The sequence below is a fragment of the Clostridium beijerinckii genome, assembly GCA_003129525.1.
In the GTDB taxonomy this organism is placed as follows: Bacteria; Bacillota; Clostridia; order Clostridiales; family Clostridiaceae; genus Clostridium; species Clostridium beijerinckii_D.
Map to the genome: position 1 here is coordinate 275001 of CP029329.1, position 57671 is coordinate 332671.

A 57671-nucleotide genomic window follows, 5' to 3' on the forward strand; every position below is an offset into this window, starting at 1 on the left:
GCCTTTCATATTAGATATATTCTTTATCTTATTATTACACATTAATAACATTATTATTCATTATTTTTTCTTTAATTACAATTTATATTTGCTCTTTTGTCTATTTTCTAACATTGTATTCAATTTAATATCTGCATTAATCAAATTTTCTTCATATAACTTCTTTAATTTCAAAAGGTATATATATCATTGTGAATATGTTCGTAAATAATTGAAGCTAGAAGAATATTATCTGTAAATACGCCTAAAACTTCTTCTCTATAAGGGCCTCTATCTGCAACTAATGTCTTATACAATCCATCACAGTTTGAACTAAAGTGATTATATATTTCCATAGGAATGTGTTCTACTATACACTTCTTAAAATATTATTATTTCATACATACTTTTTCTCCTATTTAGTTAATATTAAAACCTTCACTATTTAACAGTATATCCAAGTTATTAAGCAAGCCATTAATTTCTAATAACATATCTACACTGTTGGTTGCAGTTAATGCTAAAATAGTTTGAATATTTTTATGCATATCTTTTGGAATTTTTAAATTATTATCTTTTATAATTTTAAGAAGTTTTTTCTCTCCCGGATGAGGTACTTCATTAATAGCAAATATAATATCAAAATAACTTGCAATAAATGCTGCAATTCTATGGTTGATACTAACAAAGTCATCTCTTTTCAATGCTTTCTCTATTTGATTATAATATGATGGCATCTGTTTCTTTAATAATGGATAATTCTTTTTTATTATATTTTCTTTTAACTTTTTAGGATAGCTTATCCTATATTTTTCTTGTAACTTATTTAATTCACCATTTTCATCATACATTACTATTGAATTTATAAAATTACTCCAAAAACATGTTGTATATCCTATGTCAGCTTGACATTCTATCAATGTTCTATTTAATGAACTCTGAATCCAATTTAACTCTCTATATATAATTTCAACTTCAATGTTACCTTCTGCTAAAATCCCATCATCCTCAGATTCCCAAAAAGCATTATCTAATTCAATATAATTACAAAACTTATCAGTGATTTCTTTCCTCTTTTCTAAGTCTATTACCTTAGATATATAAATATAAATATCATAATCTGAATTTTTATCATTAGTTTTTGTAGCATGTGATCCAGATAATAAAATTCCTTTTACTTCTTTTAATTTTGAAAATTCATAAACCAAATCAACTACGGTTTTGTTAATATTTGTATTCATATTTTCTCACTCCTATTATTTATATAATCGTACAACATATACTACTATGTAAATAGTAACTAATTATCCTATAATTGTAAATACGATTCAACGCTTGTGTCGCCATTTTAATACTAGGTTAAACAATTGAATTCTTTCAATATAGCCTTAATTTTTGAAACTTATTAACAATGCATATTAATAATAAAATAAGCTATCTTAAACATAGAATCAAATCTATTTTAAGATAGCTTATTATTTATTTGCTAAACTTTATGGTAGTTTATTACCCGCTGCCAAATATATCGCATACCATTCTTGTCTTGTTAACTCTATATTTGATGCCTTACATATTTCTTTAATACGATTAGAGTTCATTGTACCAACTATTGTTTGTATTTTTGCTGGATGTCTTAATATCCATGCGGTTGCTATAGCAGTATTGGTTACTCCTTTTTTCTCAGCAATTTCATTAATTTTATCATTTAGTTCAGGGAATTTGTCATTATCTAGAAATACCCCATCAAAGAATCCATATTGATAAGGAGACCACGCTTGAATTGTTATATCTTTAAGACGGCAATAATCTAGTATTCCTCCATCTCTATCAGTAGAAGCATCTACTTTCATATTTACATTGAATCCTGAATCTATCATTCCAGTGTGCATTATACTAAATTGCAATTGATTAATAATTATTTTATCATCTAAATATTTATTAAGAAGTTCAATTTGCATTGGATTTTGATTACTCACACCAAATTTTTTAACCTTACCAGCTTTGTATAGCACAGAAAAAGCTTCTGCAACCTCTTCTGGGTCCATAAGTGTATCTGGACGATGTAATAATAATGTATCTACATACTCTGTTTTTAATCTTTTTAAACTTCCATCTACTGAATTTAAAATATGTTCTTTTGAAAAATCAAACATTATCCCAGGAACTATACCACATTTTGTTTGAATAATCATCTTTTCTCTTATAGTTGCATTCATATTAATTGCATCCGAAAAAACTTCTTCTGATTTTCCGCCTCCATATATGTCCGCATGTTCGAAAAAATTAATTCCTTCATCTAATGAAGCTTTAATTATTTTTTCAGCCTCATTTTTCCCTGCATCCGCCATTCTCATACATCCAAGTCCAATTTCTGAAACTTCAATTCCACTATTCCCCAAATTTATATTTTTCATTTTTATCATCCTCTCATTTTTGTTTCATAAATATTTTAATATAATTATTTTAAATTTTATCATCTGCAATCGATTGTTCATGCTGACTAATCCAACAATATGCATCTTTTTTATCTCTTGTTAAAAGTAAATATAGAGTTTCTATAACAACCATCGAAGATACTCTTGAAAAGCTAAATTCATCTAAGAATAATTTTTCTCTTGTAGCTGTATTTATATGATACTTACTTTCATTGGCAACTGGAGAATTTTCATGATTTGTTATAGAAATTGTGATAGCCTGTCTTTCATTGGCGATCTCAAGTAAGGTAACAAGTTTTTTTGAAGATCCAGAATTAGATATTACTATGACTACATCCTCGTTTGTTAGGGTATATGCAAATGCAAGTTGAGTTTCCCATATGGTATTTGTAACAGATGATATTCCTAATTGATTGAATTTATATGCTCCATCCATTGCTACTGGAATTGTATTTCCCACCGCTGCAAATTGAACAATTCTTGCATTTTTAATTGCTTCTAATATCTTTCTAATATCTTCTTCATGCATCATTGATATAGTTTGTTTTAATTCCTCAATTTTATTTGCTAATATATTTTGTAGAGATTGTACTATATTATTAGAATCTAGCTCATTAGATACCTTCTCCTCCCTTGAATTTACCATTTCCTTAGCAATATTTATCTTTAAATCATGGAACCCTTTGAAATCACATTTCTTACAAAATCTAACTATGGTAGCTTCACTGACATTACTTTGAGTTGCCAGCTCAGAAACTGTCATATCTATAACTTTTTCTTTATTATTAATAACATAATCAGCTATTTTCTTTTCTGCCTCATACAAATTTTTATAGACACATAAAATTTTATCTAATACACTTTTCTCTATATCTTTCACCTATTAATTACTCCTTTAATAACAAACATTGCTTTACATACTCTTATGACAATCAATGTTCATTTGTAATAACTATTCAAAAGAATATTTTAATCCCCATTGATTTCTAACTTCATCCATTATACTCATTACATCAATAGATAACCCTAAAGTATCATTATCATTTTTCTTCATAATACAATTATTCATATCTTGAACCTCATAAATTAATGCTTTTGAAGTATCACCATCTTCTATAACTTCTACACGTCCATCAGGATAAGTAATTGTAGCTTTATCTGCCCTTGGGAAATTTTCAACAGTTATATATCCTAATTCTCCACATACAATCCCTCTCTTTGGTTGTTTTGCCCTCATTGTTAGAGAGACCACTGCCATTTCATCGTCAGGATTTTTAAGTATTATCCCTGATTGTTCATCCACTCCTGTTTCAAATTTTTTTACTGTTGTTAAAATTTCTTCTGGTTGACTAGAAAAGAAGTATCTTGTAAATGATAAAGCATATGTACCTATATCAAGTAATGCACCTCCTGCTAAATCAGGACTAAAGAATCTATTAGTAACATCATATTCTTTAAGACTTCCAAAATTCACTTGAATCATTTTAATCTTTCCAAGCTTTCCATCATCAACAAGACCACGTAACTTCTTATATAATGGCATATGATAAATGGTCATAGCTTCTGCTACTATTAAGTTTTTTTCTTTTGCTAAACTAACTATTTCACCTAATTGAGCACCATTTACAGTAATAGCTTTTTCACAAAGTACATGCTTATTGTTTCTAAGACTCTCCATTATATACTCATAATGATTAGAATGAGGAGTTGATATATATACTACATCAATTTCATCATCCTTTAACATTTCATTATAATTACCGTAAACCTTTTGAACATTATAATTACTTGAAAATTTTTCTGCTTTTTCAAGATTTCTTGCACCCACTGCATATATGTTTCCATTAACCTCAGTTATAGCTTTTGCAAAATCTTCCGCAATTGTTCCAGGTCCAAGTATTGCCCATTTTATTTTATTCATAGCTCTCACCTCATATATATTTTTAAATTTCTAATATTCCAAACTTAACTTTCATATTATATCTAACGCTTATAGCACTCTACGCGCTTTAGTTAATACGTATATTTTAGCTTTTAGAAATTACTCTAATTCCTTTTTCGCTAGCAACAATTGCTTTCGTAATAACATCAGTAAACAATGATGTCTCTATAACTCCACAAATATTTATCAAACTGTTGTTAAGCTTATATATATCCTTAACATCGTTAAAAGCTACATTCATTAACAAGTTTCCATTGTCACTTATAGTAAACCCATCTTTTATATCGCTAATCCTAATCACTGACTTTCCACCTAATTCTAGTACTTTTCTTTCAACATACTTTAAAGAATCCTCTAAAATTTCAAGGACAACAGGAGCTTTAAATGTTAATGTCTTCTCTACTTTAGCTTCATCTACAAGAAGAATGTATTCTTCAGCCATATTAGCAATTAGTTTTTCTTTAGTATGAATTCCACCACCACTTTTTAATGCGTTTAAATTTTCATCAACTTGATCGCATCCATCAAAAGCCACATTCACTTTATCCACAGCGCAAGTGTGAAGAACTTCTAATCCGTTTTCTATACAAAGCAATCTTGTTTTTGTGGAAGGTGTAACTACCTTAACATTAAGATTTTTATCTTCTTTTATATGTTCTATTAAATATGCTATACTTCTACCTCCACCAAGACCTATTACCATGCCATCTTTTATGTATTTTATAGCTTCTTTAGCGCAACTTTTCTTTAAATCGTTATCATTCATTTTTAAACACCTCATTATATGTTTTTACATAATAAAATAATTATTCTTCCCTTATAGAAATCATCTAAAAATAACTATCCAAAGATACCTGATTAATTTATTTAAATTAATACAATTAACATATTACATTTTTATAATAATCCGATTTATTTATTTCGTCAATACTATTTTATGTGAAATAAAATTTCGTGAAAATTTTAATACTATTCACTATTATTTTACTTATAATAAAAAAATTAAAGGATGTTTAAAGTAGTCCTTATTAATCTACTTTAAAACATCCTTTTTCATTATTCATTCTAAATATATTTAACATATTTTTTAAGAACTTTAGCCATAGGTATCCCGATTATTAATGCCATAACAATTTGTGTTATATCTCCAGGAATTGATGCTATTGGTGAAAACCAGTTTCCATATAGAATCACTTCTGTAAGATAATAGCCAGCTATCATCCATATACCTGATATGATCACAGCAAAAATATTAATAATATTATTATCTCCATTCTTATTGTTGCTATATGAAATAGCTCCTAAAATATATCCCATAACACCTCTTATTACAAAAGTAAATGGTGCCCAAAGTGCCCATCCTGATGATAAATCAAATATTGCCATTCCTACAGCGCCTGCTATAGCACCCTTTTCTTTCCCAAAAACTACAGATGCTATAACTAACATTGCAGTTCCCAAATGAACTAATCCACCACTTGCAGCTATTGGTAATCTAATATTAATAAATGCAGTTGCTACAAATACTAGTGCTGTTAGTAATGCTGTTTCCACCATATCCTTTGTTTTAAATTTACTCCTTGCTTTGTTAAATTCCATAACTTTGCCCCACCTTTTAAGTTTTTTATATTTAATTTTCTAAATATTTATTAAACAATCCAACTAATTCATTATTACTTTTAAATCCTAAATCTTTTAGTCCTTTATCTATTGTATTTAATGCATAAACTATTTTTTCTATTCTAGAATTTTCTCCCATGTGCCCTATTCTAAGAATAGTATCTTCATACGGTTCCAATGAAGTTATTATTAAAGTGTTATATTTGCTTAACATATGATTCTTAAGATTTAATGCTCCTATATTCTCTGGTATCTTAACTGCAGTTATCGTGTTAGAATATCCATCTTCTAAAAATAACTGGAGTCCAAATTCTACTATAGACTTTCTTGTCGCTCTTGCTATTTTTTCATGTCTACTAAGTACATTCTCAATTCCTTCTTCTAAGATATTGTCGCAAGCCTTACTTAATCCCATAATATCACTTATTGGCATTGTGTATGGAAACCACTTGTCTCTGTAGTAATTTTCCCAAATATTAAGATTGCAATAGAATCCCATTACTGGTGTTTTTCTGTTTTTCATTGTAGCTTTTGCTCTTTCACTAATACTAACCATAGTTAACCCTGCTGGAGCTGAAAATGCTTTTTGAGATCCACCTAAGGCTATGTCAACTTTCCAATCATCAACTCTTATCTCCTCTCCACCCATTCCAGAAACAGAATCAACAACAGTTAAAATTCCATACTCATTTAGTATTGGACATATTTTTGATAAATCATTTAATACCCCTGTTGGTGTATCGCAATGAACAATTGTCGCATACTTAAAGTCATGATCCTTTTCTAAAAATTCACTTAATTTCTTTACATCTATAGCTTTGCTGTAATCATCTGAAAAATATACCCCTTCTCCTCCATAGATTAGAGCAAAGTCTTTAAAACCTCTCCCATAAATCCCATTATCTAAAACAAGCACTCTATCTCCAGGTTCAGTAAGAGATGCACACGCTGCTTCAAGTCCTAAAATCCCTTCTCCACTTAATATATAAACAGGATTTTTAGTATTTATTATTTTCCCAATTTTTTCACAAGTATTTTTATAGAATTCTACAAATTCTATATCAACATCTGGATTAGTAGCTGCTTTTGCTCTTTCTAATCTTACATTTTCCCTTACACTCGTTGGTCCTGGAGTATAAACAAATTTATCGTTCATCGTACATTTCCCGTCCTTCCTTTATTAGTTCTTATATGATTTTAAAAATATAATTTCCAACCATCTAGTATAAATAAAATATCATACAAAACAAAAACAGTAAATTGTATGGATACAATTTACTGCTATTGTTATTATTGATTTTTAGAAGGGACATTAAATGCATTTCATTTTTCTCTCCACTTCCATGATCTACAATAAGGATTTTGCAATCACGTTTCTCTTTTAATTCACTTACAAGAAAAATAAGTTCTTCAAATCAATTGAAAAGCTAGTTTTTTATTTGTGTATATTATTTTTTTCTTTTTAAAATATGTGACTTTAATTCTTCTACATATTTATCTTTATCTTTTACTTTTAAAGTTGGAAAAGCTCTTAAAAGACGATTATGTACTATATTTCTTTTAGTTTTTAAAGAATCATACTTATCGTTTAATATAATAAACTTTTCTCTATAATTTTCTTTATTTATTTGAATAGATTGCTTTAATTTTTCTTTTACTTCATTTATGAACTCAACGGGTTTACTATTTTCCAAATATTCCATGACTTCTTCTTTTGTTTCGTATAATCTACTTAACTGTGTATAAGATACGAATTCATCCATTATATCTGACATATTGTTTAGTTTGACTTTTAAGTTCATTGCATAATAACTAGTTGTTCCATAATCCACTAAATAAGTTACTACAGCTATAGTTGCAAGGTTTTTTCCTGTTGATATTGAATAAAGAGAAACAATAAAATTAACGAAAGGTTGCATAACTTGAAATAAAGCTACTGTTAACAGTCCCCAAATAATGGAATTAAACAAACAAATTCTACCCTTAATATTAAAACGATAATTACTATAATCCCACCAAGTGGTTTTAAATATAACTTCCATTAACCATCCTGTAAAATATTCTAAAATAGAAGGAACTATAATTCCCATAATGAACAATATTAAAATACTATTTTCAAATGGTTTTAATATAAAATAAACAGATAATGCCCCAACTCCATAAATAGTACAAACAGGACCATTCACAAATCCTCTATTTACAAATTTTCTATCCAATATAGATACATAACAAGTTTCCATAACCCAACCTAAAAAGCTATATATAAAAAACCAATGAATAATATGATACAAATCAATTCCTAATAATTTTAATTCCCACAAAAACTTAATTCCTCCCTTTATCAGTTATTTTTCTAATATAACATTTTATAAAAATGTTATATTTATATTAATTAACTTTAATATAACTCTACTCTATATTATTTAATCTCTAGTATATATAATATATCATATTATATAATTCAAAAAAATAATTCCAATACAATCGATTTAAATAACAAAAAAGATCCAAATATTATGCATTTATAACATCATATTTAAATCTTCCCCTCTTAATAAAACATATGTTTTATTAAGAATTTATATTTCATCTAATTGATAAAATACGAATTGCTCAGTAACTATTGCTTGTCCCAGAAATCTCAACATTTTTTTTGAATTGTATTATATATTAACTAATCCACTTAATTCTAGAGTTTCCTTAAGCCTCTTTTCAAACTTTTCCTTATCTATTTTTAACTCTTCAAAAACCTTTTCATCAAATCCTATATAATAACTTTCCCCAAGTATATCCCAAGCATATTTTTCCGCAATATGTGCCGCACATACAATTTGTTTATTAATAATATTTTTATTAAAAGGATTATGGCGATAAAGTGATGCCTCAACAATCGGTAAAGGAATATCCCACCATTGTAGAAGGTATCCACCTATTTCTTGGTGGTTTGTTCCAAAGGTTTTATTTTCAAGATCAATTATATCGATATGCCGAATTCCAGCTTCATCTAACAGCTCCATATATTTATCATGAAAAGAATGTATCATAAAAATAACCCCCACATTGCCCAATAATCCAGCATTCATCTCAGCTTCTGGAATCTTCTTATTCAAAAATTGATTATAGACTATACTTATAATTCTATTAGAAATAAATGCATGTTCCCACAACTTCTCTAATCTTTCATTATCCTTAAAATTAAAAGTTAAGCTATCAATAAATGCTGATGCAATTACTATGTTTTTTATATTATCTAATCCAAGATACGCTACTGCTCTTTTGATTGAGCCTGTTTTTATTGCATAATATGATGAATTCACAATGTGAAGTAGTTTTACAACAATAGAATTATCACATTCTATTGCATCAACTATTTTATATATTTCTTCGTCATTTTCCATGACAGCGATAATTTTCTCGTAAGACATCTTAATAGTAGGTAATTCTTCTGCATTATTTATAAGCTTAAGAATATTCTTATTATCCTTAAGTACATTTTCTATTTGAAAGACTTTCTCTATAGTCTCAACAATAACATTATTCTCCCATGGCTTTAAAATATTTAGTTTTGCTATATTTTTTTGCAATGCATCAAACACAATTCTTTCTTCAGCTAACCCACTTAAAATTATTCGAACTATATGTGGAAATCTCTTTTTCACTTGACTAAGTAATTCATAACCATTCATTTCAGGCATTTTCATGTCACTGACAATTACATCTACTTTCTTGTTTTCAAGAATATCTAATGCTTCTATTCCACTATTTGCTGTAATTACATCATATTCCGTATCCATAAAAAGCTTTATAATAGATCTTAATGTTTGTAATTCATCATCAACGAAAAGAATTGTTTTTAACATAAAATTCATCTCCTTATGTATGGTATTTAATATCTAGTGCCTTATTTTTCTTATACTGTGTATTTCTACATTCAATGTTATAATCCTTTATTAAATCATCATACTTATATATGAATTCATTTATATTTATGTACTGTCAAAATGTTTATCTGATGTCTAGCCACTGTGACACTCGCACTTCTTTAAGTGGGAGATAACAGTGGCACGACCCTAGACATTGTACCCCCTGAGGGTATAAGTTCAACTAAGATTCAGTTGGGGATCAAACCCTACCTGAATCAAGTTTCACTTGATAAAAATAAGCCTGCAGACCCTCATTTATGATGATTTGCAGACTTATTAATTGTACATAACTTTTAGTTCTATTCAGTAATAGTTTTGCTACCGCTTTCTAATCTAGCTAATTATAGCAAATAATATAATCTCCTGAATTAATATTATCATATACTGCCTTGGCCACATAGTACGGTGCATTTACACATCCATGCGAACCATCTGTCTTATAAATTTCTCCACCAAACTCTGATCTCCAACTAGCATCATGAAGTCCAATTCCCCTATTGAATGGCATCCAAAAGCTTACTGGAGCAGCGTAATCCTGACCTTTTAATACAGTATCTTTCTGTTTATAATATAATTTATAAATCCCTGGCGGTGTTGAATGCCCGGCACTTACATTGCCTGTAACAACATCTCCCTCTACAACAAGATAGCCATCTTTATAATACCATATGTGTTGTTTAGTCATGTCAATTTCCACATACGTATTTCCAACGTTTCTAAAATAGCTAGATGCTGATGTTTGAGCATATAGTGGGTTCTTTGTTATAGTTTGTCCATTTTTTATATTCTCAATTAATGCTTTCGTTTCTTCTGAGCTATCAATTATCCAACTATGATTATTACCATCATAACCACCACTAACTTTTATGTTGGTTCCCAATGATGTATTATAAGCACTTGCCAAAGTATCTACATAATTTCTTACCTTTGCCTCATCAATTATAACTTGAAAATTCTCATCAACGCCAATCCAATCCTTTATTATAGAACCATCTAGAACTCGTGTAAGCCCTGCAAAATTATAAGTTATGTTTGAAGATATATATTTATTTAGAGCCTCATTAGCATAAACAACTATTGGAGAATTTGTAACAAACTTAGGATTTTCATAACAATTTATTGATTCCAAATTTATTATTGTCTCTCCTTTAAGGATTGCCTTTACTACATTATCATACAAAACATCTTTGCTGACTCTATTTCCATAAATTTCCTTGTTGATTGTATATCGATTATCTTCATATTCAACTTTAGCATTTTGAGATTCAATTATCTTACTATTGTCAAAACAAGATAGCTTACTTATGCTTTCTTTTAATAACTTGTCATCATAAGTTATAACTTTGGGCTTTCCTAAGCTATATTTTAACCCAATATCAAGCCCATTAATTTGCTCTTTAAGTCCTCCTCTTTCTTGTAATGTCAATGTATATGTCTCAGGCGTTATTTCTTTCTCAGTTTTAGCTGAAACACTCATAGTATTAATAAAAAAAACAGCAGACATAACAAGTGCGGTAAAAGTCGAAATAATAATACCTCTCATAATTTTATTCGACCTATTTTTTTCTCCTTTCATTAGACCCCCCCTAATTAAAGTTAATAGTATTTAATTCTTATTAAATACTATTAAGAAATTATTTTATACCCATTCCTCTATGACTCAAATATTAGTTATTATATATTCCCCCTTGTATAATCCATATGTTTAAATGGAAAATCATTTCAATTATATAAAACCATGACTTCCATTTTGCGCCTTTATATTATACAATATTTACCAGTTAAAAATCAATTGCTATTTCTGTTTATCTTAAACCTTATTATAATTTTTTATGGTGTCTAGCTCTTCTAAGATCCCCTTTTCTTGAAAATGCTATTGCTTAAAATTACATATGATGGAATCTAATATTAATGTTACCATGTCGTGTTTTATATTATAAATTTGACTAAAAGGGCATAGAATTTCTTACTATACCCTTGATATATTCTTTTATTATTAGCTTTGTTCTATATATTTAATAGCTTGTCTATAGTATCAACTAGTTCGTTTATTTCAGGCTTACTTAATTGAGCATCAGCTTTTACAGATTCTCCCTTATGTCTTAACTCTTCTGTAATTAGTGATGAAAATATTACTACAGGTAATTTGTTTAAAACTAAATCTTCTTTTATTTTTCTTGTAAGTGTAAGTCCATCCATTTGAGGCATTTCTATATCCGTAATAAGTATTTGTGCATACTTATTAAAATCCTCGCCTTTTTCTTCTGCTAATCCCTTAAAAAAATCTAATGCCTGTTTACCATCATCAAAGATTCTTAAATCTTTGAAACCAGCCTTTGTCAGAGTATCTTTTAAAAGTCTTCTAATTAAAGCAGAATCATCAGCTAAAACTAATTTTATAGCTGACCTATCTTTATATTCTACTTTTACAAGTCTGTCCTCACTTATTCCAGAACTAGGGCAAATATCTGTAACTATTTTTTCAAAATCAAGCATAATTAGTACCTTACCATCTAAAAGTATATTACCAACAGCTAGTGAATTTTCTGATAAATCGTCAGGTTTTCTTATTTCACTCCATTTAATTCGATGAACTCCTACTACATCATCAATATTAAAAGAAACCTTAATTTTATTAAATTCACAGATTATAATTTTATCTTCAACATTTCTAGTTATTTTCTTAGTTATAATGTATTTCAAATCAACTAAAGTAATGATTTCATCTCTACACAGTATAAGTCCGGCTATTTCTGGCTTAGGATCAGGTAATTTTGTCAACCCATTTTTAGGCATTTGAATTACTTCTTTAACTTTTACTACATTAATTGCATAATGATTACCATCGACAATAAACTCAATTACTTCTACTTCTCCAGTTCCTGATTCCAATAATATATTATTATTCATACTATCTACCCCTTACTTAAACTTTATTTTTCAGTTAAAACAACTAGCTATTCTATAATTAAAATTAACTCTCTATTTACATTATCGATAACATTCTTTATCCCTTTATTATTATATATTATATAATTTGTTTATATTTAATCGGTGTTAAAGTTCTTGGTTGTGCTTAGCGCTTTTTTTATATGTGAAATGTTCTTAATTGTGCTTCGTACTCTTTTAATAAGTGAAAAGTTCTTAGTTGCACTTCGTGCCTTTTTTATAGGTGAAATGTTCTTGGTTGTGCTTCGCACTTTTTTTATTGGTGTATATTTTTAGATTTCTATATCTATTATATGATGCCATTATTTCTTGCTTCCTTGGCATAGCTAGACTTCCACTTCCACCTTTTATTCTTTCCATTGATATTAGACCATTTTTCTCTATTTCACAAATTATATTATCCACCATATCTTCGAAACTTAGCCCTTTATTCATAATATTATCTTCTGCCCATTTCATAATTGATCCTATAGAATTTAATTGTTCATTATCTACAATTTGCTCCACAGATCTTAAATTTATATCTTCTTTGTTTATATTTATTGTATCTAAACCTATTGTTTTTATTTTAATACCCTTTTCTCCAGCCCTAATAGTTCCAGCTTTAACTACTCTATTAAATGCAATATTTATTTTTAAATTTTTATCATTAATTCTTTTTATAATATGACCTTTGCTTAATTCTTTAGCTTCTTTTGTGACGTCTTTAGTCTCATAATTATCCATTTGTATTACACAATCTGCTACATCAAAAAAATCTCCACAGCTTCCTACTACTATTATTGTTGAAATATCTTTTTGATCATATAAAGGTCTTACTATTTCAATAAATGGTGTGATTGGCTCCTTTTCTTTAGATACTAATTTTTGCATTAAGTCGTCTCTCATCATGAAATTAGTAGCTGAAGTATCTTCGTCTATTAAAATTACCTTAGAATTACTTTCAATTCCTTCTATTATATTAGCAGCCTGCGATGTACTTCCACTTGCATTTTCGCTGCAGAATTCTTTAGTATCTTTTCCATTAGGTAAATTACTTATAAATAAAGATATATCCGTTTTAGTTATACATCTACTATCTTCCGCCCTCACCTTTAAAGCTGATCCATCTGTTATAACAAATTCTCTACCATCACCTTCAACGTGGTTATAAACTCCAAGTTCTAAAGCTTTTAATAACGTAGATTTACCATGATATCCTCCACCTACTATTAGAGTTATTCCTTTTTTAATACCCATGCCTTTAATTATTCCTTTGCTTTGAGTATTAAATTCTACTTCCAATTCCTTTGGTGAAACAAAAACTTTACCATCTTTTAATGCTTTTGTGGATATGCCACTTTCTCTAGGTAACATTGATCCATTAGCTACAAATGCAATTAGCCCTCTATTATGTAATTCCATCCTTATATGTTCTTGGTCTTCTACAAGTTTTACTCTACTTATTAATTTTTCACTATCAATATTTTTATATATTAAAGTTTTCTCTACAATATTAGGTATAACATTATATAAAATCTTCTCTAGTTCTTTTGATAATACGCTTCGTCCTCTTGCTGGAAATCCAACATAAAGTCTTACTTCTATTTTATTCTCATCTATTATTATTGAAGTTCTCTTTAATATCTCTTGTGAGCATTTACTTATAGCTATTAATCCACTCTTCCCAGATCCAAAAACTCTTTCATTACACCTATTTATATTAGAATAAAATTCTCTTGTTAAATAATCTGCCACTGCAATGTTTTTGTTTTTATTATCAAAAAGTTCCTTTGGGAACTTAGCCACGTTTTGATTTACTATTATTCTAATCCTTGATGGTGATGCAAAAGGATCGCCTTGAACATAATCTATGCTAAGAGTATAGTTATCAAAATCATATTCTCCCTCTAAATCCTTATATAATCTATATGTTTTTCCATCAATTCTATCTAAATCTTTTTTTAACACTTGTGAATTTTTCATATAAATCTCCCTTTTTCATTGCTTACAACTTTAAAAGATGAGCCTAATATAAAGCTCATCTTACTAAATTCATGTTGTGTATATTTATTTACTCATCTGTAAAAATCTATTTTAAAATTGTTCTTCAATATTTTTTAATCCTACTTCAGCCTCTTTATGTTTTTGACGGCCTTCTGTTTGTATTCGAAGTACTTCATCAATGGTCTAATTTAGAAACATCTTCATCTACTAAATGATAAGGAAAAGTAGATACTATTATATTATTGTTCTTCAATAAGGTTTCCCTAATAAAGAAACTTGTATGGTTATGTAAAGCCTTACTCCAATGTCCATAAGTAACAAATTGAGGTACAATTACTGTTATTTTTTCATCTTTAGCTTTTGCATTTGCAATTAGTTCTATATTCTTTAAAAGAGGAGTAACTACAGCTCTAAATGGAGAGTATTTTGCAACAAGTAGTATATCCGTATCCAGTTCACTCCATCTCTGTTTTAGCCTTTCCATTGCTTCCATATCTGTTGAAATATTAAGCGCAATAACATTTCCACTTATACTTTGAGCATACTGAAGTGCACCTATAGTTGCCTTGTTTAAGCTGGCAATTGGAACTATTACAATATGAGTGTACTTTATTTTTAAATCTACACTCTTTAAATTTAGTTGACTAATACTTAATCCACAAGCAACTTTATTATAGTGAGTTTTAATTTTTAACTGTACTGCAATTATAATTATAATTAGAATTACAACTATAAATGCACCCTCACTAAATTTCTCTGCTAAAATTATTACTGTTGTTAATAAAGTAACCAAAGCACCGAATCCATTAATAATAGCACGTTTTACCCAACCTGTACTTCGTTCTTTTCTCCAATGGTTTACCATACCAAATTGACCTAAAGTAAATGATATAAATACTCCTACTGCATATAATGGAATCAATCTATGAGTATCTGCTTTGAATATAATAACTAGAAGACAAGCTATAAATGATAAAGCAATAATTCCAAAAGAAAAGCTAAGCCTTTTGCCTCTAATAGTAAATTGTCTAGGAACAAAACCATCCTTTCCTTCTATATACATAAGCATTGGAAAACCTGTGTATGATGTATTACATGCCATAAGCAAAATTAATGCTGTACTAAATTGTATAATATAATACATTATTCCATTATTGAAAACACCAAAAGCTATTTGTGAAATAACAGTAGGCCCATTTACAATTGGCACAGCCGTATAAAATATTGCAAGTACTGAAGTACCCCCAAATATGAAAAATATTAAAGCTGCTAATAATATCATAACTGTCTTTGCATTTTTTTGGCTCGGTTCCTGAAAATTAGGAACTGAATTACTTACTGCCTCTACACCAGTTAATGCAGAACAACCAGAAGAAAAGGCTCTTAAAATAAGAAATATTGATAAACCTTCTGTAGCCTTTGTAGGAATAGAATACATAGGCTCTGGATGAATATTTAGTACAAAATACTTAAACAAACCATAAAGAATCATGAAAATCATACTAAAAATAAAAATATACGTAGGTATGGCAAAAATTTTTGAAGATTCACTTATACCTCTTAAATTTAAAATAGTTAAAACTACAATTATAACTAAAACAAATACAACTTTATATTCTACTAATCCGCTAAATGCAGAAATAATAGCATCTGCCCCTGCACTAGCACTAACTGCAACTGTAAGTATGTAACTAATTATTAGTCCTGCACCAGCTGCGAGTCCTGCCTTAGTACCTATATTTTCTTTTGCAACCTTATAAGCTCCTCCTCCTTGAGGGTATGCTCTAATAATTTGAATATATGAAATTGTTAATATAATTAATAATCCTATAATCATAAATGAAGTCCATGTTAACCATTGATAAGCCAGCGTGCCTAGAACGATTAAAACAAAAAGAATTTCCTGAGCAGCATACGCCACAGATGATATTGCATCACTAGCCATAATTGCCAGTCCAAAAGGAATATTGTACTTTTCGTGACTACCTTGTTCATTAGCTAACGGTTCTCCTAATAAAACATCTAAAAATTTTGTAAGCATTTATTCATTATCCCCCTATATTATCATATAGAAATCATTGTATATTAATAATGCCTTAGAAAGCAATATTGTAATCCTTATTATATTGATGAAAAATGTAGAAATAACATTATGAATACGAATACATTTACTATTATTGCTCATTTTCTATTTTTAATACCTTTTTTTATTACAGTTCTAAATATTCTTCACTATATTAAATAGAGTGTATTATCTGCCGAGAACTTTTCACGAAGTCTTAATGAATATAAAAGTTCACTACCAGCAATTATAATGCTAACAGTTTCTACTACCAAACCTTTAGTAAATTTTATCACCAAGTTATCGGTGGGTTCAAAAAAATAAAAGGTACTTTCCCTTTTATTTTTTTATATATAATATATAATATATATATTATATATTTCCAGGGAGGTTTAGTTTTTTATGAATAATAAACTAACAGAAGAAAATATTAAAAGTTTAAGAGATGAATTAGAATATAGGATGACAGTAAAAAGAGCTGAAATAGCAAAAGAAAAATTAGTAGCTGCTGCACATGGCGATAGGTCAGAAAATGCGGAATATAAAGAAGCCTGTGCAAACTATAGAGAAAATGATAATAGAATCCAATATTTGTTAACTATGATTTCAACAGCAACTGTAATAGATGATAAGAATGTTGATAAATCAATATTAGGTCTTAATAGTAAAGCTAGAATTAAATTTATAGATGATGAATATGAAGCTATTGTAACATTAGTAACTACTATGGATTTAGACCCTGAAAATATGCTTATAAGTATAGAATCAGATTTAGGAAAAGCATTATTAGGCAAAAGAATTGGAGATATAGTTGAAGTTAATGCTCCAGGAGAAAAATATACAATAGAAATATTAGAATTATTAACTCAATAAAATAACCCTCGAAATCAACTTTTTTTGATTTTCGAGGGTATATTTTTATTTTTTATTCCTTTAATTCATCTGAAAATACTCTTTCAATATGTATTGCAAGATATCCAATTTCTACTTCTTTAATTTCTTTGTTTAATTCACTGCCTAATTTTTTGCAGATATCTTCAGCAATTTTAAATGACTTTTTAAACCGTTCCTTAATATAATCATTCATATCAAGCTTTAATACTTCACCCTTTAATGTTCTTGCTGTCATATATTTAATATGACTCATAAGACGATTATAGGATAAAGATTCAATATCTATTGTCTTTCCAATGTTCTTTTCAATAGATGTAATACAACTTCTGACAAGCATTGCCATTTCCATTGCCTGCGATATTTTTTCATTTCCCAGGCTTGAATGAATATGAAGTGCTATATAACCAATCTCATCTTCATTTATCTCAACATCTACTGCTTCTTTTATGATGTCTTTTCCCTTGCATGCTACTTCATATTCTTCTGAGAATAAAGCTCTAATGTCTGGTGTTAAAGGATTGCTTATATGTTCATTATTTTTTATTCTTTTAACTGCAAATGCAATATGATCTGCAAGAGGGCATAAAATGTTCTCATCTACTTCTTTAAATTTTTTTTGTGCTTCCGTAATGATAGCACTGGCAATTTCTAAAAACTTTGGTTCAATATTATTTATTATCTCTTTAGTTGAACCTCTTTCTGTTTCTTGTTGCAATAGATATATATGGGTATCCTCCGGTGCTTCCATACGTTCATTCACCTTTTTCCCAAAACCTATACCTTTTCCAAGCAATATATGTTCCTTATTCGTATCCATATCTATAGCCAGTACCCCATTATGATTTAATGCCTTTATCACTCTGAACATTTTATGCCTCCTCTTTACATGTTATTCAAATACATCAATGGCGATTATTGCTTCTCCAGCTTTTATCTCACCTGCATTTAATAAACGTACTTTTTGTTTATTGCTTAATGCTGTGCAAATTATTGGTGATGCAATAGATGGTGCATTAGCTTTTATGAATTCTAAGTCAAAACTTAATAATTTATCACCCATCTTTACCTTATCTCCATCTTTTACAAAAGTTTCAAAGCCTTTTCCATCTAGATTTACTGTATCTATACCTATATGAATAAGTAATTCAAGTCCATTAATTGTTGTTAATCCTACTGCATGTTTTGATGGAAATACAAAACTTATTTCTCCATCTGCTGGTGCTACAACAGTACCATCAGTTGGAATAACTACAACTCCATCTCCCATCATCTTGTTTGCAAATGCTGCATCTGGAGCTTCTGATAAATCTTTAGCAACACCTGTTAATGGACTGTTTAAGATTATTGTATTAATAACTTTTTCTTGAATTTCTTTTTCTTGTACTTTTTCTTCTTTATTTTCTTCTACTGTATTTATAGAAACTTCTTCATTTGGAGCTATAACTAAGTAATCTTCTAAATTTGATTTTATAACTGTTACTCTTGGTCCATATATAATTTGAACTCCAACACCTTTATGGATTAATCCTGAAGCTCCTGATTGTTTTAATAACGCTTCATTTACTAATTCCGATTTATGTACTGTACAACGTAATCTTGTTGCACAACAGTCAACATCTGAAATATTCTTCTTTCCACCAAGACCTTGACATATCATAGCTGAAAGTTCATCTACATTATCAGCATTTTTCTTTGCTTCTAGATCACTTCTATTGTAAAGTTTCACTTCTTCATTATCATCACGTCCTGGAGTCTTTAAATCTAATTTCTTAATTAATAAAGAGAATAATAAATAGTATACTACAAAATATACAACACCTACAACTATAACCCATATCCAACTTGTCTTTGCATTTCCTTGTAAGATACCAAATAGAAATAAATCAATAAATCCACCAGAGAAGGTCATACCTACTCCAACGTTCAACATGTGCATAAACATATATGCAAGTCCTGCAAATACACAGTGAATTCCATATAATAATGGTGCAACAAATAAAAATGTAAATTCAATTGGTTCTGTAATACCTGTAAGCATTGAAGTCAATGCTGCAGATAGTAACAATCCGCCTACTTGTTTTCTCTTTTCTGGTCTAGCACATCTGTACATTGCAAGTGCTGCTCCAGGTAAACCAAATATCATAAGTGGAAATTTACCTGACATAAATCTTGTTGCAGAAATACTAAAATGCGTTATTCCTGGAGTCGCAAGTTCTGCAAAGAAAATATTTTGAGCTCCTTCGATAACCTTTCCACCAACTTCAGCTGTACCACCAACTGCTGTTTGCCAGAATGGTAAATAGAATACATGATGAAGACCAAAAGGTATTAATAAACGTTCCATTAAACCATAAACCCATGTTCCTGCATAACCTGATGCGAGTACTATCTCTCCAACTTTATAAATACCTGCTTGAACTGGAGGCCAAGCATAAAACATTAAGATTCCAACAATTAAATATGTTACTGCACTTACAATTGGCACAAATCTAGTTCCACCAAAGAATGATAATACCTGTGGTAATTCAATTTTGTAAAATCTATTATGTAGTGCTGCTACACCAAGTCCTACAATAATGCCACCAAAAACGCCCATTTGTAACGAAGTAATACCAAGTACTGAAGTTGCTGCACCGCTAAGAAGAACATCAGTACCACCATTAATATTAATCATAGCACCTATTGATGCATGCATAATAAAGAATGCAATTGCTGCGGCTAGTGCTGCAACTTCTTTTTCTTTTTTTGACATACCTATTGCAACACCCATTGCAAATAGTAAAGGCAAATTTCCAAACACTACACTTCCTGCAGCATTCATTACAGAAAGAATTGAATAAACAAATGTACCAGGTCCGATTAAATTAGTAAGCCCATAAGCTTCAAGCATTGTTGCATTAGTAAATGAGCCACCTACACCTAAAAATAGTCCCGCAACTGGTAAAATTGCAATTGGAAGCATAAATGATCTTCCTACACGTTGTAAAACACCAAAAATTTTGTCTTTCATGACTTTTCTCCTTTTTATATAATTATTTTCGTATATTAGGATGTTTTTGAATACTTTGCACACAAAAAAGCATCAACTAACATAAACATCTCCCAATATTTATGTATAGTTAATGCCTGCTTACCAGTTACCAGTTACATACTATATCATTAACTTTAATCTACCACATTTAAAATCATCGGTCAAGGTTTTCGTTTATATTCATTTCATCATACGACATTATTATATATATTTCTTACAATTTTCATATTCATAAAAAAATATTATTTATTATTTTATAAGTACACTATCATTCACCATATTTTTTACTATATTTCACCTGTAATTTTATATTGGGATGTTTTTTACAAAACTGACTAATTACAAAATAGCAACTTGGGCATGGTTCCCATTTACTATACAAAATAAGATTTCCTTCATTTTTCAATTCTTTTGCTTCTATTTGTTTATGTATTTCTTCGATTATCTTTTTTTCGCTATCGTTAACTCTGTTATATCCAGTTCCTAGCTTACCTAATTTATTAACTTTACAACTTTTAAAAATTGCCGAATCTTTTGTTGGTGCAGTGCAATAATCTATTATATTATTACTACCACTTATTGCTTTAAATTCCTTATTATCATATATTGCTACTGCTATGTTTATAGTATCCTGTAGAGCTTTACTTTGATCTATTTTTAATGTTGTTTTTTCTTTTTCGCAAACTTTCATATATTTATTCATATTCTTTATTAAACGTTGCATTCTTGGTATGTTGTTACTTAAATATTCATGATACTCTACCGAGCCCTTCTTTGCTTTAATATATTCATAATTTATTTTTTTAGGTATTTCTATAGATATTGTTTTAGTTTTAGTTTGCGCATTATATGTTTCTTTTATGCCTTCTTTTCTAATAAGAACCATTTTTTTCAGTAGTTCAATATCTTTTGCATAAATATAGTCCTTATCTAATTCTTTTTCTAAATTATCCAATTTTGCTTTCTCGTCTTCATTTATTATTCCAGATATATTGCTTTTTATTTCTTCTATGGCTTTTATGATATCTTCAACATTATCTTGAGAGCCCATCACCCGTTCATATTCAATTCTATCTATATTTAGTTTTTTTATTTTACTTATTTTTTCACACAATTTGTCATGTTCATTTTCAAATAATATCATTTTTTCTATATAGTCCATAAAATCTCTAATATCATTTGCTCTATATGTAATCTCAGTATCCTGAAGGCACATATGCAATCTCTCTATTACACTATTATCCACTTCAAAAGTCCTTATAATTTTTTCTTTAAATTTTTCTTCCTCAAATTCATTTATCTTATATCCTTCTGATTTTAATGCATCCTTAAAATCATTTAAATTATTAATTCTTATTCGTTCTTTTTTTATCTTCTTTAAAGTCATATTTCTTTGTATCATACCCACCTCTTATCTTTTGAGCCCATGTTAGAAAAAGTAATGCAATATTTATTATTCAAGTATCAATATAATTAACATGTAACATTTTGTATATCATGCTCTTAAACTTAGCTTATTTTCCCACCATATTTTATTAATATATCTTCTATCTCTTTATTTTTGCACAGATATAATGGCGTATGTCCTTCATTATTTTTGGAATTTATATTAAACCCAAGAGAGATAAGAATTTTAAAAAAATCTTCAAAAATTTCAGTATTACAGTTCAAAAAATCATGATGTAATAAGTTATTGTTATATTTATCAGTATGTTTGATATCTGCTCCATATTTCACAAGAAGGTTCAAAAGTTCTACTGAATAATTAAAACTACAATAAAAAACAGGAGTTTTACCTGATATATTTTCAGCATTTACTTTAGCTCCTCTATCTAACAACAATTCAACAACATCAATTTTAGGTTTTGCTCTTGCACATATTCTATGCAAAGGTGTTTCTTTCAGGTAACTTTGATAGCTGTTGATGTCTGCACCACTATTTATTAAAAGTTCTATTACTCCGAAATAATTGTTTTCACAATTATCTATTGCTAAATGAAGCAGGCTCTTATTATCATATTTTTTATTAACATCACCTACATTTTTCAAGAAAATTTTAAGTTCATTCAAATTCCCCTCTTCTATTATTTTTAAAATAGATTTTGGCTTTGAACCAAACAAAATATCATGAATTTTCATGATAATTACCTCCTAATATTGTACCAACATAATCATATAATATAAATATATCAAACTTTAAATCACTGACTTCTTGTTGTTACTCTTATTTTTACTTAATCATTATATTTTAAAATTATTCCTCACCTCTTATTTCCAAATCATTGCAAAGTAAAAAATCCCCGTCAATACTTAATTAGTATTGTCGAGGATATGCTTGGTGGAGGCGAGGGGTATCGAACCCCTGTCCGAAAGCAGCTGAATTTGCCTTTCTCCGAGTGCAGTCTAAGTTTTAAGATTCCCCAAAAGCATCGCCCTTAGACAGGCTATACTTTCCGGTAGCTTCATAAATACCCCTTTAGCTCAAAGCTTTGCTAAACTTCGTTTCCTACTTAATGACACCAGTTATCCAAGCCGTAGGCAACCTGGGCTGATGAGTAGCTTTAAACTAAGCTGCTATTGCAAAATTGTCTTCTGCGTTTACATTAGTGCATACTTGATTTGCGAGGACACATGCTTCCCTCGACTCGCTTAACAAACCCTATCCCACCCCCGTCGAAGCCAAGGCGCCCCCACGTTGAAGATGGTTTAAAAACAAATTCAATTTTCAAAGAATAGTCATCTTATATTTCTTATTCTATATCAATCAATGGACACTGTCAACTGGAACATTGTTACTCTGCTATAATCAAAACTCCATAAAACCCGCATTATAACTATAAATAAGAGTCTTAAGGTGAATGTATAAATTTTATATTTGAAAACATTAACTTTCCATGTAATCATTTTATATCCAGCTTTTACTTTATTTCAATTGCAATCATTGTACAATCATCTTCTAATTTTCCATTTTCTAGTATAGTATCATCTAAAAATTCATCTATATACTCTTTAAACTTATATATACTAACTTTTTTCATATATCTTTGTACAATTTTATCTTCATCCAATATAAAATCTAATCCATCAGAAAAAAAGAACACTCTATCCCCAGATTCAAAAGAGATTATCATTTCAGAAAATTCACTATTTTCAAACATGCCTAAAAAAGCACCTTCAATAATTTTTTCTTCTACATCTTTATCTTTCTTTTGAAAAATAAATTGATTTATTCCTGCTCCAACTACTTTAAGTTCTTTTTTATTAAAATCCATACTAAAGCAGCATACAGCAATATAATTTTCCTCATAATAAGTCACCAATTTTTTATTTAAATTATTAACTATATTAATTGGATCATGTGTTATAGCCATTTCTTGAAGAAATAAAATATCTAATGCAGATATATTAAGAGCTGCTGATACTCCTTTTCCTCTAACATCTATGACTATTCCTATAATTAATTCCTCGCTTATTTTATGGATGTGATAAAAATCACCACTAATAGTATTCGCTGGTACATATATACTTACAGTATTAATAAACTCCTCTGCTGGGAAACATTTTTGTAGCGTTTTCCGTTGTAAATCAGCAGCTTTATTTAACTCTTGTTTAATCTTAGTAATATCTCTTATAACTGCTAAAATAGCCGGATTACCATCATCTTCTATATAACTACAAGATATCTGCAAATTAGTTAATTTGCTATCAGAAAAATCAAACTCATAATCATAAGTATCTTTTATTTTTTTTTGCGATATTATATTTCTAAATCGTTTGTGTAGAGCTTTTATATGTTTATCTTGGAAATATTTATATACATTACTATCAATAATTTCACTATGATCTAACCCAATTAAATTACAAGCCTCCTGATTTGCTAAAACAATTTTATTGTCTACTATAATAACTATAGGATCATGAAAATTATTAAGAATTTGTTTATATCTTTTTTTACCGTCTTGAAGTATTTTATCAAGAATCTTTTTTTCAGTAATATCCCTAAGTCTTTCAACAATAAATAATATTTCTCCATCTTCATCTAATACTGGATTGTAACAGATATCCATAAACTTATTCACTTCTGGAATATACCTTTCCTTGGTAATCATTTGCTTGGTTTTAATAACTTCTTCAAAATAACAATTTATACATTTTTCTTTTCTAGATAAAATTTCATAGCACATTTTGCCCTTTACTTCTTGTGGAGTTGTATTATAAAAACTATAGGCTGCTTCATTGAAAAAAGCTATTGTATAATCTGGATTATACACTCTTATAATATCAGGAATACCTTTCATAATTCCATTAATATTTTTTACTATATTTTTATTTTTAGTAACATCAATAGCAATAATTAAAATATATTTCTTTTTATTATCTATAAAATAAAATATATTTGCTTCAACATAAATATATTTTCCACATTTGGATTTTAGCATCATATCAACTTTATCACATCTTTTATGAATTATATTTCTATATAACTCTAAAACAGTTCCTTTTTTATCAAAGATAAAAATATCTGAAGGTTTTAAATCAGTAAAGTTTTCCTTTGAATATCCTAAGCTGCTACATGCCTTACTATTAACATCTATAAAGCATTTGGGTGCAAATAATTCATCAACTTCTAAAACAAATGCTAATTCATTTATTTTATCCCAAAGCTCTTTATAATTATTAATATTCAGTTCTATATTTTTATCTAACATTGCTACATCATCTTTGCTTCTATACATAACCCCAATTATCCTTTCAATCTAAATTACTTTTATCATAAGAATTTAGATATTTTTCATAAATATCTAAAAAAATAGTTGTCTCAATGCAAACTATATAAGCATATTGGACCACTATTTTTTCACTTCTACTATTTATGAATTTATTTGAAATACCTTATCCAATCTTGTAAGCTTAAATAACTTTTCAACTTCTGGTTTTAGCGACTTTAATTTTATACTTCCACCATTTTCAGTACATTTCTTATAAATTGATACCAATGCTCCAAGACCAGTACTATCTATAAAATCACACCCACTAAAATTAAAAGTAAAGTCTTTATGCCCATCTTCCATTAGTTTATTTACGTTAATTCTAAATATTGCAACTTCATCTACAACAAAGTTTTTAGGTATATTTATATTAAAATTATTTTCCATCAATTCTCACCTCATATTTTAAATCTTTCAACAAGTTTAGTTAATTCCTCTGCCATAGCACTTGTTTCTTCAGCTGTAGCTGTCAAGTTATTGATTGCACTTGCTTGTTCCTCTGCTACTAAGGATACATTTTCACTACCTGCAGAATTGTTTTCTGTTATTGTAGCTATTTCATTTATAAGCTTAACTACTTTATCAGAAGATGCAACTTCATCCCCAGTAATATCAAGTATTTCATTAACATGTGCAACTATATTATCTATAGCATTAATTATATTAACGAATGCTTTATCAGTTTCTGATACTATTGCTACCCCATTATCAACTTCTGCTTTAGCTTTTCCCATTGCAGTTACTGCATTTTTTATTTGTTTCATCATTTCATTAACCAATATATCTATTTCTTTAGCTTGACTATTTGATTCTTCTGATAATTTACGTACTTCATCCGCTACCACGCTAAAGCCCTTACCATGCTCCCCTGCCCTAGCTGCTTCTATTGCTGCATTTAGTGCTAAAAGATTTGTTTGCTCTGCAATAGAATTCATAGTATTTATTATTCCTCCAACTTGAACTGATAAACCATTTACACATTCAAGTGCTAGCGCAGTTTCATCACTGCCTGTACTAATAACATTCATAGCCTTTACAGTTTCTTCTACCTTTTCTCTTCCAAGATCAGCTACAGCTTTTGTATCAACAGCATTTAAACTTGTAGCCTTAGCTCTATTTTGTGCTAATTGAACAAGACTTGATAATTGTACTAATACTCCTGAAACATCTACTATTGATTCATTTTGTTTTTCTGCATCTTCTGCTACTTGATTCATTGTAGCACTAATTTCCTCTGTTGTAGCACTTATTTCTTCAGATGAAGCTGCCATTTCTTCTGAAGCTGCATTTAGCTGTTCTGCAGCATTAGTCACATTTCTGACTATATGATCCTGATGCTTTATCATTTCATTAAAAGAATTTCCAAGCTCTTCAATTTCATCATTACTTTTTATATTTATATTAACCGTTAAATCTCCTTCACCTGCACTTCTCATTAACTTTTCTAATTTTATAATAGGGTTAATAATACCTTTAGTTGAATATAAATAAGCACATATCATAGCAATAATAATAGATATTATAACAATAACTATTGTATAATTTCTGATACTTATTGCTGAAGCCATATATTCATCATAATCAGCTGTTACTGCAATTACCCAATTATCAACTGGTTGAAAAACAGTATATTTATACTCATTATTATAAGTATAAAAACTCTCCGATGTTTTTCCCTCTTTCATTTCATTTATAATAAGTTTAAACTTATCATTTGCTTTGTCACTTATATTTTCCTTTAAAATCTTGCTAGTATCAGGATGAGAAACAATTAATCCATTTTTATCAATCATATATGCATATCCATTTTCGCCAATTTTTATTTTCGATGCATAGCTTGAAATACTATCAAATTTTATACTTCCAACTAAAGTTCCAATAATCTTGTCCCCATCTTTAAGCGGATAAGCTATAGATATTGCAGTATTCCCAGTAATTCTAGATATTAATACATCACTAACTGTTTCTTCCCCACTACTAAGTGCTTTTTTCATAAAATCACGATCACTTAAATCTAAATCAGGTTCCTTTTTGTCACTCTCAATAATCACTTTACCATTAGCATCTGTAATGAATAATACCTCCATAGAATCCTCATTGTTTTTTTGAACATTTTGAATATATTGAAAAGCTGTATCAATATCAGATTGACTTAAATTTTGAGCTGCCTTTCCAAGGTCGCTATTTAAGCTTGCTATTTCTAAAGAATGCTTTACTGAGTCTATTGTTTTTTCAATTAAAGCAGATGTATCAGAAGTCTGTTCCTTCAATTGTTGATGAACAGATGCTTGTATAGAATTGGTAGCCATCGTATAAGATATATACCCCAAAAGCCCCATAGGTAAAGAGATAATAATAAAAAATGTGACCATTAGTTTTGTCTTTAAAGAGATTTTCATTAAAATTGCCTCCTAGTAATATATAACAGTGATTAGAGTATATGTAATCACTTTATTGTGTTAAATTCCTCTTTGTTTATAAAATATACTTTTTCATAGTTATAGAATTACATTCAAATTCCACTTCATCAGCATAAGAATATATAATATATAATCCTCTTCCGCACTCCTCTAAAATGTTGTCTTCATTTATTTCTTTATGATTCCTTAAGTTTTTAACTCCATCTCCACAGTCAGTTACAGAAACTATCAATAAGTTTTCTTTAAATTTCCACCTAAGTGTTATTGGCTTATTTTTATCACTATTGTTACCATGAATAAAAGCATTATTAATGGCTTCAATTATAATTAATTTTATTTCAAAATACTGTTTTTTTAAATTTAATGGATTAATAATATCATCTAGTTTTTCGCTAATATTATCTACTCCATAAAATAACATTTTACTCTGAGTAACCGGCATATTTAAATTCCCTCCTCTTTTAATATTAACATTACTTTCTATTATCACATTTATTTCATCATTTTTCAACATATACCATCATTTTATCATATAGTCTTACAAGGTTTATATTAATTTCCAATGTGCAACACATATTAAATTACATAGAATATCCTAAATTTGTATAAATAGAAGATTAAGGTACAATCAAAAAATAACTGTTCAAAAATAATTTAAAATTATCATTGAGCAGTTATTTCTTAACATATCTAATAATATATAATGTAAACTAACTTATTCTAATTGTGAGGTAAAAATAAATTAATTATGCAATAACAGTAACACTATCTTCTACATCCTCATATTTTTCTTTTACTATTAAATTTACAAACTTCTCTCCATAAGGAAGACAGAATTGTATAAATGGTCCTGTTGCTAGCATAGCTATCACTGTTCCAATTCCAATTTTTCCTCCTAATATAAATCCTATAATTAAAAATCCACCATCTAATCCAATTCTAATCCAACGATATTGAACTTTAGTTTTATCTTGAATGATAAATGGAACAATATCATTTGGAGCAACTCCTACATTAGCCGCTGATAAAACTGCAAATCCAATTGCAATTATTAAACATCCAAATGCAACTAATAATGCTTTTATAACATAGTTATAAGATTCAACGGGGAAATACGAAACTACTTTTACTCCAAGGTCAATAATTGGCCCTACACCAATAACACAAATCAATGTTCCTATTTTTATGCGGCTCTTTTCAACTAAGACTATTACAACAAATAGTATAATTAATATAATCATGTTAGCTACTCCCGGTGTTACCTCTGCAGTTCCACTTATTAGTTTAACTAATGAAAAATCCTTTAATCCTGTTTTATTTAATGTGAATGCTAATCCTTGAGTAAATACTGTAAATGGATCAGAACCAATATTAGCTTTTAAAAATAATGCTACTCCAAACTGGATTATACTCATTCCAACAAAAAATAGGACTAATCTTTTAAGTAAGTTAATTGCTTTGTTCATATTTTTTCTCCTTTTTATATAATTTATTTTTTACAATTGGGATGTTTGCATAATTTTTCCGCAAAAAAAAGCATCAACTAACATAAACATCCTCAAATATCTATGCATAGTTAATGCCTGCTTACCAGTAACATACTATATCATTTATTTAATTTATCATATTTACAATGATCCGTCAATAATTTCATTAATATTTATTTCATCAAAAAAACAATTTCATTTGTTTAAGCTAAAAGAGCATTTGAACAATATGTTAAAAAAATAAAAGTTTTCTCTTTAAGTTCTTAACTTATTAGAACAAATGCTCTTATAATTTATTTGTATTTAAATAAACTCAATACAACATATGTTTTGGCTGATTGTTGATTTATTCTACTTTTGTTGTAAATATTCATCTATAGCTTTTGCTGCTTTTTTACCAGCTCCCATAGCTAAGATTACTGTTGCTGCTCCTGTAACTGCATCTCCACCAGCATAAACGCCTTCTTTTGTAGTAAGACCAGTTTCATCTTCAGCTACGATACATCTTCTCTTATTAATTTCTAATCCTTCAGTTGTTGAAGATATTAATGGATTTGGTGATGTTCCAAGAGACATTATTACAGTATCTACATCCATAACAAATTCTGATCCTGCAACTTCAACTGGACTTCTTCTACCAGATGCATCTGGTTCTCCAAGTTCCATTCTTACACATTTCATTCCTGTAACCCATCCCTTTTCATCTACTAAGATTTCAGTTGGGTTAGTTAAAACATCGAATATTACTCCTTCTTGCATAGCATGATGTACTTCTTCAGCTCTTGCAGGAAGTTCAGATTCTCCTCTTCTATATACAATATGACTTTCAGCTCCAAGTCTTAATGCAGTTCTTGCTGCATCCATAGCAACATTTCCCCCACCAACAACTGCAACTTTATTTCCAGTTCTAACTGGAGTTTCATATCCTTCTACAGCTGCTTTCATTAAGTTAACTCTTGTTAGGAATTCATTTGCAGAGCATACTCCATTAGCATTTTCTCCTGGTATTCCCATAAATCTAGGAAGACCTGCTCCCGAACCTATAAATACAGCTTTAAAATCTTCATCTTCAAACAATTCATCTATTGTTATTGTTCTTCCGATAATAACATTAGTTTCAATTTTAACACCTAATTTTCTAATATTATTTACTTCATTTTTAACAACTTTTTCTTTTGGAAGTCTGAATTCTGGAATACCATATTCTAAAACTCCGCCTGCTTTATGAAGTGCTTCAAAGATTGTAACATCATATCCCTTTTTAGCTAAATCTCCAGCACACGTTAATCCTGATGGACCACTTCCTACAACTGCAACTTTGATTCCATTATTAGGTTCTGTTGCACTTAAATCAACATTATGTTCTGCTGACCAGTCTGCTGTAAATCTTTCAAGTTTACCTATAGATACAGCATCACCCTTTATACCTAAAACACATCTTTGTTCACATTGCTTTTCTTGTGGACAAACTCTTCCACAAACTGCTGGAAGTGCACTATATTTTGCAATTTCTTTTGCTGCATCTTCAAATTTTTCATCTTTAACATGAGCAATAAATCCTGGTATATTAATTGATACCGGACAACCTTCTACACATTTAGGATTTTTACAATTTAAACATCTTGCTGCTTCTTTTGTAGCTTCTTCTTCGTTATATCCTAAACAAACTTCTTCAAAGTTTGTAGCTCTCACCTTTGGATCTTGTTCTCTTACAGGTATTCTAACTAATCTTTCCTTCATATCCATTACTTATCACCTCTACAACCGCAGCCACCATTACTATGAGTAGCTCCTTCTTCTGCCTTTAATTGAATTTTTCCTTCTTCTGTTTTATACATAGTTTGTCTTCTCATTGATTCATCATAATTTACTAGATGCCCATCAAATTCAGGTCCATCAACACAAGCAAATTTAACTTCACCGCCAACAGTTACTCTACATGCTCCACACATTCCAGTACCATCAACCATTATTGGATTTAAACTTACTGTAGTTGGAATTTCTAATTCCTTAGTTAACATAGAAGTAAATTTCATCATTATCATTGGTCCAATAATAATAGCATGATCATACTTTTTACCTTGATTATTAACTAAATCTTTAAGCATATCTGATCCAGTTCCTTTAAATCCATATGTTCCATCATCAGTTGTTACATAAAGATTCCCAGCAACCTTTCTTAATTCTTCTTCATATATTAGTAGGTCTTTTGTTCTACTTCCTAATATAACATCTGTATCTATTCCTTGTTCATGCATCCATTTTACTTGTGGATAAACTGGTGCCGCACCAACTCCACCTGCAATAAATATAATCTTCTTTTTCTTTAATTCTTCTATATCTTCATGTATTAATTCACTTGGTTGTCCAAGAGGTCCAACAAAATCAGCCACTTCTTGTCCAACTTCATATGAAGCTAATTCCTTTGTTCCTTTTCCAACAGTTTGGAAAACTATTGCAACAGTTCCCTTTTCTTTATCATAATCTGCTATTGTAAGTGGAATTCTTTCACCTTTTTCATTATTCTTTATAATAATAAATTGACCTGGTTTTGCAGATTTAGCTACTCTTGGAGCTTCTATATCCATTAAGAATATATTATCTGTAAGTTCCTTTTTGCTAATTATTTTATACATGCCATAGCACCCCTTTTTATTATGTTAAGTTTTAGACACATGAATGAAAATAACAACTCAAAAATGCATTATATATTTTGTGATACCCTTTTATTCCATAAGTTAAACTAAATTCAGCTGGAATATAAAATTCCACCTAAAAATTTTTACTTTATATCACTCTAAAATGTAAGTTATTATCATAGTAATCTATTAACGAACTTACCACCGCAGGATAATACAAAACAGACAAGCATACTGGTATATTATTTTTTAAATGTGCCCTATCACTTTATTATATAGTTTACACTATTATTCTGAATTTTTAAAATACTTTTTATTAAATTTCCTGTGTTTTTATGTTTTTTTGAAAATTATTTATCATATTGAATTATTTTCTGACACATTATATTTACAAAATAAGAAATAAGCGGCAAATAATTTACAAAATGTAAAATATTTGCCACTTATACTGTTTAGTAGTAGTTTATATAATTAATATTTCCCTGTTCATAAGTAATATGTTTTTCATTTAAATAAATGATTTATTTTTTGATTCTGCCTTATCTTTATGTAATTTAATTAATAGGTAAAACAATTTTAAATTCAGTTGCAATATCGGTACTCTTAACATATATTTTCCCATTATTACTTTCTATCAAGTCTTTAACAATACTTAATCCATATCCATGGCTATTATCAGTATTGTCTTTTGTTGTAAATCCAACTTTAAAAATATCTTTTAAATGATCTTCTTCTATTTTAGGTCCATTATTTTCTATTTTTATTACGACATTGCCTAAATATTCATAACTTTTCGCAATTATTATCCCTTTACCGTTCATTGCTTTAATTGCATTATTTACTATATTGGATATTACTCTATAATACTCCATTTCATCCATCTTTATTAAGTTAAAATCACATTTTTCCTCTATTATTACATGTATTCCTTTATCTATAGCCGGCTTTAGCGCCAATGATAATAATGATTGTTTATTTTCACCAACTTCTACAGCTGTTGGTATAGAATCATTATTGTTTATAATATCTTTTAATGATTTTTTTAAATCATCAAATCTTTCCATAAGACAAAGTCCATATAAATAAGAAATTTGTGCTCCATAATCATGTTTAATTTTACTAAGCTCATTGTTTTTGATTTCTAAAGCTTCATTCATTTCAAAGATTTGCTTTGATTTCTGTTTTATTTTCGCAAAATATTTTATAATAAATATTAAAAATATACATAAAATTGTTATTATTATATTTTTCAACAGTTTTGACTCATCATTATAAATTATTAAATAAAAGGCTACAATAAAATCTAAACAAAAACTTGTTATTATTAATACGATCATATTAATTTTTTCACTAACCATTAATTTATATAATTGTATAAATTTATCTATATATCTTATGCATAAGTATGCCAATAAAATTTGAGGAATATATATAGTTAAAATCTGTGCTATATACTCATAATCTACTGATACTAATTCTTTTATAACCCCAAAAAATAAATTATTAAATATAATAGCATTAATCAATATAAAGCAATATATTAACGTATATGGTGTTAATGCTCTGAACCTATCCTTTTTATATAGTATAATTATCAATACTAAACATGCTATGTGTATTATAAATACACATACTGAAAGGTTACCCCATATGCTTGTAAAGCTGCTATTTATAACCAAAAAAGTTATAGTCATTAATGTTAATTTCAGTTTATTTACTTTGCTTTTACCGCTTATACAAGATTCTACTGAATAAGAAAAAATCATCGCTTGAATCATAGAATTTATTATATCTATTGCCAATAACGCCACTAAACTTCCTCCTTAGTTAATTTCAATATAACTTATCTCAATTTTTTCATAGATTCAGGCATTTCTTCAATCCCTACTGAACCAGCTGATGCTGGACTAAATATAATCATTGAAATTGATAATAGCTTCAATGCTTCACCTAATATTCTTTTAATTTTCATAAAATCTATCTCCTTTTAATTTTATAATTTACCATTGACAATTATAAATTTTAGCTTTCTCTTTTATTAAACATTAGTGCAGTATTAAATAAGATTGTCCAAGTTATTAATGAATAATAACTACTATAGTTATATAAAGCTATAGATATTACACAAAGTATTATTATATTTCTTAATCCTCTAATCCTATTTTTGATTATCAATTCGTGGCGCGTAATTGGCATTTTAGGATTTATTACTGGTGCTTGATTCCATATGCAAAATATGCTTAGGAAAATTAAGATGCAATTACTTATAAAACTAAGATTACATTGCAAACTTAAAATCAATATTCCAGCTGTTAATAGCATTGTAGCTATAAAACACTTAATTTGCGAGTCTTCATGATAACCTCCTATAAAAGGTTTAGTTACACACATTATCGCTAAAATAATTGTAACTTCTTTAAAATATCCAAATAAAGAAAAAATAATTATTGAGCACGTCATTTTTATTGATTCAAATAAAATAGTTTTTAAAGCATATTCCATTTGTTCAAGTTCATCTTTGCTATAATTTTCATTAGTTGCTATACTATTTATAATTTTTTTAGAAACACTTCTCACCATTTTTATCTCACTTTTACATATTTAAAAATTTACATATAGTATAACCTCTTACTTGTTAATTCTCAACATATTTGTTATGTTTTCACTTGCAAAAGTTGTTATAATATAAACATTAACGTCATAAAAAAAGAACTTTATTTTATCTATTCTTTAATTTTTGTCCATATAATAGATTAAGACATATGCAAATGTTAGTAATTGAAATACTAAATTTATTCCATCTATAATATTTAATACTAAATACTTCCATATCATTTCATATTTATACTTTATCTCAAATCCTTAATAAATTCAAGCATTTTTCTGCTAATTTCTACAAAAACATTATATTTTAAATAATGTAATCATTTAATAATATATTTTTTTGTAAATAGCCATCGGTAAACCTACACTTATTTCATAATGTATATGTTTCAATTTTAATTCTTCAGTAAAATCATATGACTATAGGTTATTTTTTTCAATATATATCTTGCTTAAATAAATATTGCAGTCAATTATTTTATGAACTTATTGTTGTGAACATTGAACAATGTTAATATAATGTTGTTCAATAATTGAACGGTATTGTAGATTAAATTTAGGAGGATAGATTTATGGAAAACATGTCTTATTGGAAAGAAGTTTGGGAGAGAAAAGGAAATGGTAATACTAAATCCTTGGAAGAATTGGATGGTTATGAAGATACTTCTGCCGATGTAAAAGAAATAGCAAGACAAATTGTTAAAGAATTAGATATTAAAGAAACTGATAAAGTATTAGAAGTAGCTTGTGGTGCTGGCGGATTAGCTCAATATATAAAATGTGGTGAATATGTTGGGGTTGATTATTCTACTTCCCTTGTAAAAAAACACATAGAGCTACTTAACAATTCCGTTTTACATGGCGAAGCAAATGATTTGATTTTTAAAGATAAAACCTTTGATAAAGTAATTTGCTTCGGAGCATTTCATTATTTTCCAAATCAAGAGTATGCAAAACAAGCAATTGCTGAATTAAAAAGAGTTGCTAAGGAAGCAATATTTATTGGAGATTTACCACTAACTTCACATAGAGATGAACATTTACTTTATGATAAAAAAGATTTCATCGATTGGAAAATCATGGATGGATACTATAATCCATGTAGATTCAATGTTTCTCTAAAATTGATTTAATTCATACACCACGGTTATTATGCAACATATATACTCAAGGTGAAAATTAGGATTAATTGAATAAACTACCGAACTGAAGGTCATGCATTTGTTCGGGTTACATCAGAAGATTTTGTTGGCTGTGCTTCTTGATTATAAGTTGTTCCAAAACGCTTGTTCAAAGCTTGCCTTTGAGGCTAGAATTTTGGGCACAACTTCTAATCTTAGAAGCACCCAGCAAAATCTTCAGTAACCGTAACAAACGCATACCATCCCTTTAGGTTTATTAGTAGTAAATTTTAATTCTTACATTACTGCAAGTCTTTTTATGTTTCGCAATACCCGTAAATTATCTTGTTCCTGAAGATCCGAATCCCTTATCGTTTCTTTCACTATCTGATAATTCTGATGTTTCTATTATGTTAACTTTAAATACAGGCTTTATTACCATTTGAGCAATTTTCATTCCTTGTTCTACTTTAAAAATTTCATTACTGTGGTTGATTAAAATAACTCCAATTTCCCCTCTGTATCCTTCATCTATAGTTCCTGGTGAGTTCAATGTAGTTATTCCACTTTTTAATGCTAAACCACTTCTTGGTCTTATTTGAGCCTCTGTATTTTTAGGTAACTCTATCTGTATTCCTGTATGTACTAAGCCTCTTTCCCCTGGATTTAAAGTCAGTTCTTGTACTGCATATAAATCTAATCCTGCATCTCCTTCATGAGCATAATTAGGTATTACAGCCTTATCATTAATTTTCTTTATTTTTAATATATACTTTTCCATTTTAACACCTACTTTAAAATTTTATATTGATTATGATTATATCTCACTTATAATCAATTCACAATTCATAATTAACAAATAAGTACATAGAGTAAGTTGGAAAAATAAAATAAGAAAGCTATATTATTATAAAAATATAGCCTCCTTATTTTAAATACAATGCTTATGTTTATTTTGTGATACATTTTTTTTAATTCTATTAACTATAATTAGTTTCTGTTTTTTATTAACACTATCTATTATTATCTCATTCCAATTTATATACTTAGGTTTTTCAAAATATCTTTTATCTATAATTTCTATTATTCTATAGCATCCTTCTTCAACTTCTGAAAAAACAACTTTCCCTTCTTCATCTGTTATTTTAGATGTAATAAGAACTGGAGATAACCCATTTATTTTATATAAATTAATTTTCACCCCCTGAAAACATTCATTTTCTCCACAATCCAATATTGATGTAACTACAATTTCTCCATTCTGAGCTTTATTATCTTCTTCTGACATTTCAATGTTAACACTATCTATATATCTATTTTTAATTTTAGAAATAGTATCATCCATAAAAAATTCCTCTTAACTTTATTTCTCTCTATATAATATGATTAGAAAAATTTTATGTGATTATGATTTTATATATCTTAGGCATGTTCAAAAAAAGATTGGAATACCTATTTCTGCAAAACAATTTAATAAATTATAATCATTACAGATAAACTCTTTTTTATTTACTGAAACAGATAGATATAAAAGAGCTAAAATTTCACCATTGCATATTATTGGAGCTATACAAACAGATCTCCAATCAGGCATTCCGTGTTGGTTGTAGTTGTCCATACTTTCCCAGTCAACTAAGTATCTTCCCTTTTCTTCTTCAATACTTGTATAAATTAATTTATAGTTGAATTTTTCAACTACACACCAGCCATCATTTGATCGTTGCTTACTATACATATCAACGATTTTTTTATCCTTTACAATAAATACTGTAGATGTTTCACATTCAATGCACTGCATAATTTTTAAAGTAAATTCATAAATCTTTTCTTCTTTATTGCCTCTATATTTAACTATATTAGCTACTTCTTTTAGAATTGAAGCCAAATTATAGTCTTTTGTTGCATTACCTGATAAAACTCCAGTTAAATCATTATTAGTGCTACAGCTTGTTCCATAATCTTTATCCCAAAGAATATATCTGTTTTTCCCTTCATTCTTTGCTTTATATAATGCTTGGTCTGCTCTTTCTATTATTTCTTTATTATTTAATGATTCATTGGCACTCATTGCTATACCAATACTTATAGTAACTTTCCTTCTATCTCCTAAAATCTTTGCATTTTCAACATTTATTCTAATTTTCTCTGCCATTTTTATAGCCTTTTCTTTATTTACATTAGGTAAAAGTACTATAAATTCTTCGCCTCCATATCTTCCTATGATATCTCTCTTGCCTATACACTTCTCAACTTCTTTTGTTAGCTTAACTAGAACTTCATCGCCTGTTTGATGCCCATATTTATCATTTACTCCTTTAAAATCATCAATATCAAACATTATTACAGCAAATTCTCTTTTTTCTAGTCTTTCACTATCTAGCAAGAATATTAGAGCCTCTTCAAAATATTTTCTATTATATACTCCCGTAAGCTTATCTAAAGTAGAACTTATTGTAAGATTATACTTTTCTAATAAAAAGGTTAAAAAGGGTTTAAATTTTTCTATTGTTTTCTTTGATTCAGCATTTATATAATTTACTGCATTATTAGTAATTAGAATTAATCTTGCATTGATTCCAGTACTACTATTTATATCTTTTTCTCGATTTATTATTTTCATATACATACAGGCTTTTATGCCGTCCTTCAACACCTTATTATCTAATTGATAAAATCTCAAATCATTATTGCAAATGAAAAATATATCTTCTTCTGAATCTAATTTCAATGAAAAATATCTATTCATTTCATTTTTATCACTAATCCTATAGGTGCATATAACTTCATTTTCTCCATTATTATTTTCCGTAACTATCATTGCCTTATCTGCTAATGTTAATCTTGCCATGTATTTCATTACATTTTCTATATTACTAATGCAATCATTGGAAAATCTATCAAATACCGTGTAAATGTCACTTAGTTCATTATAATAACATTTTTCATATGAATTTTGCATTAACTTAAATACATATTCATTACCTAATATATTTGTTAAGTCTAATTCATTTAAAACTTCATTTATTTCTTCATTTCTTTTCATAAATTCAATTTCTTTAAATTTCATATTAATGTTTAAATCACTAGTTAAACATTTTATAAACAACTTACGAGTTTTTAAAAAACCACTATTGTTTATATATAATATTTTATCATTTTCTGCTAATGCATTGATCATATCTGTATGGAGTGCTATAGACTCATAATAATAATTCATTGCCAGTTGATTACACTTAAGTTCACTATATTTTTCTCCAACCATAGTATATATATCAGCTTTAATTTCTTGATTATTTATAAATGCACATATTCTTAGAGCTTTATTTATTAGAAAGTTATAATAATTTTTATACCTAAAATTAAATTCTAAAAAAATATATATTCCTTCTAAGTTATAATCTTTTGGATACTCTTTAAGGTCTAAAAATAATTTTTTAGCGAAATCATAGTATCCTAATAATAAAATTCGTCTTATTGCACTTATTCTAATTTCAAGTTCAATATCTGTGTTTTGTAATTTTATAATTTTATGATTCAATTTATTATATACATTTTTTATATCATCTTCATTCTTACACTTATATAGCATAAGCTCATAATATTTACAAATTATGGTTTTATAATGAAGATTTTGAGTATTAAATATTAATGTATATATTTTTTTTAAATGCTCATATGCAACAGCATAATTACAAACCAACAAATTATATAGGGCATACGTATAGTTTGAATTAATTACATCCTCTTCTAGTAATTTAATACCTCTCCGCATTTGATTTATTAAATAATAATATTGTATCGCTAATTTTATTTTTCTTGATTTTATATACAATAAGCAAAGTTCATTACAAATATTAAAAGAATATGACTCTATGCCTTCTTCTCTTTCTCTTTCTAATGCTCTCAGTAAATATTCTTCTGCATCATCATACTTTTTTTCTTGACTATAAATCTTTGCAGTATAAATTAAACCTAATATTTCTTTTTTATATACCTTATATTTATTGCTTAGCTTTGTAATTTCCAAATATTTTTCTAAAATTATTTCATTAGAATCTCCATCTTCCTTGCAAATGCATGCATCAAGTAATTTGCTAGATAGTTCCCCATTAATATTATTATTATTTATAAATATTTCAATTGCATATAAGCATAATTTTCTAGCTTCTTTATAATTTTCTTTTTTTATATTCTCCCTTGCAAGAGTAATTGTTACCCAACCATATATATCTTCTTTTATTTTATTTTCTTTACATATAATTAGTGCTTTCTTTGCATTAATTAATGTTTGTTTATGGTTATATTCTGACCTATATTTTAATGAAAGTGCATAATAATAATATACTTCACCCTTAGGATAAAAGTTTATATCTAATAATCTTCTAATACAATTCAAAGAATAGTCTATTCCAGTATCCATATCTGTGATATCATAAATTTTTATAATTATCATTTCAAGTAATGTATATATCTGTATGTCTAATTCATCATTTTGTACTGCAAATTGATTTGCTTTTTCGAAGTATTTATAACTTTTTTCATGATTTGATTTTTTTTCATAAAGTTTTGCAATATCTATAGCCACTTGACTTGAATTTAAATTATCAGGATACTTTAAAGCTTTCTTATAATAAGATATTGACTTTGTTGTGTCTGCCAATAAATCTTGTACTTTTGCATATTTTAATATATAAAAATATGCTTTTTCATAATTTTTACCTCGTTCTAAATGAATTAAAAATTCTTCTATATAATAATCTGTTTCAAATAAAATTTCTTCAAAGAAAATAGATGCATTATAATGCATTTCTATCTTTTCATCTTTACTAATCTTTAAATACAATATATTTCTTAATAAATTATTTGTAAATCCTACAAGCATACCTTTATCACTTATCTTATCTGCTAGAAAACCTTTTGATTTCAATACTCTGTAAACTTCTATATTTTCTGGTTCTGTTATTATATATTTTAATATTATTTTCTCAGATAATGGAGTTTCAAAAATTGATAATTTTTTTAGAATACTGATTTCTTCTTTATATAATGAAGAAATGTTTACTTCTAATTTTTCTTGTAGCATTTTTGGTATTAGTATATCCTTTGCTTTAATATTAGTTTTCCACTCACCAAAAGCTTCATCAAAATATAAAGTTTTGTTTTCATATAATTCTTTTATTACACCACTTATGTATTCTGGACTCCCTAAAGTCTCAGAATGTATTTTTACTGCTAATTTATTAATTTCTTCATTTGTATTTATCATACCTTTAATCATTTTAGTTGTATTGTATTGATTAAAATAATTTATTTTGTATTCTTCATATTCTTCTAATTCTTTAAGATCCCTTATAAATCTTAAAAATTCCTCATCACTTTTACTTTCATTCATGGAAAATATTATCATCACATTTTCTAAGTTATTTCCTAAAAAGGCAATATATCTAATAAATAATTTAAAGACTTCATTTCTTTTATCCAAATTATCTATTAATAAAACAAATGGTTTAGTCATCGTATACTCAGTTATAAACTTACCAATTCTATTAATCAACTGAAGCTTTTGTTTCTTTTCATTATTAATAGGATCATTTTTAATCAAAATTGATATAAATTTTTTTATATAAATTTCATATTTATCTATTAAATTCTTGTCTGTCTTTTCATAAATATAATTTAATATAGTATTATATTCATACTCTTTATTAATATTTTCATTTATTAAATCTCCAGTATATATAATATCTTTAAAATACTTACTTTCTAATTTATATTTAATTTCTTCTAAAAGCCTACTCTTTCCACTTCCAGCTTCACCACTAAATGCTATAATTTTATAATTTTCTTTACTTTCTAATATTTTTTGAAAGTTTTTTTCTATTATTTTTATCTCTTCCTCCACACCAATTATATCCAAATCGGTTTCGAGTTTATTTAATGCGGAACTCATAAATAATTTATAATTCTTTCGCATTTTATTATTTATATCTTTTATAAAGTATTTAAGCTTAAATGATTTGTTGATGTTGTTTACTTGATTATATATTTTTTTTATATAATTTAATTCTTTTAACTGATTCTTAAGATTTTCTTCAGTGAACATTTGATTGAATAAGTTTATAACTTGTTCTATATTATCCTTATTTTTATTTACGTCTTCTCTAATTTCAATATTACATTGATAAGGTAATGAATTTATGGATGAAGTTAATAAATTAAATTTATTTATTTCATGTTGTAATAAATTTTTTATTTTAACCTTAATATCATTTTTTTCATTAGGAATTAATATTATATCTTTAATTGTAATATCATCAAATATATATCCTTGCATATTTAATGTATTAATAGCTGCACATAATTCCATAAATACATCTAATTTTTTATGAGAACTGCATTTTTTAAGATAAGTTTGAGTATTAATTTCATATTTAATATGTTCCATTAAATATCCATATTGAGGTTTATCTAATTTTACACCGTTAAGACTATAAATTATTTCAATATTAATAATATTAATAACATTATCAAAATTTAAATTTCTAATTGTTTTAAATTTACTTAATAAATATTCTCTTGTTTTTTCATATGTAAAATCATTTTTTAAAATACACAGCACATACTTATTATTTTTTTCTATATCTATAACTAGGTAGTTTGAAAAGTTTTCTTCACTACTTATCTCATATTCTATTAAATACTTATTATTCACACTTCTCAATATTAATTCAACCCTTTTCCTTTATAAATGTTTCACTTTATAAATCCAATTGTAATTATACCATATTTTAGCATGTGCCCAAAGTTTATTATATTTAAGTATCCGTCTCTTTAATTCTTAATTTTAAAAATCTAAAGCAATTTATCTCCTAGTAAATATTTTAATATAATAAATATTATTGCACATAATATTGTTATACAAAAATATTTATGAAGGTGATTATATGAATTTAAAATTTCTTAAAAAATATATTCCAATTATTCTAATCATAATTACAATAATTAATTACCAAGCAATTAATACTATTACTGTTGATGCTAGTGAACAAAAAATAATATATTTGACTTTTGATGATGGTCCTGCTGGAAAAGTAACTAAAAATATATTAGATATACTAAAAAAAGATTCTGTTCCTGCAACATTTTTTGTAATCGGAAGCCAAATTAAAGGTCAGGAAAATTTAATAAAAAGAATGTATGATGAAGGTCATTCTGTTGGTCTTCATAGTATGAGTCATAAAAAAATTTGTCTTTATTCTTCTGATGAATCATTCTTAAAAGAAATGCTTGATACCCAAGAAACAATAAATTCTATAGTTGGTTTTAAACCCACCATATTAAGATTTCCTTTTGGTTGCAATAATAATTATTATAGAATTTCTGAGTCCATGGTTAATTTACTTCATAAAAATAATTTAAAGATTTATGATTGGAACACTGATAGTGGTGATGGTGCAAATCCTAACTCTAATCCTAGTGTATTTATTAAAAATTCTAAAAGTAATAAAGATTCTGTATTCTTGCTAATGCATTGTGCATATATGAGTAAAAATTCTGTTAAAGCTCTGCCTGATATAATTAAATATTATAAAGATAATGGATATGAATTTAAAGTGATTGATGAAAATACCCCTGAAGAATTTCACTTCATAAAAAAATAATACAATATATAAACTAATAAGTAGAATAGAAGGCTTATTCACCCTCTATTCTACTTATTATCATAAATTAATATTTTTTATCATTTCTCTATTGTTCCACTGCATAAGCACCAGTAATTGCTACTGATTTTTCTATAACCTTAAATAATATAATACCTACTATTACATTTAATACTGCTGTTGGTATAACTACAGTCGTAAATAAAAGACTTAATTTATCAAATGGTATTCCACCAAGCATCATTAATACTGTTATGAAAATAGTTCCACTAATCAATGTTCCTATTGGTAGTAAAATACTAATTTGTTTCAATTTGCTCAAATTTTCTCTTAATGGAATTAAAACTAAATACATAATATTAGAAGTTATAAATTTATCTATTATATTAGGTAATTGACCACCTGGCGTTTTAGTCGTTAGTGCTGCAAATACACCTACTATAATTGCACATATTAATGTAGTTTTATAATCTTTATTATATACTATTATTATAAATAGAATTGCTAATGATAAATCTGGTTGCATTGGTACCCCAAGTAGAGGTGTAAGTTGATGTAAAATTGCCCCTATTGCTATTAAAATTGCATTTGTAATCATTCTTTTAGTATTCATTATAAAAATCCCCCTTGTTAATATTTAATATTTATTTCTATGGTAAAATCACTTTCTTTCATAACATAACTATCACGTCCCTATTTTTAAGTATAAAAAAAACTCCGTCCTATAATTAATAGGACGGAGATTATCCGCGTTGCCACCTAGATTGCATAAAATGCCTCTCATTTCAGATACATACATATCTTATTCGCTATAACGTGCGACTTACGGCTAAACTACTCTCATAAGATTTCATATCGCTCCTCAAAGGCCCATTCATCATTAACTTCCGTACTGAAATCTCACTATCTTCAGCTCTCTTTGACATTGTATCATGATTACTATCCCTTTTCTTAGGATTTATTTTATACTGTTATATTATATTCATAAGACTTATTTGTCAACACTTTTATTTAGGCACATTGAAAAAAATAACAAGTAAGCACTCTAATATATTACTTTGTTATTTTCTTTCACGTGCCTAAATTTCTTTTCCAATTATATTTTTTATTCCATCAAACATTCTAGGCTTACTAAAATAGTATCCTTGAACAACATCACATAATATTGTTTTTAAATACTCAACTTGAGATTTCTCTTCAACTCCTTCAGCAACTACTTCTATTCCTAATTGATGTGATAAATTAATGATATTTTCTACAATGCATTTACTTTTAGGATTGCTCATTAAGTCAATTACGAAGCTTCTATCTATTTTTAGTACATCTATTGGCAATTTAGTTAAATAGTTTAAAGATGAATATCCAGTTCCAAAATCATCTAAAGCTATACTTACACCCAAGTTTTTAATTTCTTCTAGAATTTTCACATTCTTATCAAAAGATTTCATGAGCATACTTTCCGTAATCTCAACTTGAATATATTTAGGGTTAATTTTATATTTATTAATTAAACTTTTAAATTCTAATAAAACAATATCTTCTCTAAGTTGCATTTCCGATAAATTAACTGCTATTTTAAAATTATCATTTCCTTCATTTAAAAGAAATTTTGTTTTTTTAAACACTTCCTCCAAAACAAAACTTCCAATTGGAACTATCATTTTTGAATTTTCTGCAATTGGAATAAACTCTGTTGGGCTTATCAATCCAAATTCATGACTTTCCCATCTAGCCAAAGCCTCAAATCCATTAACTAAAGAATCATCTAGTGATACTTTAGGCTGGAACATAACATATAATTCGTTATTCTGAAGTGCAGTTCTTAAGCCTTTTTGTAAACTATAAACTCTATTTAACTCAACTGAAAGATTATCATCAAAAAAATCACATTCATTCTTCCCATTTTTCTTAGCTTCATACATTGCTGCATCTGCATTCTTTAATAGTGTATTATAATCCATACCATGATCTGGAGATAATGAGACTCCAATACTTGCTGTTAAATAAATTTTCTTTCCATCTACAATATTAGGCTTTTCAAAAGATTTGATTATGTTATTACATAGTCCTATTATTTCCTGTATATCAGTTATGTCCGGTTTAAATAATAAGAATGTATCTCCACTATATCTAGATACTAATACATCTTCTTTAACTGATTCTAATATAATATAGCTAACTTCTTTTAGTAATAAATCTCCAAAATTATGCCCAAAGGAGTCGTTTACATATTTGAAATTATCTAAGTCAATTATTATCATAGCTGATCTTGCATTATTATCTACATTATTTTTTAACAAACTAGAAACTATATTTTCAAAAAAATAGTTATTAGGTAGCCCTGTAATCCTATCACATTGAATTATTGAATTTATTGTCTTATCATTTATTGATTTTCTCCAGTTTTTCATCCAAGAACTTAAATTATTATATTTTTGATTTAAATCTCCCACTAAATAAATAGTTCCAATAAAATAATATTTATAATTATTTTGAATTACTTTTCCAACAACAATGAGTTCAATAATCTTTCCTACATTATCTATAATTTTGCATCTTTGTTCTACTTGTTCTCTATTTATATAACTTTTGCGTAAATCTCTATTAAAAAAGCTTAACATACTTTTTTTATCTTCTTCGCAAATAAAATTCATTAATTGCTCTAGAGTTTGATTTTTTACATCATATTCTTTAATAATATCTATTATCTTATCATCAACTATTAACTTAGACTTTGATGTATCCCAAATTATAGTAATTCCATCAATATTTGATGAATCCGCTATTTGTTCATAATTTAATTCAAGTTCAGTATTAATCATGTACATACAATCCTTCTCATAATCATCTAATTTAGATTATTTTTCTTCATTTTTTTCCTTAGATTTTTTATCAGTTACTAATGATGCTATTAAAGCCACGGTTGCTGCCATAACAGTAATTACTTTGCCAGTATTTTTGAAATTCATACAACACCATCCTCCTAAGCTTTCTCAAATTTTGATTATTTAAATTGATTTTCTGTTTCATTATAATTATAACCAATAGTTTTTAATATACTTACAATATTTTCTTTTGACATTTCTAAATCATAACAAAGAATATCTAATGAATCATATTGGTCTCTTAATTTCATGTTTACCAAGCTTAATAATATATTAGGATCAATAATTTCTTTGGAATTCATTCCCATCTTTTACTCTTCTTTCTATTATTTATACATTTAAGTATAATATAACATATAAATTAAAATTAATAAATACTTTTAATTCATCTTAAAGTCATTCTTCATCATAAAAATCTAAATAAGAATGTTTTTTTTCACCTTTTTGCCATCCTAATATACCATCCATACTAACATTTTCCGCTGATTTAAATATTGACTTTTCTACTCCATCAAAATTTTTCTTTAATTCCTTAATTAAATCCTTTATCTCATATCTCTTATTCCCAATTTTTTCAGCTGCAACCATGCATGCACAATTTAATGGCCATATACCACTATTATTTATAAAGTTCTTTATATAATCCTCTTCAATATAATACATAGGTCGTATTAACTCTAATTTTTCAAAGTTTTTTGATTTAAATTTAGGTAACATTGTTTTGAAATTGCCTGCATATAGTATATTCAACATTGTTGTTTCAATCACATCATTATAATGATGTCCTAGTGCAAGCTTATTACATCCAAATTCCTGTGCCTTTGCATAAAGTGAACCTCTTCTCATTCTTGCACATAAGTAGCAAGGATAATCATTAGCCATCTTATCAACTACTTCAAAAATACCTGACTCATATATATGAATTGGAATATTTAAATGTTCACAGTTTTCTATTAATAGATTCTTTATATCAGGATGATATCCTGGATCCATAGCTAAAAATACTACTTCAAATTTAACTTGACCATGTTTTTGCAATTCTTGAAATAATTTTGCCATAAGTATACTATCTTTTCCACCTGATACGCCAACAGCAATTTTATCTCCTTCTTCAATTAAATTATAAGCTTTAATTGCCTTAATAAATTTCACCCATATTTCTTTTCTATAAGTCTTGATAATACTTCTTTCAATATCTTTTAATGGTTTTTTTTCTCCATCTGGTATAATTCTTGGGCAACCTTTTCCTGCAATTGTACTCATTACTCTAATTCTCCTATCTTAATGATATTTATTACCCACAAGGGGCTCAATGTACCCTCAAAAGGTATATCGTCTAATGTCTAGTGGTTCTAAGGCTGTCATCTCTTAGAATGTCAGTTAATAACCACACGACTCTATATAATTCAACTAAATTCAACTTAAATGCAAAATCCCGTCTTAAAAGTTTTACTTTATATTAATGCTTCAAATAATAATTTCGATTTAATATATCTTTCTTTAAAGAGTTTATAATGAACATCTGAAATTTACAAGTATTTTTATAATTAATATACTTTTTATATATATATTCTCGTGCAATGTTCTCATAAAAATCCAAACTATTCTTCATACTTGTATATTAAAAAATTTATTATTATATATTTTTTAAATAATTTTGTTGAACATTTTTTTAAAAGTGATAAAATACTATTTGTCGGTATTCCTTTGGAAGCTGAACGGAAATTCATATATTATTATAGATTTTTCTGAATTATATCCATTATTAAGGAATAAGAACGGAGGTATTTTTATGGAAAGAAATTATATTAAAACAAGATTTTCAGTAAGACAAATGACAATGGTTGGAATGCTTTCTGCAATTTCAATTTTCTTAGGACTAACTGGTCTTGGATTTATTCCGATTCCACCTGTAAAGGCTACTATAATGCATATTCCTGTTATTATAGGTGCAATTGTTGAAGGTCCTGTTGTAGGAGCCCTAGTTGGATTAGTTTTTGGATTATTTTCAATGTATCAAAATTTTACTGCACCAGGTCCAACATCATTTATTTTTTGGAATCCTATTATAGCATTAGTTCCTAGAATCTTAATTGGAATTGTCGCCTATTATATGTACATGCTAATTAAGAAAAAATTTAAAAATCAGAGTATTAGTATTGCTATAGCATCAATATGTGCTACCTTAATTAATACAATAGGAGTTTTAGGTTTAACTTATCTATTCTATTTAGAAAAATATTCAGCAGTTCTTGGAATAAGTCCAAAAATTGCAGGACTTGCAATTGCAACTATTGGAGTTACAAATGGAATTCCTGAAGCTATAATAAGTGCTGTAATTTCAGTTCCTGTCATAGTTGCAATCTTAAAAATAAAAAAGCAATAGTATACCAATGTCTTGTGATTTTAGATAAATCTATTATCATAAGACATTTTTTTGTACTTTTTCCTCCAAGTAACGTTTTTTACTTATATATTTTATTACATATATTGTATTTTTAGTTTTATACACAATAATACTGCAAAGCAAAAACAAATTGCTTAGCAAATAAAAAAATTATATTACAACGCATAGGAGCAGGTGCATTAAGTAATGATACTGATGGAAAATTAAAATCTGGAATATCTGCAGATGTTGAAATTCCTTTAAAACAGTCTAGATTCACAACTTTAACTTAGCGTTATGTGATACTTATCGAAATAATTAACATGTTTGTTACAGTTTCTAAGGAATTTAGATTGGTGGTTCTAAGAACAAAAGTTGTACCAAAAATACTAGCCTCAAATACAATCTTTGAACTAGCACTTTGGAACAACTTCTGTTCAAGAATCACAACCGTCTAAATTCTTAATGAAACAGTCGTTATATTAATTTCATCATTAGCTCCATTAATTCTAACCTTTGAACCGTAGTTTATATCCCCTTTTATTATCATTCTAGCAAGTTTATTTTCTAAAGTATTTTGAATATATCTCTTTAGTGGTCTTGCTCCATAAACTACATCATATCCTTCTCTTGCCATTATTACCTTAGCATCATCTGTAACTTCAATTTCAATATTCTTATCTTTTAATCTTAATTTTACTTCATTTAAGAATATATCTATAATCTTTTTAATACCAACCTCTGATAATGGTTTAAACATTATAGTATCATCTACTCTGTTCAAAAATTCTGGTTTAAATCTAGATTTTAATACACTCATTACTTTTGATTTAATTTCATCATCTACGTGTTCTTCATTTTTATTTTCTAGCAAATATTCACTTCCAATATTAGAAGTCATTATTATGATTGTATTCTTAAAGTCTACTGTCTTACCTTTATTGTCAGTTAACCTACCATCATCTAATATTTGAAGAAAAATATTAAATACATCTTCATGAGCTTTTTCAATTTCATCAAATAAAATTACACTATATGGTTTTCTTCTTACAGCTTCTGTTAATTGCCCCCCTTCATCATATCCTACATATCCTGGAGGCGCTCCAACTAATCTAGATACTGAATGTTTTTCCATATATTCTGACATATCAATACGAATTATGCTTTCTTCTGAATCAAACATGTTTCTAGCTAATGTCTTAGCAAGTTCAGTTTTACCCACTCCTGTAGGTCCTAAGAATATAAATGATCCTATTGGTCTATTAATATCCTTAAGTCCAGCTCTAGCTCTAAGTATTGAATTTGTTACAGATTCAATTGCTTCTCCTTGCCCTACTACACGCTTAGACATATCATCTTCTAATCTTAAAAGCTTTTCTCTTTCACCTTCAAGTAAATTTGTTACTGGAATTCCTGTCCATTTAGAAAGTACTTGCGATATTTCTGACTCTGTAACTTCTTCTTTTAATAAAGCACCTTCATAATTTTCTTTTACTTCAAGTTCCTTTTGCTTAATTTCTTCTTCTAATGCTGGGATTTTACTATATTGAATCTCTGCCACTTTATTGTAGTCAAAGTTTCTTTGTGCTATTTCTATTTCTCCTCTTGCTTCATCTAAATCACTTTTCAAAGTTTTTATAGCTGTAATGTGTTCTTTTTCTTTTGTATATTTTGCAGTCATTTCATCATTTTTTTCTTTTAATTCCGCAAGTTCTTTTTCAAGATCATCTAACCTATTTTTTGATCCTTCATCTTTTTCTTTAGATAAAGCTTCTTTTTCTATTTCTAATTTAAAAATCTTTCTTCTTATAACATCAAGCTCTGTTGGAAGTGAATCAATTTCTGATCTTATCATAGCACCAGCTTCATCAATTAAGTCAATTGCTTTATCCGGCATATATCTGTCTTGAATATACCTATCAGAAAGTTTTGCAGCAGCTACTATTGCTGAATCATGGATTCTAATTCCATGGTGAATTTCAAATCTTTCCTTTAATCCTCTTAAAATCGCTATCGTGTCATCAACTGTAGGTTCAGCTATGATTACCGGTTGAAATCTTCTTTCTAAGGCTTTATCTTTTTCAATGTATTTTCTATATTCATCAAAAGTTGTTGCACCCATACAGTGAAGTTCCCCTCTAGCTAATAATGGTTTTATCAAATTACCAGCATCCATGGCACCATCAGTTTTACCAGCTCCAACTATAGTATGAATTTCATCTATAAATAATAATATTCTTCCTTCACTATTTTGAACTTCCTTTAAAACTGCCTTTAATCTCTCTTCGAATTCACCTCTATATTTAGCTCCAGCAATTAGTGATCCCATATCTAATGAGAATATAATTTTATCTTTTAATCCCTCTGGAACATCTCCTCTAACTATTCTTTCAGCTAACCCTTCAATAATTGCTGTTTTACCAACACCAGGTTCACCTATTAACACAGGATTATTCTTTGTTCTTCTAGAAAGAATTCTTATTGTCCTTCTTATTTCTTCATCTCTTCCTATAACTGGATCAAGCTTATGTTTTTTTGCAAGATCAACTAAATTAGTTCCATATTTAGCTAAAGCATCATATGTTCCTTCTGGATCTTGGGTTTCAACTCTTTGACTTCCTCTAACCTCTGAAAGAACTTTCAAAAAATTATCTTTATTCACATTATATTGTTTTAATATCTTAGAAACTTGACCATTTTTATCCACTTCCATAATAGCTAGCATTAAATGTTCAACACTAACATATGAATCTTCAAATTGCTTTGATATTTCTTCAGCTTTAATTAATACTTCTTCTATTTTTCTAGTAATATATACATTACCAACACTTTCACCTAAAACCTTTGGCATTGAATCTAATTCTTTATTTATTGAATCTTTTATGCTCTTTATTTGCACTCCCATTTTCGTAAAAATGTTTGGTACTAATCCATCATCTTGTTCTACAAGCGCAGAAAAAAGATGTATTAAATCAATTTGTTGGTGATTAAATTTAACTGCTGTGACATTTGCATCGTTTAGTGCTTGTTGTACTCTTAATGTCATTTTATCAATATTCATACTTGTTCCTCCTCAAATTTATATTTAGTTTTTACTATACATTTTGTTCAAGTAATATTTTTTTAAACTATAACCTAAATAATTCCTTCTTTACTTATATAATAATATATAGGTCAAAGAAAGTCAAAGTTTATTTCGATTTTTTATAAAATTTTAACACTATATAGACATGATTTCATAAACCTTTTAACATATATATTTATATTTATATTTATATTTATTTAAAAATTAGTTGTTTTGTAGTAAAATATTAGTATAATTCCCTATTGGTATATTTATTTTATAGTTATTTACATTTAGAATATTATTTTTTGAAAGAGGTGATATTATGAAAATAAATTCTATTGTTAAACAAAATTTTCATTCTGTTAATGTAACCGATACAATAGATAAAGTTCTAGACTTAATGGATAAACTTAATATTAATGGTATGCCTGTAGTAAATGATAAAGACAATTTAGTTGGAATGGTCGTCAAAGCTGATATTTATAGATTTATGATACATCCTGGTCATTATGTTAGTTGCCCAATTGAATGGGTTATGACTAAATCCGTAATACTTGCACAAGCTGATGAAGACTTATTGACCGTAGCTAAACGTTTAAGAAAAAATGATATCATCGCCATGCCTGTAGTTGAAAATGAGAAAATTATAGGTATGATTAGTATTGAAGATTTATTAGACTATTTTATTAATATAAATTAGAAAAATTTAAGCCTGTGAAATAAAAAAGAGAAAGCCATTTGTTTTCAAAACAAATGGCTTTCTCTTTTTATCTGTCATTCTTTAGATTTTTAGTCACTATATTTTCTTATCTACTGCTAACGCTAAATTAAAATATTTTAATGACTCCGTAGTATCTTCAAGGGCATAATAAAGCTTGCCCATGTCTATATATCTGTTTTTTCTTTCATCTCTTGTACCAAATTTAAATAATGAATCTAGAGATAAATTCATATATTTTTCTGCTTCAATATACTTGTCCATTTTTTGAAGAATTATTCCCTTTAAATAATATGATTTTTCGATTAGCTTTATATTATCTGTAATAATTGCCATATTTAATGCTTCTTCAGTAATTTTATAAGCTATCTCATATTCTATATTTTCAATTAATATTTTAGTACAATAATTTAAGAATTCTACATTTTTTTCTACATTGTCTCGTGGAAATATTTTAATTCCTTTTTCTATTTCTGCAATTGCCTTTTCCTGTTCTCCTACTTCGAAATAATATTTCCCGTAGTTTCCATGTGATAATGCTAATGAAATTGGATTATATTTTTGATATTCAAATGCTTTCTTTTTATATTCATCTGCACAATCTTTCTTCAACTTAATACATACAGTAGTATAAATATGATATATTTTACCTTTACTTTCATCTGTTTTAAGTTTATCAACATATCCTATAATGTCTGCTAAAATGCTATATGCTTCTTCTGTTTTTCTTATATTTTGATAACATAATGCTTCATTATATCCTATTAAGCAATATTCTGCATTATCAAATCCATCTTTTTTTTGTTGAAGCATTTCTCTAAGCTTACTATAATAAGATATTGCTTCTATATATTCTCCATTTTGAGAAAGATATCTTGCCATATCCTTAAAGTATATAACTGTGTTTTCTTCAGTATTATTTCTTTGAAATAAATCATAGTATTGAGACACTATCAATTGAATATTCTCTGCCTTATTTTGTTCTACATAATAAGAAAATAGTATATGTATTAATTTAAATGCTAAATCATAATATTTATATTTGAGTGCATAACTTAAATTATCTTTTAACTTATTTTCTGAATCATTATCACATGAAATATTCTTTTTTATCATCTTTAAATTATTTAATATTTGTTCATAAACATCTTCTATTAAGTAATTCAAATCAATTTCAATTTTTTTTGATATATATTTAAGTAGTTCATTATCTGCCTTAATCTTGCCATTTTCTATGCAACTCATTTTAGCAATTGAAATTTTATTTTCACATAATTGCTTTAATGTAATCCCTTTGAATATTCTAGCTCTTTTTATTTTTTCACCAGTAGACAGTATTTCCAAATATATCACCCATTTACTTCTTAATTTTTTAATTTTTCTGCCTCATTAAATAATTGTATTCCTTGGTTTAAATAGTACGCTGCTTCTTCTTCTTCCTTTTTATCTATAAAATATTTTCCAACTCTTATAGCTAATTCGCCTGCTTTAGATAATCTTCCACTATTTTTTGCTAACATATATGTGTCAACCAATACATTCTCTGCTTGTTCCAATTTTTCATCAATATTAAATACATTGTATTTTATTAATTTGCATTCAATTTTTCTGTCAATATCATTTTCTTCAATACTATTTTCAATATTTTTCAATATTCTACTACACTCTTCAGTATTTTTTGATTTCAAATAATTTTTACAAATATCTATTAATATATCATTTATATAACCCACATGATTTTGAGCACTAACATTTTTTGATATTTCATAATGCTTAAGTGATTCTTCTAGATTACCAAATTCATAGAATAGTTTTCCTAGATTATGTTCTATATTAACTATACTCTTATTGTATTGAATTTTTTTATAAACTTCCAATGTTTTCTTCGAATACTTTATAGCATTTGATAAATCACCTTTTTTATTGAAATCCTCTGCTAAACAGAATAAATTTTTTGCATAATCCTCATCATTATATATTTGTTCAAATCTTTTCTTTGCTAAATATGAATATTCCAATGCTGAATCTAATTCTTCTATATTATAATATGTTCTAGCCATATTATAATGTATCTCACCCATTAAAAAATCATCTACAAAATTATTATCTAAGTATACTTTTTCAGCTTGTTTCAGATAACTGCTAGCCGAATGATATGCTTTTAGCTCTAAAGCAATACTCGCTAAATGTAAAAAAGTTTTTATTATTTTTTCATAATTATTATTTTTTATAAAAATAACATTTGCTGATAAAAAAATCTTTTGTGCCATAGGAAAATCTTTCTTATACATATATGCTTTTGCTGTTATAAAATATATTATTGCCTTTCTATATTCTAAGTTATATTTTTCACAATAATATAAAGCATTATCAATATATCTTTGTCCTTTTTCATAGTCTCCTTGCAATATGCAGGATTCCCCTACTTGTTCATAATAAAGACTAATTTTTTCAGCTTGGCTTTCTTCTGATTCCATCAAATATTCTACAGTTGTATTTAATGCATCAGCTAAATATTCTAATAAATCAACTGATGGGTTTGAGCGACCTGATTCAACCAAGCTTATTTGTCCTGGAGTTATTCTGTCTTTAGCTAAATCTTTTAACGTCATATTTAATTGTTTTCTTTTTCTTTTAATTTTTTCTCCTAATGATAGAATTTCCATTTCTTCAATCCTTCTCTATTCAACAAATTATTTAATTAGTTTAATATAATTTCTATTAATTATACCATAAATTCATAAAAAACTGCATAAAAATATAAATGCAGCCCATTTTTTATATAATTTAATCTTATTATCCATTTTTCTATCTAAACTTATAAATGTAATATCCTTTAATATTAATTTATAACGAAAATAAAAAGGTGAAAAACTAATTTTTCACCTTTTTATTTTAAATTAAAGTTTAAATTTTATCTTGTAAATATTTTTTTGGGATAGGGCTTATCTCATCCAATCATGTATCCCACTATAAGTACATTCAGCCATATTTCTCATTTTTCTTCCTGCTCTTTTCATTGTTTTTTGAGTGCTTCTGTCATACATTGGCATCATAGCCATTTCAACAGCTACTCCAATTAAAATTCCTGCCATCATTCCCTTTGAAAATCTTTGCATAATTAACACCTCTTTAACATTAATTTATTTTCTATATGTAGGTTGTGTATTAATTAAAAATTTATCCAAGTTAATTTTTTCTACATTTATTATCTATTTCAAACTCAGGAACCTAAAAGAAAATCTATAATGAATAGCTAGCATAGTTATTCATTATGGCTTAGCAAATATAAAATAAAGTTTTCTTTTTCCTTACTTAATAATTTAGAAATCACCTTTTTACCTTCTTTAAAATTATTTTTATATAAACTTACAATTTCCTCAAATCTAAGTTCATCGATAATTTCATCCTTCTTATTTTTAATTTTATCAAGTTCTATACTCCCATGAACTACTTTGTTCTCACCACTTAGTATTATATTCTCAGCAGAATTAGGAGCTATACTTAAAATTTCATTTTTTACTTCATTATTAGAAACTTCTATGGTGTTTTTAACAAGCCATTTTTGAACCACTTTATCAGAATTTATTCCTAAACATTCTTTGCATTTTTCGTCCACAAGTTCGTTAAATAAATCCCCAGTATGACTATCTACTTTAACAAATATAACTTCAATTCCAGAATTCATTAATTTTTGCATCTTATTATAATATTCCATAGATGATTCTTCTTTTCTATCCCAAGCACCAGTTGCATGATGAGCTATTCCTTCATAATCATGAAATAAAACTATCTTTGTCTGATTTTGTTTTAAAGCATATTCAACCGCTCTAATAGCTCCTTTAAGCTCTCCTGCTATTTGTCTTATATTCTTTTCAGATGTATCCTTTGCAGCCTTGCTTTCTATGTATTCTACAACGTTATTATTAACGCAAACTATTCCATAAGAATATCTTTCATCACAAGAATTATAACTACCATCAACATAAGCATGAAGGCAATCCTTAGGATAATTTTCATCGCTCTTTTTAAGCATCCTATTACCTTCATTTAAATATGATTTTGCATCATCAATGCTTTCAAAGCTCTTATATTTAGCGCCTTTTATCCCTTTAACATATAATAAACATTCTGTCCATGTATTAACTATAATATTTTCTATTTTCTTATTATTCTTAACATCAAATCCACATTGTATTGCATAAACTTTCTTTGCCATAAATTTATTCCTTCCTTTTTCAAATGACTTATGCATGTAAAAGAAACTTCTGAGTCAATTATATTATCATACTGATTTGTTATTTTTTTGAGTATGTCTTCTAAATATTGTATACAAACTCTTTTACAATGTAGATAATTCTTGTACTACTTCACATAATTTATCCACATTTCTAGCTCCTGTAAAATCAATTAAATATTCAAATCCATTTTTCAATACTAAAAGTAAATCATTTTTACCTTGCCAATTTTCTACTATTATAGATAATGGTACATCTTTAATAACCTTGTTTAAAGCAAAGAATCCAACTCCAATATCATCAATTACACCTATAAATGGTATATTATTAGGTATTATATCTGTAGGTATTGCTATATATGCAATAGCTGCTGACATTATTAACTTAGTTTTCATCGGTACTCTTTTATCCTTAAGCAATCTATAAATTAGTGAAACTATATCTGGTAATATAAATATATATTCTTTATATTCTTTTGCAACTTCTGGCAGTTTCTCCCCTAATATCTTTCTTCCCCTAGAATAATTATCATCAACTTTACTTATAGATTCTAATGTAACTATATCAGCTTCTTTTTCTTCATTAACCTCTTCAGCTTCAACCTTCTTAATTAATTGTCCGGCTATAGAAATATTAATATCACTAGCTTCAATCCATACCTCTGATCTTTTCATAAAAATTTCATTAATTTTCAAATCAATATAAGGTACATCATTCAATAATGTATTTATATCAATTATTACTTTATCCTTTTCACTATCTATTCCATATTGTTTAAATATCTTTGCTAACTTTTTTAATGCAAAACTTCTTATAATTCTAAACATTCCAAGATTTAAAATTTTAACTTTAATT

42 protein-coding genes, 1 other RNA gene and 1 pseudogene (1 of these 44 only partly in view) are annotated in these 57671 nt (G+C 27.4%); 5 read left to right on the forward strand and 39 right to left on the reverse strand.

Annotated features, from left to right (window positions below; genetic code table 11):
• Window positions 1-398 precede the first annotated feature (398 nt).
• The 13 genes from DIC82_01165 to DIC82_01225 form a co-directional block, all read right to left on the reverse strand.
• Window positions 399-1220, reverse strand: a complete 822-nt coding sequence (locus DIC82_01165; GenBank protein AWK49786.1) for a DUF4037 domain-containing protein — start codon at window positions 1218-1220, stop codon at window positions 399-401.
• 252 nt (window positions 1221-1472) lie between these two features.
• A complete protein-coding gene (locus DIC82_01170; protein ID AWK49787.1) occupies window positions 1473-2393 on the reverse strand; it encodes an aldo/keto reductase in 921 nt (306 codons plus the stop codon).
• 49 nt (window positions 2394-2442) lie between these two features.
• Window positions 2443-3294, reverse strand: coding sequence for an RpiR family transcriptional regulator (locus DIC82_01175; protein ID AWK49788.1), 852 nt, complete (start codon window positions 3292-3294; stop codon window positions 2443-2445).
• Between the two features lie 72 nt (window positions 3295-3366).
• Complete coding sequence (locus tag DIC82_01180; GenBank protein ID AWK49789.1) at window positions 3367-4335, reverse strand: oxidoreductase; 969 nt, start codon at window positions 4333-4335, stop codon at window positions 3367-3369.
• Window positions 4336-4441: 106 nt separating this feature from the next.
• Window positions 4442-5122: a ribose 5-phosphate isomerase A gene (gene rpiA, locus DIC82_01185; protein ID AWK49790.1), complete on the reverse strand. Its 681-nt coding sequence runs from the start codon at window positions 5120-5122 to the stop codon at window positions 4442-4444.
• A 299-nt stretch (window positions 5123-5421) separates the two neighbouring features.
• Window positions 5422-5955, reverse strand: coding sequence for an ECF transporter S component (locus DIC82_01190; GenBank protein ID AWK49791.1), 534 nt, complete (start codon window positions 5953-5955; stop codon window positions 5422-5424).
• A gap of 31 nt (window positions 5956-5986) precedes the next feature.
• Complete coding sequence (locus tag DIC82_01195) at window positions 5987-7132, reverse strand: aminotransferase (protein ID AWK49792.1); 1146 nt, start codon at window positions 7130-7132, stop codon at window positions 5987-5989.
• A gap of 292 nt (window positions 7133-7424) precedes the next feature.
• Window positions 7425-8297 carry a hypothetical protein gene (locus tag DIC82_01200; GenBank protein AWK49793.1) on the reverse strand — a complete coding sequence of 291 codons (873 nt, stop codon included), beginning with the start codon at window positions 8295-8297 and terminating at the stop codon, window positions 7425-7427.
• 342 nt (window positions 8298-8639) lie between these two features.
• On the reverse strand, window positions 8640-9836 hold the full coding sequence (locus tag DIC82_01205; GenBank protein ID AWK49794.1) for a response regulator: 1197 nt from the start codon (window positions 9834-9836) through the stop codon (window positions 8640-8642).
• A gap of 400 nt (window positions 9837-10236) precedes the next feature.
• A complete protein-coding gene (locus DIC82_01210; GenBank protein ID AWK49795.1) occupies window positions 10237-11475 on the reverse strand; it encodes a hypothetical protein in 1239 nt (412 codons plus the stop codon).
• A 431-nt stretch (window positions 11476-11906) separates the two neighbouring features.
• Window positions 11907-12809 (reverse strand): chemotaxis protein CheV, encoded by a 903-nt coding sequence (locus DIC82_01215; GenBank protein ID AWK49796.1) that lies wholly within the window; start codon window positions 12807-12809, stop codon window positions 11907-11909.
• Window positions 12810-13043: 234 nt separating this feature from the next.
• Window positions 13044-14813: an isopentenyl-diphosphate delta-isomerase gene (locus tag DIC82_01220; protein AWK49797.1), complete on the reverse strand. Its 1770-nt coding sequence runs from the start codon at window positions 14811-14813 to the stop codon at window positions 13044-13046.
• Window positions 14814-15009: 196 nt separating this feature from the next.
• On the reverse strand, window positions 15010-16875 hold the full coding sequence (locus tag DIC82_01225; GenBank protein AWK49798.1) for an amino acid permease: 1866 nt from the start codon (window positions 16873-16875) through the stop codon (window positions 15010-15012).
• Window positions 16876-17298: 423 nt separating this feature from the next.
• On the opposite strand from DIC82_01225, the gene DIC82_01230 reads away from it, so the two are divergent.
• On the forward strand, window positions 17299-17769 hold the full coding sequence (locus DIC82_01230; GenBank protein AWK49799.1) for a transcription elongation factor GreA: 471 nt from the start codon (window positions 17299-17301) through the stop codon (window positions 17767-17769).
• 52 nt (window positions 17770-17821) lie between these two features.
• On the opposite strand, the gene DIC82_01235 is transcribed toward DIC82_01230, so the two are convergent.
• The 14 genes from DIC82_01235 to DIC82_01300 form a co-directional block, all read right to left on the reverse strand.
• Window positions 17822-18658 carry a transcription antiterminator BglG gene (locus tag DIC82_01235; GenBank protein AWK49800.1) on the reverse strand — a complete coding sequence of 279 codons (837 nt, stop codon included), beginning with the start codon at window positions 18656-18658 and terminating at the stop codon, window positions 17822-17824.
• Between the two features lie 21 nt (window positions 18659-18679).
• Window positions 18680-20800, reverse strand: coding sequence for a PTS glucose transporter subunit IIA (locus DIC82_01240; protein AWK49801.1), 2121 nt, complete (start codon window positions 20798-20800; stop codon window positions 18680-18682).
• A 289-nt stretch (window positions 20801-21089) separates the two neighbouring features.
• Window positions 21090-22223 (reverse strand): hypothetical protein, encoded by a 1134-nt coding sequence (locus tag DIC82_01245; GenBank protein AWK49802.1) that lies wholly within the window; start codon window positions 22221-22223, stop codon window positions 21090-21092.
• Window positions 22224-22330: 107 nt separating this feature from the next.
• The gene (locus DIC82_01250; protein AWK49803.1) at window positions 22331-22960 is read right to left on the reverse strand and encodes a hypothetical protein; all 630 of its coding nucleotides are present in this window, start codon (window positions 22958-22960) and stop codon (window positions 22331-22333) included.
• A 197-nt stretch (window positions 22961-23157) separates the two neighbouring features.
• Window positions 23158-23513: a transfer-messenger RNA gene (gene ssrA, locus DIC82_01255) on the reverse strand.
• 226 nt (window positions 23514-23739) lie between these two features.
• The gene (locus DIC82_01260) at window positions 23740-25557 is read right to left on the reverse strand and encodes a histidine kinase (protein ID AWK49804.1); all 1818 of its coding nucleotides are present in this window, start codon (window positions 25555-25557) and stop codon (window positions 23740-23742) included.
• 135 nt (window positions 25558-25692) lie between these two features.
• Entirely contained in the window at window positions 25693-25977 is a 285-nt protein-coding gene (locus DIC82_01265; protein ID AWK49805.1) for an anti-anti-sigma factor, read from the reverse strand.
• An 11-nt stretch (window positions 25978-25988) separates the two neighbouring features.
• Window positions 25989-27989: a methyl-accepting chemotaxis protein gene (locus DIC82_01270; protein AWK49806.1), complete on the reverse strand. Its 2001-nt coding sequence runs from the start codon at window positions 27987-27989 to the stop codon at window positions 25989-25991.
• 76 nt (window positions 27990-28065) lie between these two features.
• A complete protein-coding gene (locus DIC82_01275) occupies window positions 28066-28452 on the reverse strand; it encodes an ATP-binding protein (protein AWK53004.1) in 387 nt (128 codons plus the stop codon).
• 304 nt (window positions 28453-28756) lie between these two features.
• Window positions 28757-29476 (reverse strand): hypothetical protein, encoded by a 720-nt coding sequence (locus tag DIC82_01280; GenBank protein ID AWK49807.1) that lies wholly within the window; start codon window positions 29474-29476, stop codon window positions 28757-28759.
• A 372-nt stretch (window positions 29477-29848) separates the two neighbouring features.
• A complete protein-coding gene (gene gltA, locus DIC82_01285) occupies window positions 29849-31243 on the reverse strand; it encodes a glutamate synthase (NADPH), homotetrameric (protein AWK49808.1) in 1395 nt (464 codons plus the stop codon).
• Window positions 31243-32133: an NAD-binding oxidoreductase gene (locus DIC82_01290; GenBank protein AWK49809.1), complete on the reverse strand. Its 891-nt coding sequence runs from the start codon at window positions 32131-32133 to the stop codon at window positions 31243-31245. Before DIC82_01290 ends, gltA begins: the two co-directional genes overlap by 1 nt.
• 557 nt (window positions 32134-32690) lie before the next feature.
• Entirely contained in the window at window positions 32691-33947 is a 1257-nt protein-coding gene (locus tag DIC82_01295) for a histidine kinase (GenBank protein AWK49810.1), read from the reverse strand.
• A gap of 211 nt (window positions 33948-34158) precedes the next feature.
• Window positions 34159-34716, reverse strand: coding sequence for an accessory regulator AgrB (locus DIC82_01300; GenBank protein ID AWK49811.1), 558 nt, complete (start codon window positions 34714-34716; stop codon window positions 34159-34161).
• Between the two features lie 596 nt (window positions 34717-35312).
• Between DIC82_01300 and DIC82_01305 the strand changes: the two genes are divergently transcribed.
• Complete coding sequence (locus DIC82_01305; protein AWK49812.1) at window positions 35313-35873, forward strand: SAM-dependent methyltransferase; 561 nt, start codon at window positions 35313-35315, stop codon at window positions 35871-35873.
• A gap of 328 nt (window positions 35874-36201) precedes the next feature.
• Here DIC82_01305 and DIC82_01310 read toward each other — a convergent pair whose 3' ends face one another.
• From DIC82_01310 to DIC82_01320, 3 genes and pseudogenes are all read right to left on the reverse strand, one after another.
• Entirely contained in the window at window positions 36202-36642 is a 441-nt protein-coding gene (locus DIC82_01310) for a dUTP diphosphatase (GenBank protein ID AWK49813.1), read from the reverse strand.
• Between the two features lie 150 nt (window positions 36643-36792).
• Window positions 36793-37149 carry a hypothetical protein gene (locus DIC82_01315; protein AWK53005.1) on the reverse strand — a complete coding sequence of 119 codons (357 nt, stop codon included), beginning with the start codon at window positions 37147-37149 and terminating at the stop codon, window positions 36793-36795.
• Between the two features lie 144 nt (window positions 37150-37293).
• Window positions 37294-42656 (reverse strand): annotated as a pseudogene (locus DIC82_01320) (GGDEF domain-containing protein).
• Between the two features lie 149 nt (window positions 42657-42805).
• Here DIC82_01320 and DIC82_01325 point away from each other — a divergent pair.
• The gene (locus DIC82_01325) at window positions 42806-43522 is read left to right on the forward strand and encodes a polysaccharide deacetylase (GenBank protein AWK49814.1); all 717 of its coding nucleotides are present in this window, start codon (window positions 42806-42808) and stop codon (window positions 43520-43522) included.
• Between the two features lie 88 nt (window positions 43523-43610).
• Here the strand turns inward: DIC82_01325 and DIC82_01330 are convergent, their stop codons facing one another.
• The 4 genes from DIC82_01330 to DIC82_01345 all read right to left on the reverse strand — a co-directional run bounded on the left by DIC82_01330 (window position 43611) and on the right by DIC82_01345 (window position 47670).
• A complete protein-coding gene (locus DIC82_01330) occupies window positions 43611-44135 on the reverse strand; it encodes a tryptophan transporter (GenBank protein ID AWK49815.1) in 525 nt (174 codons plus the stop codon).
• 466 nt (window positions 44136-44601) lie between these two features.
• On the reverse strand, window positions 44602-46344 hold the full coding sequence (locus DIC82_01335) for a GGDEF-domain containing protein (protein AWK49816.1): 1743 nt from the start codon (window positions 46342-46344) through the stop codon (window positions 44602-44604).
• Window positions 46345-46526: 182 nt separating this feature from the next.
• Entirely contained in the window at window positions 46527-46715 is a 189-nt protein-coding gene (locus DIC82_01340) for a DUF4250 domain-containing protein (GenBank protein AWK49817.1), read from the reverse strand.
• A gap of 88 nt (window positions 46716-46803) precedes the next feature.
• Window positions 46804-47670, reverse strand: coding sequence for a tRNA 2-thiocytidine(32) synthetase TtcA (locus tag DIC82_01345; protein ID AWK49818.1), 867 nt, complete (start codon window positions 47668-47670; stop codon window positions 46804-46806).
• 529 nt (window positions 47671-48199) lie between these two features.
• On the opposite strand from DIC82_01345, the gene DIC82_01350 reads away from it, so the two are divergent.
• Window positions 48200-48793, forward strand: a complete 594-nt coding sequence (locus tag DIC82_01350; GenBank protein ID AWK49819.1) for an ECF transporter S component — start codon at window positions 48200-48202, stop codon at window positions 48791-48793.
• A 454-nt stretch (window positions 48794-49247) separates the two neighbouring features.
• Here the strand turns inward: DIC82_01350 and clpB are convergent, their stop codons facing one another.
• Window positions 49248-51854 carry an ATP-dependent chaperone ClpB gene (clpB, locus tag DIC82_01355; GenBank protein ID AWK49820.1) on the reverse strand — a complete coding sequence of 869 codons (2607 nt, stop codon included), beginning with the start codon at window positions 51852-51854 and terminating at the stop codon, window positions 49248-49250.
• Window positions 51855-52182: 328 nt separating this feature from the next.
• Here clpB and DIC82_01360 point away from each other — a divergent pair, with 328 nt between their 5' ends.
• Window positions 52183-52560: a CBS domain-containing protein gene (locus DIC82_01360; GenBank protein AWK49821.1), complete on the forward strand. Its 378-nt coding sequence runs from the start codon at window positions 52183-52185 to the stop codon at window positions 52558-52560.
• Window positions 52561-52656: 96 nt separating this feature from the next.
• Here DIC82_01360 and DIC82_01365 read toward each other — a convergent pair whose 3' ends face one another.
• The 4 genes from DIC82_01365 to DIC82_01380 form a co-directional block, all read right to left on the reverse strand.
• Entirely contained in the window at window positions 52657-53922 is a 1266-nt protein-coding gene (locus DIC82_01365; GenBank protein AWK49822.1) for a transcriptional regulator, read from the reverse strand.
• Between the two features lie 20 nt (window positions 53923-53942).
• The gene (locus DIC82_01370) at window positions 53943-55244 is read right to left on the reverse strand and encodes a transcriptional regulator (GenBank protein AWK49823.1); all 1302 of its coding nucleotides are present in this window, start codon (window positions 55242-55244) and stop codon (window positions 53943-53945) included.
• Window positions 55245-55843: 599 nt separating this feature from the next.
• Window positions 55844-56797: a ribonuclease HI gene (locus tag DIC82_01375; protein AWK53006.1), complete on the reverse strand. Its 954-nt coding sequence runs from the start codon at window positions 56795-56797 to the stop codon at window positions 55844-55846.
• Window positions 56798-56920: 123 nt separating this feature from the next.
• Window positions 56921-57671, reverse strand: the 3' portion of a protein-coding gene (locus tag DIC82_01380) for a hypothetical protein (protein AWK49824.1). Its footprint extends 212 nt past the window's final position; 751 of the gene's 963 nt are visible here — the last part of the coding sequence; the start codon falls outside the window, past its right edge — the gene reads right to left on this strand; its stop codon occupies window positions 56921-56923.

Coding starts and splice junctions, on each gene's coding strand:
- DIC82_01260 (AWK49804.1), bottom strand. CDS start 25,557: ATGTATAGAAGCAAAGATGATGTAGCAATGTTAGATAAAAATATAGAA.
- DIC82_01300 (AWK49811.1), bottom strand. CDS start 34,716: ATGGTGAGAAGTGTTTCTAAAAAAATTATAAATAGTATAGCAACTAAT.
- DIC82_01165 (AWK49786.1), bottom strand. CDS start 1,220: ATGAATACAAATATTAACAAAACCGTAGTTGATTTGGTTTATGAATTT.
- DIC82_01280 (AWK49807.1), bottom strand. CDS start 29,476: ATGAACAAAGCAATTAACTTACTTAAAAGATTAGTCCTATTTTTTGTT.
- DIC82_01205 (AWK49794.1), bottom strand. CDS start 9,836: ATGTTAAAAACAATTCTTTTCGTTGATGATGAATTACAAACATTAAGA.
- DIC82_01230 (AWK49799.1), top strand. CDS start 17,299: ATGAATAATAAACTAACAGAAGAAAATATTAAAAGTTTAAGAGATGAA.
- DIC82_01275 (AWK53004.1), bottom strand. CDS start 28,452: ATGCCGGTTACTCAGAGTAAAATGTTATTTTATGGAGTAGATAATATT.
- DIC82_01315 (AWK53005.1), bottom strand. CDS start 37,149: ATGTCAGAAGAAGATAATAAAGCTCAGAATGGAGAAATTGTAGTTACA.
- DIC82_01335 (AWK49816.1), bottom strand. CDS start 46,344: ATGATTAATACTGAACTTGAATTAAATTATGAACAAATAGCGGATTCA.
- DIC82_01225 (AWK49798.1), bottom strand. CDS start 16,875: ATGCTTACAAAATTTTTAGATGTTTTATTAGGAGAACCGTTAGCTAAT.
- DIC82_01220 (AWK49797.1), bottom strand. CDS start 14,813: ATGAAAAATTCACAAGTGTTAAAAAAAGATTTAGATAGAATTGATGGA.
- DIC82_01235 (AWK49800.1), bottom strand. CDS start 18,658: ATGTTCAGAGTGATAAAGGCATTAAATCATAATGGGGTACTGGCTATA.
- DIC82_01250 (AWK49803.1), bottom strand. CDS start 22,960: ATGAAAATTCATGATATTTTGTTTGGTTCAAAGCCAAAATCTATTTTA.
- DIC82_01375 (AWK53006.1), bottom strand. CDS start 56,797: ATGGCAAAGAAAGTTTATGCAATACAATGTGGATTTGATGTTAAGAAT.
- rpiA (AWK49790.1), bottom strand. CDS start 5,122: ATGAATGATAACGATTTAAAGAAAAGTTGCGCTAAAGAAGCTATAAAA.
- DIC82_01195 (AWK49792.1), bottom strand. CDS start 7,132: ATGAACGATAAATTTGTTTATACTCCAGGACCAACGAGTGTAAGGGAA.
- DIC82_01325 (AWK49814.1), top strand. CDS start 42,806: ATGAATTTAAAATTTCTTAAAAAATATATTCCAATTATTCTAATCATA.
- DIC82_01330 (AWK49815.1), bottom strand. CDS start 44,135: ATGAATACTAAAAGAATGATTACAAATGCAATTTTAATAGCAATAGGG.
- DIC82_01360 (AWK49821.1), top strand. CDS start 52,183: ATGAAAATAAATTCTATTGTTAAACAAAATTTTCATTCTGTTAATGTA.
- DIC82_01240 (AWK49801.1), bottom strand. CDS start 20,800: ATGAAAGACAAAATTTTTGGTGTTTTACAACGTGTAGGAAGATCATTT.
- DIC82_01245 (AWK49802.1), bottom strand. CDS start 22,223: ATGATACAAAGAAATATGACTTTAAAGAAGATAAAAAAAGAACGAATA.
- DIC82_01340 (AWK49817.1), bottom strand. CDS start 46,715: ATGGGAATGAATTCCAAAGAAATTATTGATCCTAATATATTATTAAGC.
- DIC82_01265 (AWK49805.1), bottom strand. CDS start 25,977: ATGGAAAATAATTTTAATATAAATATACCTAAAAACTTTGTTGTAGAT.
- DIC82_01345 (AWK49818.1), bottom strand. CDS start 47,670: ATGAGTACAATTGCAGGAAAAGGTTGCCCAAGAATTATACCAGATGGA.
- DIC82_01180 (AWK49789.1), bottom strand. CDS start 4,335: ATGAATAAAATAAAATGGGCAATACTTGGACCTGGAACAATTGCGGAA.
- DIC82_01310 (AWK49813.1), bottom strand. CDS start 36,642: ATGGAAAAGTATATATTAAAAATAAAGAAAATTAATGATAAGGCTGTA.
- DIC82_01305 (AWK49812.1), top strand. CDS start 35,313: ATGGAAAACATGTCTTATTGGAAAGAAGTTTGGGAGAGAAAAGGAAAT.
- DIC82_01190 (AWK49791.1), bottom strand. CDS start 5,955: ATGGAATTTAACAAAGCAAGGAGTAAATTTAAAACAAAGGATATGGTG.
- DIC82_01370 (AWK49823.1), bottom strand. CDS start 55,244: ATGGAAATTCTATCATTAGGAGAAAAAATTAAAAGAAAAAGAAAACAA.
- DIC82_01350 (AWK49819.1), top strand. CDS start 48,200: ATGGAAAGAAATTATATTAAAACAAGATTTTCAGTAAGACAAATGACA.
- DIC82_01290 (AWK49809.1), bottom strand. CDS start 32,133: ATGTATAAAATAATTAGCAAAAAGGAACTTACAGATAATATATTCTTA.
- DIC82_01170 (AWK49787.1), bottom strand. CDS start 2,393: ATGAAAAATATAAATTTGGGGAATAGTGGAATTGAAGTTTCAGAAATT.
- DIC82_01210 (AWK49795.1), bottom strand. CDS start 11,475: ATGAAAGGAGAAAAAAATAGGTCGAATAAAATTATGAGAGGTATTATT.
- DIC82_01270 (AWK49806.1), bottom strand. CDS start 27,989: ATGAAAATCTCTTTAAAGACAAAACTAATGGTCACATTTTTTATTATT.
- gltA (AWK49808.1), bottom strand. CDS start 31,243: ATGGATATGAAGGAAAGATTAGTTAGAATACCTGTAAGAGAACAAGAT.
- clpB (AWK49820.1), bottom strand. CDS start 51,854: ATGAATATTGATAAAATGACATTAAGAGTACAACAAGCACTAAACGAT.
- DIC82_01215 (AWK49796.1), bottom strand. CDS start 12,809: ATGAATAATAATATATTATTGGAATCAGGAACTGGAGAAGTAGAAGTA.